The sequence below is a fragment of the Corynebacterium sp. CCUG 65737 genome, from assembly GCF_024454115.1.
GTDB lineage: Bacteria > Actinomycetota > Actinomycetes > Mycobacteriales > Mycobacteriaceae > Corynebacterium > Corynebacterium genitalium.
This window is the reverse complement of sequence record NZ_JAGPZB010000008.1, coordinates 56,926-108,935: the sequence shown is the minus strand read 5'-3', so window position 1 is coordinate 108,935 and position 52,010 is coordinate 56,926. Positions and strand designations below refer to the sequence as shown.

General features: G+C 62.2%; 47 protein-coding genes and 4 pseudogenes (1 of these 51 running past the window's edge). 16 read left to right on the top strand and 35 right to left on the bottom strand.

The genetic code is table 11. The annotated features are described in order from the left end of the window. Positions 1–801 precede the first annotated feature (801 nt). Positions 802–1,656: a 23S ribosomal RNA methyltransferase Erm gene (gene erm, locus KBX17_RS07945; RefSeq protein WP_016456425.1), complete on the top strand. Its 855-nt coding sequence runs from the start codon at positions 802–804 to the stop codon at positions 1,654–1,656. Positions 1,657–1,726: 70 nt separating this feature from the next. Here the strand turns inward: erm and KBX17_RS07940 are convergent, their stop codons facing one another. From KBX17_RS07940 to merA, 4 genes are all read right to left on the bottom strand, one after another. Beyond that, on the bottom strand, positions 1,727–2,080 hold the full coding sequence (locus KBX17_RS07940; protein WP_016423158.1) for a type IIL restriction-modification enzyme MmeI: 354 nt from the start codon (positions 2,078–2,080) through the stop codon (positions 1,727–1,729). Between the two features lie 368 nt (positions 2,081–2,448). Continuing rightward, on the bottom strand, positions 2,449–2,838 hold the full coding sequence (locus KBX17_RS07935) for a peptide chain release factor I (protein WP_256003520.1): 390 nt from the start codon (positions 2,836–2,838) through the stop codon (positions 2,449–2,451). 191 nt (positions 2,839–3,029) lie between these two features. Then, on the bottom strand, positions 3,030–3,380 hold the full coding sequence (locus tag KBX17_RS07930; protein WP_005293255.1) for a hypothetical protein: 351 nt from the start codon (positions 3,378–3,380) through the stop codon (positions 3,030–3,032). Next, complete coding sequence (gene merA, locus KBX17_RS07925) at positions 3,377–4,798, bottom strand: mercury(II) reductase (RefSeq protein WP_255995704.1); 1,422 nt, start codon at positions 4,796–4,798, stop codon at positions 3,377–3,379. Before merA ends, KBX17_RS07930 begins: the two co-directional genes overlap by 4 nt. A 98-nt stretch (positions 4,799–4,896) precedes the next feature. Here merA and KBX17_RS07920 point away from each other — a divergent pair, with 98 nt between their 5' ends. Continuing rightward, entirely contained in the window at positions 4,897–5,286 is a 390-nt protein-coding gene (locus KBX17_RS07920) for a heavy metal-responsive transcriptional regulator (RefSeq protein WP_005290994.1), read from the top strand. Positions 5,287–5,332: 46 nt separating this feature from the next. Here the strand turns inward: KBX17_RS07920 and KBX17_RS11490 are convergent. Further along, positions 5,333–5,578 (bottom strand): annotated as a pseudogene (locus tag KBX17_RS11490) (alkane 1-monooxygenase); the annotation flags it as partial. 121 nt (positions 5,579–5,699) lie between these two features. On the opposite strand from KBX17_RS11490, the gene KBX17_RS07910 reads away from it, so the two are divergent. Beyond that, complete coding sequence (locus KBX17_RS07910; protein ID WP_005290974.1) at positions 5,700–5,981, top strand: type II toxin-antitoxin system RelE/ParE family toxin; 282 nt, start codon at positions 5,700–5,702, stop codon at positions 5,979–5,981. A gap of 34 nt (positions 5,982–6,015) precedes the next feature. Then, complete coding sequence (locus KBX17_RS07905; RefSeq protein ID WP_040424570.1) at positions 6,016–6,276, top strand: HigA family addiction module antitoxin; 261 nt, start codon at positions 6,016–6,018, stop codon at positions 6,274–6,276. 54 nt (positions 6,277–6,330) lie between these two features. Here KBX17_RS07905 and arfB (KBX17_RS07900) read toward each other — a convergent pair whose 3' ends face one another. The 3 genes from arfB (KBX17_RS07900) to KBX17_RS07890 form a co-directional block, all read right to left on the bottom strand. Beyond that, positions 6,331–6,774 (bottom strand): alternative ribosome rescue aminoacyl-tRNA hydrolase ArfB, encoded by a 444-nt coding sequence (gene arfB, locus KBX17_RS07900; RefSeq protein ID WP_255995702.1) that lies wholly within the window; start codon positions 6,772–6,774, stop codon positions 6,331–6,333. 31 nt (positions 6,775–6,805) lie between these two features. Further along, positions 6,806–7,057: a putative glycolipid-binding domain-containing protein gene (locus KBX17_RS07895; protein WP_256019284.1), complete on the bottom strand. Its 252-nt coding sequence runs from the start codon at positions 7,055–7,057 to the stop codon at positions 6,806–6,808. A gap of 463 nt (positions 7,058–7,520) precedes the next feature. Further along, positions 7,521–7,832, bottom strand: coding sequence for a helix-turn-helix domain-containing protein (locus KBX17_RS07890; protein WP_255997035.1), 312 nt, complete (start codon positions 7,830–7,832; stop codon positions 7,521–7,523). Between the two features lie 2,601 nt (positions 7,833–10,433). On the opposite strand from KBX17_RS07890, the gene KBX17_RS07885 reads away from it, so the two are divergent. Together KBX17_RS07885 and KBX17_RS07880 are read left to right on the top strand one after the other, a co-directional pair. Further along, on the top strand, positions 10,434–12,113 hold the full coding sequence (locus tag KBX17_RS07885; protein ID WP_256019273.1) for a hypothetical protein: 1,680 nt from the start codon (positions 10,434–10,436) through the stop codon (positions 12,111–12,113). A 286-nt stretch (positions 12,114–12,399) separates the two neighbouring features. Further along, positions 12,400–13,407: pseudogene (locus KBX17_RS07880) on the top strand (NAD(P)-binding domain-containing protein). Between the two features lie 78 nt (positions 13,408–13,485). Here KBX17_RS07880 and KBX17_RS07875 read toward each other — a convergent pair. The 5 genes and pseudogenes from KBX17_RS07875 to KBX17_RS07855 form a co-directional block, all read right to left on the bottom strand. After that, positions 13,486–15,378 carry a cation-translocating P-type ATPase gene (locus KBX17_RS07875; protein ID WP_256019271.1) on the bottom strand — a complete coding sequence of 631 codons (1,893 nt, stop codon included), beginning with the start codon at positions 15,376–15,378 and terminating at the stop codon, positions 13,486–13,488. After that, entirely contained in the window at positions 15,375–15,734 is a 360-nt protein-coding gene (locus KBX17_RS07870; protein ID WP_076600005.1) for a helix-turn-helix transcriptional regulator, read from the bottom strand. Before KBX17_RS07870 ends, KBX17_RS07875 begins: the two co-directional genes overlap by 4 nt. Before the next feature lie 82 nt (positions 15,735–15,816). Continuing rightward, positions 15,817–16,883 (bottom strand): annotated as a pseudogene (locus KBX17_RS07865) (LLM class flavin-dependent oxidoreductase). Between the two features lie 94 nt (positions 16,884–16,977). Beyond that, positions 16,978–17,289 carry a metal-sensitive transcriptional regulator gene (locus KBX17_RS07860; protein WP_256019269.1) on the bottom strand — a complete coding sequence of 104 codons (312 nt, stop codon included), beginning with the start codon at positions 17,287–17,289 and terminating at the stop codon, positions 16,978–16,980. A gap of 47 nt (positions 17,290–17,336) precedes the next feature. After that, positions 17,337–19,297 (bottom strand): annotated as a pseudogene (locus KBX17_RS07855) (heavy metal translocating P-type ATPase). A gap of 30 nt (positions 19,298–19,327) precedes the next feature. Here KBX17_RS07855 and KBX17_RS07850 point away from each other — a divergent pair. Further along, positions 19,328–19,474, top strand: coding sequence for a hypothetical protein (locus KBX17_RS07850; protein ID WP_256019286.1), 147 nt, complete (start codon positions 19,328–19,330; stop codon positions 19,472–19,474). Positions 19,475–20,190: 716 nt separating this feature from the next. On the opposite strand, the gene arfB (KBX17_RS07845) is transcribed toward KBX17_RS07850, so the two are convergent. The 4 genes from arfB (KBX17_RS07845) to KBX17_RS07830 form a co-directional block, all read right to left on the bottom strand. Then, the gene (arfB, locus tag KBX17_RS07845; protein WP_256019268.1) at positions 20,191–20,634 is read right to left on the bottom strand and encodes an alternative ribosome rescue aminoacyl-tRNA hydrolase ArfB; all 444 of its coding nucleotides are present in this window, start codon (positions 20,632–20,634) and stop codon (positions 20,191–20,193) included. A gap of 61 nt (positions 20,635–20,695) precedes the next feature. Then, the gene (locus KBX17_RS07840; protein ID WP_256019267.1) at positions 20,696–21,238 is read right to left on the bottom strand and encodes a DUF488 family protein; all 543 of its coding nucleotides are present in this window, start codon (positions 21,236–21,238) and stop codon (positions 20,696–20,698) included. Between the two features lie 57 nt (positions 21,239–21,295). Then, complete coding sequence (locus KBX17_RS07835) at positions 21,296–21,646, bottom strand: VOC family protein (protein ID WP_255995224.1); 351 nt, start codon at positions 21,644–21,646, stop codon at positions 21,296–21,298. 201 nt (positions 21,647–21,847) lie between these two features. After that, the gene (locus KBX17_RS07830) at positions 21,848–22,438 is read right to left on the bottom strand and encodes a putative glycolipid-binding domain-containing protein (protein ID WP_256019264.1); all 591 of its coding nucleotides are present in this window, start codon (positions 22,436–22,438) and stop codon (positions 21,848–21,850) included. 856 nt (positions 22,439–23,294) lie between these two features. Here KBX17_RS07830 and KBX17_RS07825 point away from each other — a divergent pair. After that, positions 23,295–23,816, top strand: coding sequence for a DUF1707 domain-containing protein (locus KBX17_RS07825; protein WP_256019263.1), 522 nt, complete (start codon positions 23,295–23,297; stop codon positions 23,814–23,816). A gap of 3 nt (positions 23,817–23,819) precedes the next feature. Here the strand turns inward: KBX17_RS07825 and KBX17_RS07820 are convergent, their stop codons facing one another. Beyond that, positions 23,820–24,410: a DUF1275 family protein gene (locus KBX17_RS07820; RefSeq protein ID WP_256019283.1), complete on the bottom strand. Its 591-nt coding sequence runs from the start codon at positions 24,408–24,410 to the stop codon at positions 23,820–23,822. Continuing rightward, positions 24,311–25,237, bottom strand: coding sequence for a CPBP family intramembrane glutamic endopeptidase (locus tag KBX17_RS07815; RefSeq protein WP_256019261.1), 927 nt, complete (start codon positions 25,235–25,237; stop codon positions 24,311–24,313). The genes KBX17_RS07820 and KBX17_RS07815 overlap by 100 nt, the downstream gene beginning before the upstream one ends. 119 nt (positions 25,238–25,356) lie before the next feature. On the opposite strand from KBX17_RS07815, the gene KBX17_RS07810 reads away from it, so the two are divergent. Together KBX17_RS07810 and KBX17_RS11555 are read left to right on the top strand one after the other, a co-directional pair. Then, positions 25,357–26,598 carry a sensor histidine kinase gene (locus KBX17_RS07810; RefSeq protein WP_256019259.1) on the top strand — a complete coding sequence of 414 codons (1,242 nt, stop codon included), beginning with the start codon at positions 25,357–25,359 and terminating at the stop codon, positions 26,596–26,598. Next, the gene (locus tag KBX17_RS11555; RefSeq protein WP_255995232.1) at positions 26,595–27,278 is read left to right on the top strand and encodes a response regulator transcription factor; all 684 of its coding nucleotides are present in this window, start codon (positions 26,595–26,597) and stop codon (positions 27,276–27,278) included. Before KBX17_RS07810 ends, KBX17_RS11555 begins: the two co-directional genes overlap by 4 nt. On the opposite strand, the gene KBX17_RS07800 is transcribed toward KBX17_RS11555, so the two are convergent. After that, on the bottom strand, positions 27,275–28,366 hold the full coding sequence (locus tag KBX17_RS07800) for a DNA alkylation repair protein (RefSeq protein ID WP_256019258.1): 1,092 nt from the start codon (positions 28,364–28,366) through the stop codon (positions 27,275–27,277). The genes KBX17_RS11555 and KBX17_RS07800 overlap by 4 nt on opposite strands. 178 nt (positions 28,367–28,544) lie before the next feature. Beyond that, positions 28,545–29,222, bottom strand: coding sequence for a YoaK family protein (locus KBX17_RS07795; protein WP_005290893.1), 678 nt, complete (start codon positions 29,220–29,222; stop codon positions 28,545–28,547). A gap of 743 nt (positions 29,223–29,965) precedes the next feature. Here KBX17_RS07795 and KBX17_RS07790 point away from each other — a divergent pair. After that, a complete protein-coding gene (locus tag KBX17_RS07790) occupies positions 29,966–30,127 on the top strand; it encodes a hypothetical protein (RefSeq protein ID WP_256019256.1) in 162 nt (53 codons plus the stop codon). On the opposite strand, the gene KBX17_RS07785 is transcribed toward KBX17_RS07790, so the two are convergent. The 3 genes from KBX17_RS07785 to KBX17_RS07775 form a co-directional block, all read right to left on the bottom strand. Continuing rightward, complete coding sequence (locus tag KBX17_RS07785) at positions 30,124–30,540, bottom strand: DUF3592 domain-containing protein (RefSeq protein WP_255995235.1); 417 nt, start codon at positions 30,538–30,540, stop codon at positions 30,124–30,126. The two genes, KBX17_RS07790 and KBX17_RS07785, sit on opposite strands and share 4 nt — an antisense overlap. A gap of 85 nt (positions 30,541–30,625) precedes the next feature. Then, on the bottom strand, positions 30,626–31,048 hold the full coding sequence (locus KBX17_RS07780; RefSeq protein WP_256019254.1) for a DUF3592 domain-containing protein: 423 nt from the start codon (positions 31,046–31,048) through the stop codon (positions 30,626–30,628). A 23-nt stretch (positions 31,049–31,071) separates the two neighbouring features. Continuing rightward, on the bottom strand, positions 31,072–31,911 hold the full coding sequence (locus KBX17_RS07775) for a Ku protein (protein WP_256019253.1): 840 nt from the start codon (positions 31,909–31,911) through the stop codon (positions 31,072–31,074). Between the two features lie 57 nt (positions 31,912–31,968). On the opposite strand from KBX17_RS07775, the gene KBX17_RS07770 reads away from it, so the two are divergent. After that, positions 31,969–34,386 carry an ATP-dependent DNA ligase gene (locus KBX17_RS07770; protein WP_256019251.1) on the top strand — a complete coding sequence of 806 codons (2,418 nt, stop codon included), beginning with the start codon at positions 31,969–31,971 and terminating at the stop codon, positions 34,384–34,386. A 184-nt stretch (positions 34,387–34,570) separates the two neighbouring features. Then, entirely contained in the window at positions 34,571–36,712 is a 2,142-nt protein-coding gene (locus KBX17_RS07765) for a YhgE/Pip family protein (RefSeq protein WP_256019249.1), read from the top strand. Between the two features lie 18 nt (positions 36,713–36,730). Here the strand turns inward: KBX17_RS07765 and KBX17_RS07760 are convergent, their stop codons facing one another. The 7 genes from KBX17_RS07760 to KBX17_RS07730 all read right to left on the bottom strand — a co-directional run bounded on the left by KBX17_RS07760 (position 36,731) and on the right by KBX17_RS07730 (position 46,359). After that, positions 36,731–37,438, bottom strand: coding sequence for a hemolysin III family protein (locus KBX17_RS07760; protein ID WP_256019248.1), 708 nt, complete (start codon positions 37,436–37,438; stop codon positions 36,731–36,733). A gap of 13 nt (positions 37,439–37,451) precedes the next feature. Further along, positions 37,452–38,243: a spermidine synthase gene (locus tag KBX17_RS07755; protein ID WP_256019246.1), complete on the bottom strand. Its 792-nt coding sequence runs from the start codon at positions 38,241–38,243 to the stop codon at positions 37,452–37,454. Then, on the bottom strand, positions 38,227–39,087 hold the full coding sequence (locus tag KBX17_RS07750; RefSeq protein WP_256019227.1) for an SDR family oxidoreductase: 861 nt from the start codon (positions 39,085–39,087) through the stop codon (positions 38,227–38,229). The genes KBX17_RS07755 and KBX17_RS07750 overlap by 17 nt, the downstream gene beginning before the upstream one ends. A 76-nt stretch (positions 39,088–39,163) precedes the next feature. Then, a complete protein-coding gene (locus KBX17_RS07745; RefSeq protein ID WP_256019226.1) occupies positions 39,164–40,609 on the bottom strand; it encodes a DHA2 family efflux MFS transporter permease subunit in 1,446 nt (481 codons plus the stop codon). A gap of 207 nt (positions 40,610–40,816) precedes the next feature. Beyond that, positions 40,817–42,841 carry a bifunctional UDP-sugar hydrolase/5'-nucleotidase gene (locus KBX17_RS07740; protein ID WP_256019224.1) on the bottom strand — a complete coding sequence of 675 codons (2,025 nt, stop codon included), beginning with the start codon at positions 42,839–42,841 and terminating at the stop codon, positions 40,817–40,819. A gap of 178 nt (positions 42,842–43,019) precedes the next feature. Continuing rightward, positions 43,020–44,966: a VWA domain-containing protein gene (locus KBX17_RS07735; protein WP_256019223.1), complete on the bottom strand. Its 1,947-nt coding sequence runs from the start codon at positions 44,964–44,966 to the stop codon at positions 43,020–43,022. After that, a complete protein-coding gene (locus tag KBX17_RS07730; RefSeq protein ID WP_256019221.1) occupies positions 44,959–46,359 on the bottom strand; it encodes a magnesium chelatase in 1,401 nt (466 codons plus the stop codon). Before KBX17_RS07730 ends, KBX17_RS07735 begins: the two co-directional genes overlap by 8 nt. Positions 46,360–46,398: 39 nt before the next feature. Between KBX17_RS07730 and KBX17_RS07725 the strand changes: the two genes are divergently transcribed. Beyond that, positions 46,399–46,983 (top strand): histidine phosphatase family protein, encoded by a 585-nt coding sequence (locus tag KBX17_RS07725; protein WP_256019220.1) that lies wholly within the window; start codon positions 46,399–46,401, stop codon positions 46,981–46,983. Then, positions 46,976–47,725, top strand: coding sequence for an SCO1664 family protein (locus tag KBX17_RS07720; RefSeq protein ID WP_256004488.1), 750 nt, complete (start codon positions 46,976–46,978; stop codon positions 47,723–47,725). The genes KBX17_RS07725 and KBX17_RS07720 overlap by 8 nt, the downstream gene beginning before the upstream one ends. A gap of 71 nt (positions 47,726–47,796) precedes the next feature. On the opposite strand, the gene KBX17_RS07715 is transcribed toward KBX17_RS07720, so the two are convergent. After that, a complete protein-coding gene (locus KBX17_RS07715; protein WP_256019218.1) occupies positions 47,797–48,216 on the bottom strand; it encodes a cupin domain-containing protein in 420 nt (139 codons plus the stop codon). A 58-nt stretch (positions 48,217–48,274) separates the two neighbouring features. On the opposite strand from KBX17_RS07715, the gene KBX17_RS07710 reads away from it, so the two are divergent. Next, positions 48,275–48,589: a DUF4298 domain-containing protein gene (locus KBX17_RS07710; protein WP_005290853.1), complete on the top strand. Its 315-nt coding sequence runs from the start codon at positions 48,275–48,277 to the stop codon at positions 48,587–48,589. Here the strand turns inward: KBX17_RS07710 and KBX17_RS07705 are convergent. The 3 genes from KBX17_RS07705 to KBX17_RS07695 form a co-directional block, all read right to left on the bottom strand. Further along, the gene (locus KBX17_RS07705; protein ID WP_370687598.1) at positions 48,586–49,932 is read right to left on the bottom strand and encodes a DUF4185 domain-containing protein; all 1,347 of its coding nucleotides are present in this window, start codon (positions 49,930–49,932) and stop codon (positions 48,586–48,588) included. The genes KBX17_RS07710 and KBX17_RS07705 overlap by 4 nt on opposite strands. Positions 49,933–50,065: 133 nt before the next feature. Beyond that, entirely contained in the window at positions 50,066–51,898 is a 1,833-nt protein-coding gene (locus tag KBX17_RS07700) for a hypothetical protein (protein ID WP_256019215.1), read from the bottom strand. 61 nt (positions 51,899–51,959) lie between these two features. Beyond that, on the bottom strand, positions 51,960–52,010 hold the final stretch of the coding sequence (locus KBX17_RS07695) for a DUF808 domain-containing protein (protein WP_256004494.1). It continues 879 nt past the right edge of the window; 51 of the gene's 930 nt are visible here — the last part of the coding sequence; its start codon lies off the right edge, out of view — the gene reads right to left on this strand; the stop codon is at positions 51,960–51,962.

Genomic DNA, 52,010 nt, shown 5'->3' with positions numbered 1-52,010 from the left:
ATTTTGCGGTATTTCGACCCAAACCTTTTAAGAGAGAGACACAGACACGCATTGCAGGCACATGTCTACGACACAGAGCGTCCTCGTTGAGGGCACGCTGCAGGGGTTGCAGCTATGTGACACGGGACACAATCGCAATCAAGGTGTCTCTTCTTATTTAGATTTTCTTCAAAAAGTGGAAAAATTACGAAACGAAAACCATTTACGCTGCTCAACGTATGTTTTTGTGTTTCGTAGTTTTGTTCTTTTCGTTTACGAGATTACGAAATGACCCGCAAATACCTACCGTGACCTGCGGTGATGTGTTTCGTATTTTTCTGCGTAATTTCACGTCGCCCGAAGCAGACACCCTGCCGTGTGCTTGCTGCAGGGCTGCGGCCGTCCCTCCATGTGGAGCGTCAGTGTCGATGCTGTAACTTAAACGTACATACATTTGTGGCGCTCTCGTTACGTGTCTGTGCATTGCCGAGCTCTTTACTGTTGTGTGTGGGCGCGCAGCCGTAGTGTCCGTGCCACTCCGAGTAGGGCGCGTCGTACCCCAAACCCATGTTCAATTAAATTCCAATCCAGAGAGGTCTTGCACTGTTGCGGTGCGGTTGTCTTCTTTCTCACCGTATTGGACCCTGCGAAATTAATTGGATACGATAGGCCCATGTTGATTTCAGGTTCCGTTTTCATGCGGCCGCTCACCAGCCGCTAAGGCGGTTTTCTCCCTCCCGCAGGTTAGAAACCGCTCCGGTCCTTTAGCCGGGCGGCCATTTGCCATGCCCGGCTCCGTTTCAACTCCACGGAGCACACCTGATGTCTACATACGGATACGGCCGTCACGAACATGGCCAAAATTTTCTCACAGACCACAAGATCATCAACTCCATCGTCGATCTTGTAAAACAAACCTCCGGCCCCATCATTGAGATCGGGCCAGGAAGCGGTGCCCTCACTCACCCGATATCCCACTTGGGGAGGGCAATAACGGCAGTTGAGGTAGACGCAAAACTAGCTGCCAAACTCACAAAAAAGACCGCCTCGGCGTCGGTCGAAGTGGTCCATGATGATTTCCTCAACTTCCCGTTACCCGCCACTCCCTGCGTCATTGTGGGAAACATTCCCTTTCACCTCACCACTGCCATTCTTCGAAAGTTGTTGCATGCGCCGGCATGGACTGCCGCTGTACTCCTCATGCAGTGGGAAGTCGCTCGCCGCCGGGCCGGGGTAGGTGCAAGCACGATGATGACAGCTCAGTGGTCCCCATGGTTCACGTTTCACCTTGGTTCCCGAGTACCAAGGTCTGCTTTCCGGCCACAGCCAAACGTTGACGGGGGGATCTTAGTGATCCGCCGGGTGGGTGACCCGAAGATCCCGATAGAGCAACGCAAAGCCTTTCAGGCGATGGTGCACACCGTTTTCACCGCCCGGGGACGCGGGATAGGGGAAATTCTCCGAAGGGCAGGGTTGTTTTCATCACGTTCAGAGACACAATCATGGTTGCGCTCGCGAGGAATCGACCCCGCAACCCTACCTCCCAGATTGCACACCAGCGACTGGATCGATCTCTTCCAGGTGACTGGTTCCTCTTCACCGCGCCATCGGCCCATTTCACAATCGGGAAGTAGTCAACGCCCTCCTCAACGGAAAAATCGAGGCCGGCGGCGGTAATCCCCCCACCACCAAAACCGAAATCCACCAGTAGTAGTGAACGACCCATGTTCGTCTACCGTGAGCCGCGTTATGGCAGTGACGTGTTCTCGTCGGGCACAGTCATAGTTCCCGGCGTTGCCAGCGACAGGGTTCTACACCCAGCAGCGGGACCGATCAAAATCACCCGCACGGGGAACGACCCTGCTGGTGGTTTCGATTTTGATGAAAGCGAGGAGACATAGCCCCTCGCCAACTCCCCGTAGCTGGCGAACAGTAGCTCCTGGCGCTGGCGCTCGTTGGTGAGTTTGCGTGCCACATCGAAAGCCTTATCGACTTCCCGGTCCAAGTTGTTGTGGGCCTTGAGCAGAATTGGGTCCATCGATAACGGGTTGTAGTGCTCCGCGAGTGACCGCTGGGGGTGCCGCTCGCGTGCCCGCAGCACCAACTGTCCAGCGTCGATGATTCGCTGCTGCGCCTTCTCATCTAGTTCACACAGAGCTGGTCCGCAGTTGTAGCTCCCGATGTACTCCGAAAAACGGAAAAAATAAATAGTGGGGATACATCAACCTTCCACTTTCCATTCTTCCGGCTCAGAGTATTGAGGGGTCTGGGACCGGGTCCGTAAACCCTTTATGTTTTTCGCGCACAGCGGTTTTTAGCGACGCACCCTATAGGTTTTCCGCAGAACCTATATGTGTTTCTGTGCACCCCCATATGTTGTCTGTTTCTAGCGGTATTTCGTTGTACTTTGCGCATCGAATAGTTATTTATCGACGACACTCCGTCGAGTTCAAATTTAACGTGTAGTGCTTAACCTCTGCGATGAACTCTTTGATCCCGGGACGTGATGAGGACTGGGGCTATTGTGCTCCCCCGAACGCTACGGCCCGGGGACACGAGGCTGTGTCGCAGGTGCAAGCGAGAGGACCAGGAGCGAAACACAGACCGCTGAGTCGACGCAGTCACGGTAAAGACGGAGCCGTCTAGGCGGTGCTCGAGGTTGCGCGAGATACGGTGACGCTGGGCGTCGGTAAGCGATGCGCATTCGGCGACATCGATGGAAAGCTGGACTTTGCCGTCCGTCGTGTTGATGCCCTGGCCGCCTGGAGTCGACGATTTCGCGAAACGCTCCGCGAGATCGGCGGCGATGACCGCGCCGTCGGGGATCCCCGGGCCGGGCGCTATGGTCAGGTCGTTCATGCCGCCCAGCCTAGGTGCCCACAACCCTTTCTCGTCTCGGCGGAAGCGGAGACCGCGTCGCGACGGCCGGGATCCAGCCTCAGTATTATCCTCGTCACCGGTTGATTCGAACGCTTTTTGCTCCTCCTTCTCCCGTCGGGCTTCGATTTCAGCGGCCTCCATAGGTGGCAGTGATCGCTGGATCCCTCGAACTACCGGTTCCGATCAGCGGTCGAAGGATTTTCGCAGCAGCCGGACCTGCGGCGCCGGTGCCGCCGCCGTAGCCTGACGAGCATCCCCGCCATGACGGCCATCACGACGGCGGTCCCGGCACCGATGATCCAGGGATTACCGAGGAGCCCACCGACGCCTGCAAGTGCTCCGCCCGCCGCGATGAACGGCAGGCCGCAGCAGAGCAGCGACGGAAGCGCGCAGCATGCCAGCAAGAGCAGCCCGGTCACTGCAGCGACGACGGGACCGGCGCGCCATTCGTCGCGGTCCTGATCGGCGCTCATCGTCTGCTTCAGGATGAGATCTCCCCGATTGCCTGCGTTGCCGTTCATGCGCAGCACGACAGCAGCGACGGGTCGGTGGTGAAGGCCTTCGCGGCGATCCGGATGCCCTCGGCCATGGTCAGGTAGGGGGCCCAGGCGTTGGCGACCTCGGCGACGGTCCTGCCGAGCACGTGGACGCCTGCGGCGGCGAGCTCCCCGGCGTCCTTGGCGACGGCGGTCAGGCCGAGGATCTCGTTCGTCTCGGCGTTCACGACGATCTTGATGAACCCGCGGGTGTCGCGGTTCACCAAGGCGCGGGGCACGTGGTGCAGGGGCAGGACGCGGCAGTCGCAGCGGATCCCCGCGGCGAGGACGTCCTTCTCGGTCATCCCGACCGCGCCGATCGCGGGCCCGGTGAACGTCACCCGCGGCAGGCGGGCGTAGTCGACGGACCGGTCGGCGTCGGCGAACGCGTTCTCGGCGACGAGGGTGCCGTGGTGGGCGGCGACGTAGACGAACTCGGGGTGCCCGGTCACGTCGCCCGCGGCCCAGACCCGCGGGTTCGAGGACTGCAGCCGGTCGGAGACGACCACCTCGCCGGAGTCTCCGGTATTCACCCCGACCGCATCGAGGTTCAGGCCATCGGTGACGGGACGGCGTCCGAGGGCGACCAGGACCTGGTCGGCGCGGAACTCCTGCGAGCCGCCGGACAAGGCGGCGGTCACGACGGCCTCGCCTCCCGTGGCGCGGGAGACCCGGGTGGGCACTGCGCGGCTGACGACGCGGATGCCCTCGTCGGCGAACACCTCCTGGAGCGCCTTCGACACCTCCGGCTCCTCCTTCGAGGCGAGCCGGGACCGCACGAGCAGCGTGACCTGCGAGCCGAGGCGGGCGAACAGCTGCGCCTGCTCCAGGGCGACGTAGCCGCCGCCGAGCACCAGCAGCGACTCGGGGACCTCCGTCAGCTCCATCGCCGTGGTCGAGGTCAGGTATCCGGTCTCCTCCAGGCCGTCGATCGGCGGTGCCCACGGGCGAGAACCAGTCGCGACCAGGTAGTGGTGGGCCTCGATGGTCTCGACGCTTCCGTCGGATCCGGCAACATCGAGAACCGGCGCATCAGGGGTGCCCACGAACGAGGCGTCGCCGCGGAGGACCTGCCAGCCGTAGGAGTCGGCGACGTCGGCGTACTTCTCGCCGCGCAGCGACTCCACCAACGCTTGCTTCCCAGCGATCAGCGCGGGCATGTCGACGGGATCCGCCGTCGTCGCGATCCCGGGGAACCGGGTTGCGGCGTCGACCGCGACGTGCCGCGCGCCGGCCGCGGCAATGAGCGCCTTCGACGGGACGCAGCCCGTGTTCACGCAGGTGCCGCCGAGCGTCCCGCGCTCGATCATCACCACCGACTTCCCGAGCGTGCTGGCGCGGATCGCAGCGGCGAACGCGCCGCCTCCCGATCCGATGATGGCGAGATCGTACTTCGTAGGCATCGCTGCTCCTGTCAACTCTTGGCTTTCTGCTCTGTCTCAGCCATACTGGACCTTCCAGTGCAGGGGAAGGTCAAGCGCGGCCACGGAGGGAGACAGTAATGTGGATCGGAGAACTCGCCGAGAGGGCGGGCACTACCGCGAAGACCCTTCGCTTCTACGAGGAACAGGGCCTTCTGCCCCCGACCGAGCGCACGCCGTCCGGATACCGCGACTACGCGCCCGAGACGGTCGCTCGGATCGACTTCATCCACCGCGGCCAGGCCGCGGGCCTCACCCTCGCCCAGATCCGCCAGATCCTCGACATCCGCGACGGCGGCCATGCGCCCTGCGAGCACGTGCGCGACCTGCTTGACGTGCGCCTCGCTGAGATCGAGCAGCAGATCGCGCAGCTCTCCGTGCTGCGCGACACTATCGCGGACCTTAGCCAGGACGCCGCGCACCCGGATCCTGAAACGTGCAGCACCGATCAAGTGTGTAGGTACTTGTAGACGGCGGGAGTCAATGACTCAAACGCTACAACCCCGATATGCGCTAGCGCATGTCGATGCCGCCGGTGCCCACCTCGATGATTTTGGTGGTGGCCGCGATAGCACACAGCAGCGGCATCGGGGCGGAGGCCTGCAGCGCGAAGTGGTGGACTCGGAAGGACGCGTTGTTCACGCCGATTTCGTCCGCAGCCTGGGTGATCTCCAGACGAGTCTTGGCGATCTTTTCCGCAGATGGCCCGCACTAGCTGCCGAAGGCGTAATGCCCGAAGCTTAAGAAGCCGAACGCTTTCATTGGATAACACTCCTTTTGATGGTGTTAACGAGAGGGAGTAACTTTGCAACGACATACCGTGGAGTTCAAATTTAACGTGTAGCGTTATTGACGCTTCGCGTTATGGGGGATAGGGTGAAGCATGATCCAGTCGTTCGCTGACAAGGACACTGAGCGTCTGTGGAATCGAGAGCGGGTTCGCTCGATCGATTCCCGCATTCACTCAGTAGCGCTGCGCAAGCTTCGCCAGCTTGGGTACGCGCAGACTCTTGATGAGTTACGGATTCCCCCGGGAAACCGGCTCGAGGCGTTAAAAGGTGATCGGCGGGGTCAGTTCAGCATACGAATCAACGACCAGTGGCGGATCTGTTTTCGGTGGTCCGCCGCGGGGCCAGAGGAGGTTGAGATCGTTGACTACCACTGACAAGCTCCCTCCGGTTCACCCCGGTGAGATCCTCATGGAGGACTTTCTCAAGGAAATGGGGATCACCCAGCACAAGCTCGCCGTCTCCATCGGCGTTCCGCCCCGCCGGATCAACGAAATTGTTCACGGTAAGCGCGCTGTAACCGCGGACACTGCTCTTCGTCTAGCGAAGTTTTTCGAGATGAGCCCCCAGTTCTGGCTCGGGTTGCAGACCCAGTACGACCTGGATGTGGCAGAAGACAAAATCCTCGCCGAGATCGAGCGAATTCAGCCGGTTCACGCTGTCTCGGCGTAGCGGTTACCCGAACCAGGTCCGTCAGCGTGAGGATATGCACGCGGATGATTCGAACTAGGGAATTTGGGGCCGCCGTCGCGTGGACTTGAGTTCCGAGCGCCGCTTTTTCGCTTCGAGACGGCGTCGCACCGAGCCGCGCGTCGGCTTCGTCTTCCGCCGCGGGGGAGGCGGCGGGGCGAGCGCCTCCCGCAATAGGGTGGCCATGCGCTCGCGCGCCTCAGCACGGTTGCGGACCTGAGACCGCTGCGTCGACGCGCTCACGGTGAGCACCGTGCCGTCCAGGCGGTGTTCTAGGTTGCGCAGGGCGCGGCGGCGTTGGGCGTCGGAAAGCGATGCGCATTCCGCGATATCGATGGAGAGCTGCACTTTGCTGTCCGTCGTGTTGACGCCCTGGCCGCCCGGGCCCGACGCCTTCGCGAACCGCTCCGTCAGATCCGCGGCGGCGATGACGAGGCCGCCGGGGATGCCCGGGCCGGGTGCGATGGTCAGGTCGTTCATACCGCCCAGCTTAGTTAGAGTTGTTTCCGGATCAGACCCGCCGTGCGAGATCAGGGTAGTGTACGACCACTCCGTCACCGTCGACCTCCAACTCGACGTCGACTCCCCGTGTTCTGCTTTTGTATCGGACAGTTTCAGCATCGACGGAGCGGTAGTACTGGTCTGATGCGATCACCTGGAGGGACGGTATATCAATCCAAGCCATGATCAGCTGCGTTTTCGGAACCTGAGTCTCAAGCAGCGTCAAGCGACGAATAGGCATTGTGTTGGTGAGAGGGCACAGACCGAGATCGCGATCGAGTGCGGCTTTCAGGTCGGCTGACTGGACGATACCGGGGGGATGGTGCGAAAAGGCAGGTAGCTTTCGACTGAAACTCGGTCGAGTTCAAGTTCAACGTGTAACGCGGGGTGTTAATGACGCTTCGCGTTATTGGGGTAGTTTGAAGCGTAGCTCAGTAGTTCACCGACAAGGACGCTGAACGATTGTGGAATCGAGAGCGAGGTGGAGATTTTGACTACCACTGCCAAGCTCCCCCTATACATGAACTAGCCCCCGAAAGTTGGACTGGTTTAATTCTAGGCTGTGAGGGGTTCAAGGGTCTGATTCTGATACTGCATCGGGGTCAGGCCCTTTCAGCGAACTTCGTGCTCTCAATGAAAACTGCTCCCCACTAGTCGGTAACTGATTTCTCAGTCCAACTAATGGGGTGCAGTTCACCCCAGGCTGGCGGGGTTTTTACTTGTGCTCATTGCTGGCCACCGCCCAGGAGCCGAGCGAGACGGTGGATCTGCTGATCACTCAGCGGGGGAGCAGCGGCGATGCGGCTCACGGCCGACTCGATATCCTCAAATGTCGGCTGGCGGCCGGTGGGGCGTTTGAGGGCCTCGAGGTCAGCCCTCTCGATCTTGATGCGCCCACCGATTTTCCTGGCGCGCAGATGCCCCTCGGAGATGTACTTGCGGAGGGTGGAGTAGCCGCCGAAACCTTCGGCCACCGCATCCTGCAGGGTAAGAAGTGTTTTCTCGTCTTCTAGTGACGGTAAGGCGAATGCGCCCATGGAAACTCCCGGTAGCGTTTCTCCTTCCGTCAAGAAGGCGCTACCGGAGCCAATCGGCGCTCCGGCCCGGGGTCCATCCCCTCAGGCGTATTCGGCGAGCCCGTTCCGTCGCGCGGGCCAGTGGCGACCATTGTCGCCAGACGTCCAATCCAATGACGCCCCAGGCAATTACTCCCGTCATGCTGCAGATGAAGGATAGTCACACCAGCACAACGTGACACCAGAATAACACGGATGAGCGGCCCAGAGCGTGACTGAGCGCTGTGAAGTTGTAGTTATGTGAAACGTGGTGGTCCAGTTCAACATATAGTGCTCTGCCGTAATTACTCTTCTGATATTGATCAATTTGGGGCTGCGCGTTCAGGTATAAGTAATCGGTTATCCATTAAACTCTCTAAAGCTGGATCTGGAGCGACCTTGTTTATGGGGAGTAACTTGCGCGACTGGAGGCGTGTCCCGTGAGGACTAGAGCAGGCTACATTGACCGAAGTAAGCTGAAGAACTGGGCCGATACTCGTAATTCGGAGTCTGAACTCCCGCGTCTGGTTCGTCGTCTCATCCTTGAAACGACACCGGGGTTGGTCCAGCTAGGGATGCCCGCAGGCGACGGCGTGGCAGCAGGGGATTGGGACGGTTCTGTTCGGGCAACCGAAGCGACGGCTTGGGTTCCAGATGGTTTGTCGGTATGGGAGTTGTCGGTTAATTCCAGCCCTAACAAGAAGGCCGATGAGGACTATTCTAAGCGAACAGACACTCCAGACGGCACACGGACCGCTGAATGCACCTATATCGAAGTGATCCTGCGCACTTGGACGGCACGGGACAAGTGGGCTACAAATAAGCGAAACGACCAGGTCTGGAGAGACGTCAAGGCTTTCGGGCTTGATGATATCGAGACCTGGCTTGAGGCCGCCCCAATTACATGGGCGTGGCTGTCGGAAGAACTGGGGCTTTCTCCATACGGACTTCGCACCGGTCTGACCTGGTGGCGCGATTGGGCAGCACAAACGAATCCAACATTGATACCGAAAGTTGTGCTCGCCGGTCGAACTGACACTGCCAAGGATCTTGAAGACCGGCTTGGTTCATCCGGCTCCGTCACTACGATTGCTGGCGCCTCGATGGAGGAAGTATGCGCCTTCATCGCTGCGATCGCCGTCAACCTTGATGACCAGGGCAGCGGCCAGATGCTCGCACGGCTCGCATTCGTCGACGACATATCCACATGGAGGCAGTTGACAACCTCGTCCCAACCGCTCGTCTTGGTCCCTCGCAGGCCCGAGTTGGCAAGCGAGATCCCCGCAGGTACTGTGCACAACTTTTGTGTGCCGGTTGTCTCCAACGAAGGTGCCGACGTCACACTTCCAGCGTTGGATGCTGCTGAGGCAGCAGTCGCGCTGACGAGCGCCGGAGTCACAGATAGAGATAGGGCCGATGAGCTCGGTAGGCTCGCACGGCGAAGCTTGACCGGTCTGCGGCGAAACTTGGCTGTAAAGGCCGTCCTGCATCGACCGACCTGGGCTGATGCGAGTCCGTCCCGAAACTTCCGATCAATCCTGTTGGTTGGCTCCTGGGGAGACAATGCAGAAGGGGATCGTTCGATCCTCGAGGCGCTCACGGGAACCGACTACGAGTCGTTTAGAGAGGCGATCACAGGAACAGCCGACAATCCTACCGATCCTCTGGTAATCCGCACTGGCGAAGCTTGGCATCTTGTCTCACCGGTGGATGCTTGGATGCTGTTGGTGCCGAAGCTGACTCACGATGACATGAAGCGGTTCGAGACCATCGTCGAGAGGGTCTTCGCAGAGGATGATCCGGCCCTCGACCTACCGCGGGATCAACGGTGGAGAGCATCGATTGATGGCAAAACCCGTCGCTACTCCGGTGACCTCCGCCGCGGCCTCGCTCAGTCGCTCGCTCTATTGGGAATGTACGGCGAAACTGTCGTCTTGTCGGGTGGAGTATCAGGGTCAGACTTCGCAAACTATCTGGTTGGGAAGCTACTCGAATGGGCGCCGACAGATGATACCGGGCGAGCGTGGCAATCATTAGCTGACATCTTGCCCCTCCTCGCTGAGGCCGGGCCGGACGCCTTCCTCGATGCGGTCAGTGCAGCAACAGCGGGCGATGCCCCTCTATTGGCCACCATGTTCCAGGACAACGCCGACGAATCGGGAATCTTCTCGGGCGGAACTCCCCACAGCAATCTGCTGTGGGCGCTCGAGTGCGTGTCCTGGTCCTCTGATCATTTCGGACGTGCTGTCGATCTCCTGGCACGCCTTGACGAGATCGATCCGGGTGGTCGGCTGGCTAACCGTCCCGCGGCCTCTTTGGCTGCAATGTTCCGCCCGTGGCATCCAGATAGCTCTGTCGATCCTGACCGGCGACTTATTGTCCTCGACACGTTGCGCCGAAGACGCCCTGGCGTCGCCTGGAAGTTGGAGTGCAGCATGCTTCCTGAGGGGCACGGGACACATTTCCCGATTAGTACACCTGCGTTCCGAACTTGGAGGCCGGACAAACTATCTGTGACATACGGCGAATTCTGGAAGATGACGACCGCCGCGGTAGAGCGTTGCATCGAAGATGCTGGTCAGGATGCGCAGCGCTGGTCAACGATCCTTTCTCACACGGCAGAGTTACCACCAGCAGACCGAGCGCGAGTGGTGGATGCTCTCGAATCGATGGCCGACCAGCCGCGGTTTACGGCTGACTTTCGAGAAGCGGTGTGGCGAACCCCTGGTGGACCTCATCGGCCGTCATCGCAAGTTTCCGGATGCTGCCTGGACACTTCCCGACGAGGAACTCGGCAAGCTCGACGCACTGGCAGCGCGCTACCAGCCGAGGTCTGCGTATGTCCGACTGATCGGACTCTTTCAATCATGGACTCCGTATATCGGCGCTCACAAACAAGATGATTATGAAGCCTTTGAACGTGAGCTCGGGCGCCGACGCGTCCAAGCCGTAGAGAAGATCGAGGCCGAGGGCGGTTTTGACGCCATCACGAGACTGGCACGAGACGCGTCGGTGCCGGGGGCCGTTGGTATCGCCTTGGCGAAAATCGGCTCGTCGCACGATGATGAGTTGCTCGGTTGGTTGACGTCTGCCGACCAGGATCTCGCCAGCACCGCGATGTCGTATTTCTCGACTCGCTATTCCCTAGAAGGTTTCGCTCTGATCACAGACTTCCTTGAACAGAGCGATCTTACGGTCGATCAACGTGTTCGACTCCTGCTTGTCGCGCGCGACAACCTCGCGGAGGTATGGGCTCTGGTTGATACGGACCCGGATCTTGAGGCCCGGTACTGGAGGGCATTCCAGACAATCGGCTTGGGGCAAGACATTGACAAGATCGACGAGATTGCTGAGCACTTGATCCAAGTTGGCCGCCACGCCGACGTTGTACATCTCATGAGCATGTACACCCACATCGACAAGGACGGTCCGCGTCCCCAGGTAGCGAAACTCATTGTGCGAGCACTGGACGGGCTCCTGGCAGATCAAAGTCCATCTGCCGCTGCTCGTGATCTATCGTCCTATGATTTTCAGCGGCTCTTCGCCTACCTCGAAGCTATGCGCGAGCACCTTGAGCCTGGCTGCCTTGTTCGACTACAGTGGTCGTACCTTCCGGCGCTCGGCTATGACGCGAGAGTCCCAGCGCTATCCGAAAGCTTAGCTGCCGACCCTGCAAAATTCGTCGAGATCGTGTGCACTGTTTACCGTGCCCGGCCGAGCGGCGAGGACGAAGAAGGCGCCGAGGACCCGGCTGGCGAAGAACAACACGACGCTTCCCTGGCAACCAATGCGTACCGCTTACTCAATGCATGGGACACACCGCCCGGCCTCGTCGATGGCGTCATGAATGCCGAGGTGCTTCGAGCCTGGCTTGATCGAGCTATGGAGCTCCTGGCTGAACGAGGCCGGACCGAGGTCGGCCTGCAGCAGATTGGCCAGGTTCTCGGCCACACCCCACCAGACGCTGACGGCACCTGGCCGGGCAACGTCGTGCGGGATCTCATTGAAGAAGTGCAGCTTGATCACATTGAGACCGGTTTGTGCCTCTATATCCTTAATAGTCGTGGAGTTACTAGTCGCGGCTTGGAAGACGGCGGCGAGCAGGAGCTCAGGCTTGCTGCGGACTATCGAGTCAAGGCCCAAGCATTCGCCGACATCGCGCCTCGAGTGGCTGGTTTGTTTAGGAGAATCGCTGCCTCGTACGAAAACGACGCACGACGGAACGAGGAGGACGCAGAACGTTTCCGGCGCGGGCTGCACTGAGCGGCATAAATCGCGTCACACAGCGAGTTTGCAGGACACTGTGAGCTGGAGTGTGTATGCACATCGCTCGAGACGTTATAAGAATATGGAATGTGGTCGAGTCCAAGTTCAACGTGTAACGCGGGGTGGAGAAGCTCCCCCTGCACGTTACTTCTGAAACTGCTGACCTTTCGATCGCAGTCATTGAGCCCCGTGGCCGACAACAGGTTCGAGTCGATCCAGCTAGCTGGCCTGCTGGATGAGGATAAGCTCGCGGGCGGCATGCGCGTGAAGCTGACCATTCTCGATGGGGAGTTTATGGAGGGATGATCGATTGGCTGAGCATCACACGGCCATCGTCGTCGGTGGTGGCCAGTCCGGCCTAGCCACGGCATACTACCTGCGGCGCTTCAAAGTGGACTTCTTGGTCTTAGACAATCAAGAGGAACCCGGCGGAGCGTGGTTGCACGCGTGGCCTTCACTGACGCTTTTCTCCGCCGCGGAGTTCTCCAATCTGCCCGGCTGGCCTATGCCGCAGTACCCGGGGTACCCGCCGGCACGCCATGTCATCGACTACCTCGAACACTACGAACGGCGCTACGACCTCCCGGTTCGGCGCCCAGTGCGCGTTCGCAGCGTTTCTCTTGATGGTGGGGTGTTCCATCTGGACACGTCTGCCGGTCAGTTCACAGCAGAGCACGTGGTCGCGGCCACAGGCACGTGGTCCGCGCCCTTCGTGCCCCACTATCCTGGCACCTTCCGCGGACGCCAGTGGCACTCGTCGACCTACCCCGGGCCTGAACCATTCCGCGGCGCGAAGGTCGCGGTGGTCGGTGGGGCGAACTCGGGTGCCCAGATCGCTGCCGACCTCATCGGGACGTCGGAGGTCACATGGTTCACGCTTGAGGAGCCTCGCTGGATGCCTGATGATGTCGATGGCCGTGATCTTTTCTGACGCAGCCGCCGTCGGATTCTCGGCGGTGATTCCGACCCGACCCTCGGGGATATTGTCGCGCTTCCTCATCTACGTGAGCTCCGCAACTCCGGTCAGCTCACCGCTACCCCCATCTTCGATAGCCTGAGCGAGCTCGACCACGACCACTTGATCTGGTGCACTGGTTTCCGTCCAGCCCTCGGCCCATTCCGCCACCTCATGCGCGGCCGCGAAACCGCGGTGAAGAATCTGCATCTCGTCGGTTACGGCAACTGGACCGGCGACGGTTCGGCAACGCTGATGGGTGTCGGGCCCTTTGCCAAACACACTGCCCAGGTAGTCGCGGGCCGTGTCGATGAAGCTCGGCACCAAAAGTTTTGAGATGACGCTTGGTCCCTGAGCAGCTCGATCCTTCCATGATCCGCGTTGGAGAGCCAGCGCGCTGGGCGAAGGCGTGTCTCAGCGCTTCGCTTGCGCAGCCCTTAGGCCGTTCAAGATCACGATGACTTCGGCGACCTCGTGAACCAACACGACGGCGGCCAGGCCCAGCACGCCGCTGATCGCCAGCGGCATCAACACGATGATAATGGCCAGAGACAGCACGATGTTCTGGTTGATGATCCTGCTGCCTCGGCGGGCGTGCTGCAGCGCCTGCGGGATCAGCCGGAGGTCGTGGCCGGTGAAGGCGACGTCAGCGGACTCGATCGCGGCGTCAGAGCCGGTCGCTCCCATCGCGATGCCCACCGTTGCGCCCGCCAGTGCCGGAGCGTCGTTGATGCCGTCGCCGATCATCGCCGTCGGCGTCTTGGAGGAGAGTTCGGCGACGATGCTTGCCTTGTCCTCTGGGCGCAGCTCGGCGCGCACGTCGTCGATCCCGGCGATTTCAGCCAGCGCCCGGGCGGTGCGAGTGTTGTCACCGGTGAGCATGCTTACTTCCACGTCGTTGGCGTGCAGGGCCTGCACGGCTTCGGGCACCTCGGGCCGCAACTCGTCGCGGACCCCGATCGCCCCAGCGAGAGCGTCATCGACGGTGACTAGGACGCAGGTCTGGCCCTCGGACTCCATGCGCTCAACGTCCGCTTTCAGTGGCCCGGCGTCGATCCATCGGGGGCTGCCCACCAGCACCCGTCGGCCTTCGACGGTGCCGCCGATGCCATGCCCGGCTTCCTCGCTGATGTCCGAGGCGGTGGGCGCTTCAGGCCCCGCTGCCGCGATCGCCGCGGCGAGGGGGTGCGTCGATTGCTGCTCAACTGCCGCCGCGAAGGAAAGCACCTGCGCCCGATCGAATCCGTCTGTCGGGACCACCCCGGTAACCTCAGGCTGGTTGCGAGTAAGGGTTCCGGTCTTGTCCACTGCCAAGTGACGGATACCGCCGAGTCGCTCGAACGCCGCGCCGGACTTGATGACCACTCCGAACTGGCTGGCCGCGCCGATCGCGGCCACGACCGTCAGCGGCACGGAGATTGCCAGCGCGCACGGCGACGCTGCGACCAGAACCACTAACGCACGGGTGATCCACGTCTCTGGGTCGCCCAGCAGCGAGCCGATCACGCCGACCAGCACCGCCAGGATCATCACCCCGGGCACTAGGGGTTGGGCAATCCGGTCGGCGATCCGGGCGCGGTCGCCCTTTTCCGCCTGCGCCTGCTCGACCAGATCCACGAGTGTGGTCAGCGAGTTGTCTGTTCCAGCTGCGGTCGTTTCGACCTCCAGCACACCGGCGGAGTTGATCGCTCCCGCGGGGACCTCGTCGCCGGGCGCGACCTCCTCCGGAATGGATTCTCCGGTGATCGCTGAGGTGTCAAGGCTGGAGCGCCCAGACCGAATGATGCCGTCCGTGGCGATCCGCTCCCCGGGGCGCACGAGCATCAGCTCGCCAGCCACGAGGGCCTTCGCTGCGACCTCGACCGCCGTGCCGTCGCGTAGCACCGTCGCGGTCTGCGGTACCAACTTCAACAGTGCCCGCAGTCCGCCCTGGGCCCGGTCCATCGCCTTGTCTTCCAGCGCCTCGGCGATCGAGTATAGGAACGCTAGCGCCGCGGCCTCTCCGACGAAGCCGAGGATCACCGCGCCGACCGCGCTGATCGTCATCAGCAGGCCAATGCCGAGCTTGCGCTTCGTGACAAGGTTCCGGATCGCTCCAGGCGCGAACGTGTATGCGCCTAGCAGCAGGCTGACCCAGAACAGTCCTGTCGCGGGTGTCTCCAGCCCGGACCAGCCCAGTGCCAGGCCTATGCAGAGGGCTACGCCGGAGAAGATCGGCAGTAGCAACTCGGGGTCCTTCCACCATGGTCGATCGAGATCTTCGATCTCCGTGGCTGGTTCGTGTTCGCATCCACACGCCGAGCTCATGCGTCCGCCCCCTTCTCGCCGCAGCCGGGCACCGAGCACTCAGGGTCGATGCACGGGGCGTTTTCGTCGACAGCCAACGTCGCGTTCACCAGCGCGTCGAGCGCTGCCGCGAGGTGCGGATCGGCGATTTCGTAGCGAGTCTTGCGGCCCTCTGGCTCGGCGACGATGATGCCGCAGTCGCGCAAGCAGGTCAGGTGGTTCGAGACGTTCGAGCGGGTCAGGTCCAGGTCGCGCGCAAGCACGGCTGGGTAGCTCGGGCCGTCGAGTAGGGTCATCAGGATTCGGGAGCGCGTCGGATCCGCCATGGCCCGGCCGAGCCGGTTCATGACGTCGAGGCGTGAAGCAATAGTCAGCATGTGCTGAACTATACAGTATTCACTGAACGATTCAATACGTACTGAACTGACATTGAAGCGAAGAGCTTGCGACCTGCAGAAATTAGTCGATGGGGTAGCCGGTAACTGGGCTTTCGCGGTTCGGCTGCCAACCCAACGCGGGGGCGACATGGGTGGCGAAGTTGCCCAAGATCTTCACGTTGACGTCCACGCCCATGCCGGTGGGGATGGTGTTGAACAGGGGGTCGGCGGACATGACGGCGGGGTCGGCTTTGAGCTGCTAATGAGCTTGTCGGGCTCGGCGGCGTAGGTGCGGCCGAAAGTGGTGGAGCCGACATCAGGCAGCGCGCCTACTTGGTCGGAACCGGAGGCCTGCGGGCCGAACATCTGCATGTCCGCGCCGTCGACGATGGGAAAGATGGAGCGGGACACCGACACGCGCGGCGTCCAGGCGTGGCCCGCCTCCTTCCACGCGGCGCGGTAGCGGCCGATCTGATCCGCCTGGATTTCGCCCAGAGTCTCGGCGGTGGTCTCGGACACCAGGGTGGAGGACATCAGGTTCAGCCCGTCCTTCGCGGTCTGCTCCGCAGACGCGTGGGTGCCCGAGCCGTAGAAAATGTGCTTGCGCAGCTCGGGTGCCATGGGGAAGACGGGCAGGGCGGAGCCGGGCTGGAACATGTTGGGGTACTGACGCTCCAGCGGTGCGGCGGTGGCGAACCCGTTGCCGTCGACAGCGCCCATGAAGGTCTCGAGATGGGAGCGCGCCACGTCCGCGCCGTTGGGGGCCTCGCCCTTGTAGCCGAAGGCCTCCCAGCCGCGCTCGGCAACCTCGGGGGCACCGCGGGAAACGCCCAAGGCCACACGCCCGCCGGAGAGCTGATACAGGGAGGCGGCTTCTTCGGCGAGGTAGAGCGGGTTTTCGTAGCGCATGTCGATGACGCCGGTGCCCACCTCAATGTTTTTGGTGGTGGCGGCGACAGCACCAAGCAGCGGCATCGGGGCGGAGGCCTGCGGCACGAAGTGGTGGACGCGGAAGGAGGCATTGTTTACTCCGATCTCGTCCGCAGCCTGGGCGATCTCCAGGTGGATCTTGGCGATCTTTTCTGCAGACGGCCCGCGCTGACCTCCGAAGGCATACTGTCCGAAGCTTAAGAATCCAAACGCTTTCATCGGATAACACTACCTTTAATGACGTATCAACAACCAGGGTAATGCCTCGCATGAGGATTGTCACGGCTGGCGGCGGGTTGAAGAGTGCCGGGTTTTAGGAGCGGACGAGGCGGGTGATAGCGTCGGCAGCTTCGACGAGTTTTTCTTCGGCTGCTGGCCCGTCGGTTTGAGCCGCACGGACGACGCAGTGGCGCATATGGTCATCGAGCAGGCTCAGCGCGACATTGTTCAGAGCTGAGGTGATGGAGCTGATTTGGGTGAGGATATCGATGCAATACTTCTCTTCATCGATCATGCGATGAATCCCGCGGGCTTGGCCTTCAATGCGTTTCAACCGGGCCAGGTAGCGGTCTTTGTCACTGATATAGCCGTGGTCAGCGGAATCAGCATGCGGGGTATTGGTCATGGGCCTGCTTTCTTCGTGCATCAGAGTTGTCACAGCAGTGTCTCATGTTAGGCGTCCACGGTTTCGGGTGTCCGGCCCAGGGACCTGGCAGCACTGGCAGCTGGGGTTAGATCCAAGCGGCGCAGCAGCTGGGCGTTGAGGGCTACTACCACGGTGGAGGCCGACATCAGGATTGCACCCACGCTCATCGGCAGCACGAACCCGATCGGAGCCAGCACTCCAGCGGCCAAGGGGACGGCTGCGATGTTGTAGCCAGCCGCCCACCACAGGTTCTGCTTCATTTTCCGGTAAGTGGCCTCGGAGAGCTCATACACGGATAAGACCGAGCGGGGATCCGAGGAGGCCAGGATGACCCCGGCCGAGCTGATGGCCACATCGGTGCCGGCACCAATAGCAATGCCCACATCGGCCTGAGCCAAAGCTGGGGCGTCGTTGACCCCATCACCGACCATGGCCACTTTACGGCCCTCGGCCTGGAGTTCGGCGACCTTGGCGGATTTATCTTCGGGTCGGACCCCAGCAAAGACCCGGTCAATACCCAGCTCTTTGGCCACGGTCTCGGCCACGGCTTGGGCATCGCCGGTGATCATCACGACTTGGACCCCGTTGGCATGCAGGGCATCCACGGTGTCACGGGATTCTGGTCGGATTTCATCAGCTAGACGCAGCGCGCCGATAACCTGGCCATCGGCCAGCACGTGAAGAATGATCGCGCCTTCTTCGCGCCACTGCTCAGCAATGCCTAACTCATCTTGGGAGTGATGGTCTAACAGGTAGGGGCCCCCGACTTCAATGACCGTGTCATTGACCGTGGCTTTGACGCCCACAGCCGGGGAAGAGGAAAAATCAGTGGCGCCTGGCACATCGAGTTTCCGAGCGCGGGCAGCGCCGACAATGGCCTGCGCTAAGGGGTGTTCACTATCGGCTTCAGCAGCAGCGGCCAACGCTAACACCTCATCTTTGGTCCGATCACCGACGGGGTGGATCCCGGTGACGGTGGGTTCACCTTTGGTCAGCGTGCCGGTTTTATCGAACAGCACTGAATCCACGGTGCGCATCGACTCCAGCGCCAAGCGATCTTTGATCAGCACCCCGCCACGAGCTGCACGCTCGGTGGCAATCGATACCACCAATGGAATGGCGAGACCCAAGGCATGAGGACAAGCAATGACGAGCACCGTAATGGTGCGTACTACGGCGGTGTCGGGCATGCCCAGCATGGACCACGCCAGCGCGGTAATTACCGCAGCCCCGAAGGCGAACCAGAACAACCAGCCGGCGGCGGTATCGGCGATGCGTTGGGCTTTGGAGGAGGAGGCTTGGGCATCGGCGACCAGTTTCTGGATACCCGCCAGTGCGGTGTCATCTCCAGTGGCGGTGACTTTGACCCGCAGCCCGGAATCTGTGGCGACAGTGCCGGCCACGACGTGGTCGTTCAGACCGCGTCGAACGGTTTTGGATTCCCCGGTGACCATGGATTCATCCATGGACGCACTACCATCGATGATCTGACCATCGGCTGGGACCGCAGCCCCTGGCCGGACAATGACGACATCCCCAACGACCAGCTCCGCCGGCGTGACGGTGACGACATCATCGCCGTCGACCTTTTCGGCTTCATCCGGAAGCAAGGCGGCCAGCGAGTCTAAGGCGGAGGAGGTTTGGGCCAGGGAGCGCATTTCAATCCAGTGGCCTAACAACATAATGACCACCAGTAGGGCCAGTTCCCACCAGAAGTTCAGCTCGTGATCCAGGATGCCCAGGGTCGCCCCCAGGAGGCGACGAAGGCCACCGTGATGGCTAACCCGATAAGCAGCATCATGCCCGGTTGCCGGGACCGGATCTCGGAGACTGCCCCAGTCAGGAATGGCCGGCCGCCCCAGAAATAAATGACCGTACCCAGGATCGGCGATACCCACCACACCCACGCCGCGTCAGGTAACTGATAGCTCAAAAGGTCCGCGAACATCGGATCGAACGCGACCACTGGAATACCCAGCACCAACATGATCCAAAATAACCGCCGGAATTGTCCGACATGATCCCCGTGGCCCCCGTGGCCATGTCCGGCATGGCCTCCGTGCATCTCGTGGCCGGAATGGTGCTGGCCTTCCTGGCCGTGCCCACCTGGGGCGTGTTCGTGATGCTCATTCCCGTCGTGGCCCATGGCGCGATCTTGACTTGATTGATGATCCCCATGGTGGACGGCGGTTTCAGTAGCACGCTCCTGTTGATGCGCAGTGTGGTGTGTCGGGTGATGGTGGTCGCGATCAACCATGCCAGATTCCTTTCCGTGGAGGTGATCATGGATTGTTTTCGTACCCGGAGAACCTGCGAAACCCATGGACCGTGTAGCGCCTCGCGAGAGCCTGCGGGCCCTTCAGGTCGTTGGGCTAGGTGGCAGTTTCAAACCGATCATTCGCTCCCCTTCTACCTTATACCCCTATAGGGTATAACTCAATGGATTGAAACATTCAGCGATGCGTTGCACGACAGGAGTACAAATGAACAAGCTGACCAAGATAACTCGACTTGCTCTCGTCGCAGCATTGGGCACTTTGGCCCTGACCAGCTGTGCCGAACCCGGCGACGACGAGACTGCCCCAGAATCCGCGCCCACCCCAGACCAGGTGCAGACCGATACCCCCAAACAGCGCGCACGGCGACCAGGGCCACCAGCGCACGGGTGATCCACGTCTCTGGGTCGCCCAGCAGCGAGCCGACCACAAAACCCAGCAACGGTTCTGCGAGCAATGTGGTGAACCCGCAGGAGCCGACTCAGTTAACACGATCAGCACGGAAGGGGGAGACGTGCACGGTAGCGTCTACCAGGCGGGTCGGGATTGTCGTCGTCAACCAGCCGCCAACAATCCCTCCTGAGTGCATCGTCAAAGGCCCGAACTAGGGGATCTGCGGCCGTCGCCGCATCGACTTGAGCTCTGAACGCCGCTTCTTCGCTTCGCGGTGTCGCCGCACCGAGCCCTGCGTCGGTTTGGTTTTGCGGCGCGGGGGAGGGGGTGGGACGAGCGCCTCGCGCAACAGCGCGGCCATGCGCTCGCGGGCTTCGGCGCGGTTGCGGGCCTGCGACCGCTGGGTCGACGCGGCCACGGTGAGGACGGTGCCGTCCAAGCGGTGCTCGAGGTTGCGTAGGATGCGGCGACGTTGGGCGTCGGAAAGCGATGTGCACGCAGCGACATCGAGGGAGAGCTGCACCTTGCTGTCCGTGGTATTGACGCCCTGACCACCCGGCCCCGACGACTTCGAGAACCGTTCCGTCAGGTCGGCGGCGGCGATGACCACACCACCGGGGACCCCCGGGCCGGGCGCAATGGTCAGATCTTTCACGCTGCCCACCCTACAAGCGGATACTCACAGCTTTGGTATAGGCTCGGTGCTGGTGTGGGAGCTAGCCGCGCTCGGGGTAGCACACGAGGAGGTCGTCGCCGATGACGGCGCCGTCGTTGAGCGTGGCCTTGCTCACCTTAGCCCCATCAGCACCCATCCCCATGATGTGCTCAACTTCGTCGCCGTGGGCGAGGAGGTGGTCGGCGATGATGCGTCGGTGGCAGCGCCACCACACCGCCTCGGAGCACATGATCGCTGTGGGGGTTTCGGTGGCGCTCGCCCGTAACTGCGTGAGCGCGTCTGAGAACTCCTCGCCAAGCGCATGGTCGGCGTAATTGTGGAAGCTGCGGTTACGCCAGTTGCCGTTGACCTCAAACGGTACGGAGTGAGACACGTTGCGCTGCCCGGTCAGGCCCTCGCTTCTGCTGTAAGTGATGCCGTGCGTGGGAAGGTGTTCGGCGAGGTGGTCGTCGTTGAACCACGGGTACTTCCTGGACCCGGGCAGCTTGCGCACATCCACGATGGATTCCACACCGGCAGCCCTAATCATCTCGGTAAAGTCCTCGAACTCGAGGTTGGAGTGGCCCACAGTGAAAATGCGCATGCCTACAACGCTACGCGCGAGGCCGTCGCACCCGCATCAGTGTCCGAGTGAAGCAAGCTAGGCTTCGGGGTTGCCTACGCAGAACTCGTTGCCTTCCGGATCCTGCATGACTGTCCATACGAGCCCCGGCGCCTCGTGGGTGCCCAGTTCGGTGGCGCCCAAACCCTTGAGACGCTCCACTAGAGTCTCGCGTTCAACGCCGCCGCCATCGATATGCATGCGGTTTTTCCCAGGCGTGGGATCCTCAACGCGCTGAAACCCCAGCGCCGGAGTGGAATCGACCATGACGAAGTCACCGTAGTCCGCAGAGATCCCGCAGCCAGTTGCAGCTGACCAGAACTCGGCGAGCTTAGAAGGATCGTGGCAGTCGAAGGTGATTTGGCGGATACCGAAGGTGATGTCACTCATGGTCCCCATTGTGGGCGCGGGGCACCGCACCTGCAACGAGCTCAAGCAATCGCAGGGGAGTGTCGAATCCTAGCCGGAGTTCTCGATGTGGGTTTTCTTCATCGATGGAAAATCTGAAAGCGCAACCCGAGGTGGCTTTCGTTGGAACCTCAGCGGATTTCAAGTAATGCATTTATTTCCATTACCGGCATTGAATGATGATTACACCCGTCGAGCTAAATCCGGGTAGAGGAGCACCACCCCGTCATCGTCAACCTGCAGTTCGACATCGACTCCGCGCGTGCCGCTGGCGTAGCTCACCGTCTGAGAATCAACCGACGCGTAGTACTGGTCGGATGCGATCACCTGGAGCGACGGCATGTCGATCCACGCCATGATGAGTTTCGTTTCCGGTACTGCCGAGCCCAGCAAGCCTAACCGGCGTATCGGCATCGTGTTCGTGAGCGGGCATAGACCGAGGTCGCAATCGAGTGCTTGGGTGAGATCCTCACCCGTGGCGATGCCTGGCGGGGCCATGTCGGCCGGCTGTTGACCGTCCAGCGCAGTTTCGGAGGACCACTTTCCCGTAGCGGACCGGGAGAGGATCAAGCTCCGCTTCCAATCCTCGCCCACAACGGATACGGCAACCCGCTGAGTCGTCCAGTTGTCCCGCGCGTCGAGCTGCCATTCCGCCTTGTAGTCGGAGCCGGTCTGAGTGCCAGTGGCCGCCAGCCCGCCCACTTCGAACCGAACTGTTGTCTCGTTTCGGATGCGGCGATCGCTGACGTGCTCCCACTCATAACTGCGTTCCATGTCGGCGAGTTTAGCCCGCAGCAGAATCAAGCCTGTAGGGCTGAAACATGGATGGAGGGAGGATCAAGGCGGTTTTACATGTTTAATATCGCCCTCCGCGGCGGCACGGTAACGTTTTCCCAGGTGGGATCTTCGCCAACTGACTGAAAGGCGATACTAAAAATCTAGATCCGCCGAGACCCGGGGGCGTATGCGGCGGAGCGGAGCCTTCCTAACCACTAACCGGCGGTGAAGCCGAAAAGCCAAGAATGGTATGTGGCCCCGATGGCACGAAGGGACTGCTGGATCTCGTGGTCTAGGTCGAAGGGCTTCTCTGTGCGGCGTTTGACCCATTTGCCGTTCACTCGTTCCAGTTTCCAAGACGCGCCAATACTCCACGAACGGTGGGTACTCCATTGGACGCTAGTCAAGGGGACGGCTTCGCTATAGTGCCCTCTGCGTCCAGTTCACTGACGGTCCCTGCGCTTGAATCCCGTAGGTGTTTCCGTGAGCGTGATGGTGAACCATTGGCCGTGGGGCAATGAGTCTGGGACGGATTCGATAACCACGCTGTCCGGGGTGGTGAACACGCGGCAGGGGTTTCTGCGAGGCGGCGAGACAGTTCTGTCGCCAGGGCGATAACGCCAGGAGTGTCGGTGGTGAAGTGAGGAGGGACGTAGGGGACACCGTTGGGCGTTGGGGAGCCATAGCCCGGTTCTGTGACGTCTTCTGCGAGGTGAAAGAACAGCGCTCCGGCAATATTCACGAGTACGAACACGATAAGAAACCCGACGGCGATGGTCGCATCGATGTTCATGGCCTCATTCTAGACTGCTCAGCGAGGTAGGCTGTGAGGAAACTGAGCAAGGAGGACGAAATGGCGGAGTCGCACGAAGCGCCCAATGTTCGAGTAGGGGATACGGAGCGCTCGACGGCGTTGGACCGGCTGGGGGAGCACTTCGCCAATGGATATCTCACGCCGGCGGAGTTTGAGGAGCGTTCCGGCCAGGCTGCGGCTGCGCGCACCCGCGGTGAAATTAGCGCGCTGTTCACAGATTTGCCTGAGGTCAGTGAGGGTCCGGCTCCGGCGCCAGCGCATCGTGACTCTGATGCCGAGTTGGAGAACATGATTGCCCGTAAACGCAAGCTCGACAGCGCTTTGGCGGTGTTGTGGGCAGCGACGATGACCATGTTCTTCTTGGGCATGTTCGTGTTCAGCTGGGACTACTTTTGGGTCGTCTTACCCGTCGCGGGTGTGTTGACAGCGGGTTTGTACACCTTCTACGGGATCAGCGATGAAGACGATGAGGTGCTCGAAGAAATCATGGAAGACGCCAACAAGGAGCGCGCTGAGCGTCTCCGCTTGGCGCACCAGCGGCGCAAAGAGTTGGGGAAGTAGGCCTTAGACCGGCAGTCCGCGGTCGCGTCGCCGCTGCCTGTTTACTAACGCTGCGGCTGTCGCGGCGACGAGCATGACGTTGACCACCCATACCGCGTGCTGGCCGCCGACGAACGCGCCGACGAACCGTTGCGACATTTTCACCAACGTGCCCGTCATGTAGGTCAGGGAGATGCTCACTTCGCCGCCGCGCTCGAACGTGGAGTTCATGGCACCCACAGTGAAGGACAGCACATACACCGCGAGCTTATCGACGCCTCCCGCCACCAACCCCGAAGCCACCGTCGACGTGAGACAAATGAACAGGAGGATAGCTTCGCGGGTGCGTGTCGGCGGCAGGTACCGCTGGCCCAGCTGGCTGATCAACGCTCCTACTGCGACGCTGATGAGGAATATCAGCATGATGCTGCCAGCGATGGTGGCCACGTCCCATTTGCCGGCGTTCACGGCGGCGGTCATGCGCGTGGTGTTTCCTCCGTGAGCTCTAGCGGCGGTTAGACATACGGGTCGAGAACCTGCGAACGGGTGATCTTCGGGATCAGCACGATCGCAATGGCGGCCGCGATCAGGTACACCGCGCCCTCGACTGTCCAGTTCCAGGGAGTACTGGTTTCCAGTCCCATGCCTATTGCGAGGGTGGAGCCGACATGCATACCTCCGTGAATACCGCAGGCTGCCCACACTGAGCGAAAATGAACCGCGAGAGCCCCGGCGAGCAGTGCGAAAGCAAAAGTGGGGAAAAGGTAGAGGAATCGTTGTGCTATTCCGTCCTGGCCGCCGCTAGAGACCAGGTGGAGGATCGCGAACACCGCCGCAGAGAGCAGGAGGGCAGGAACCGGCCGCATCCGAGCGCTCTGCAACAGGTAACCGCGGAAAAGGAATTCTTCACCGATGCCTTGAGCCACGTAGGCGGTGAGGAGTACTTCGAACACCACGACACCCCACGGGCTCGGATTGGCACCGGTGGATTCCGTGGTGGCATGTGTCAATCCAAAGGCATTGGTGAGCCATGCGGAGAACAGGGTGATGAGCGCGGCGAGAAGGGTACCGGCAAGAATGGCCGGAAGCGCGCGGCGGTCAAGCACCAGCCCGGCGGCGCGTGCGGGGCGACCGTCGATGAAGCGGGTGAGCGCCCATGTGAGAAGTAGGTAGGTGACCAACATGATGGTCGTCGCCGCTGCAGTCACAGCCAATGCGGCCCACGGGTTGTCACCGTTCAACGCATTGTTGACTCCGGGTAGCAAAGCGAAGGGGACACTAGAGAGCGCGGCCACGAACAGGGCAACGACGGTCAGCGCGCACCGGGCGATCAGCGGAACCCTTGGACGGGGCCGGGCATCCGGCTCCTGCCCTTGAGTGGCAGTGGTTGAGCGCTCGAGAGAGTGGTCGTCGGGCATGGGCGAGTTCTGTTGAGAGTGCATGCGGTGAGATTAAGACCAGACGAGCCGTCCCCACATCGGGCTGCGGTCACGGTTTTCGCCGCTAAAAGTCATGACCGTGGTCATGGGGTTTGCACCCGCGACCGCTTTAGGATGATGTTATGACACGATTACCTGCGCCTGAGCGCACCTCATCGCCTGAGCAGGATGCGTTGGCGGGTGCGGTGCGCCGTGACCGGAGCGTCGATAGTTTTGGTGCAGATGAACTGATCGGCTGGATGTTCGTGCCTAGCTTGGGTGCCACGGTGTTTCAGGCGGTGGAACTCTTCATTGCCGGCCGAAGGGGAGCGTCGGCGGTCTTGGTCACCGGCGTGCTGAGTGTTGCGGCGCTGGTGGTACTTCGGCAACGGGTCAATGCCGGCACCGCGCGCGTTCGGGGTGCGTTGGTGTTGTGCATCCTGGCCAGCTTGACCATGATCGTGGCGAACGTCATGGCTGTGCCGTTGATGATGATGGCGCTGACCGTGCTCATCGTCGATGTCTCTTTGCTCGCCGGGATCGTTGCGTGGGTGCTTTTCGGAGTCTTTTTGCTGGTCTTGGGGTGGTGGTTCGGGATTGAGGATGGAGGCCTTTTAGGCAATCTCGTTTCAACGCAGCTGTTGACGGGCTTCGGGATTGCGCTTGGGGCAGCTCTGGCGGATTTGGAACGCCGCCGTGTTGAAGCGACGAGCTTGGCTGCGGAGGTGCAGCGTGGCGCTGTCGTGGAGAAGGAGCTCGTGTTGGCACAGGAGCGCCAGCGGGCGGCCCGAGAGCTTCATGACGGCTTGGGGCATAGCTTGACCTTGGTTGGGATGTCGCTCGAGTACGCGGACCGGATGCATGGCCGCGACCCTGAAGGGGCGATGGAGCAGGTTCGCACGGCTCGCGCGTTGACGGTGGAGGCACTCGATGAAATGAGGCTATGGGTCAGGGCGCTCAATCCTGTGCGATCTGACCAGCTGCGCGGCCGTGAAGCGCTCGACGCGATCGCGGAATCGTTTCGCGGTACCGGTGTCGTGGTGGGTCTGGACGTCGACGAGCCTTTCCCTAACCTTGGCCATGCAGGTGACTTATTGGTGCTCAGATTCGTCCAGGAGGGATTGACGAATGCGTTGCGGCATTCGAACGCCCGCGTCATCGAGGTCGAAGCCACTGCGTGCGGGGACACTATCCAGGTTGCAGTGGCGAATCGCATTGCGCCAGAGGCAACGCAGCTTGACGACGGACCCTTACCCGAAGGCTTCGGATTGCGCAGCTTGCGCGAACGCGCAGAAGATCTTGGCGGGACGGTCATGGCGCAAGCGGAAGACGGTCAAGTGCGTCTCGTCCTCACGCTGCCGTACCGGGAGGCGGCGGTGTCGTGAGTGCCACTGTGCGGGTTGTGCTTGTCGACGATCACCAGCTCATGCGACGCGGTCTGAGCATGCTGTTAGGCACCGTGGGCGAGGTTGAGGTGGTGGGTGAGGCGGCTGACGGGGCGGAGGCACTGACCGTCATCGAGTGCACAGACCCCGACGCGGTTCTCGCCGATGCACGCATGCCCGGAATGGACGGGCTTGAGCTGACTGCCCAATGCGCACGGCGTCATCCCGGTGTGCCTGTCATTATTCTCACCACGTTTGACGACACCCCTGTCGTTGAGGGCGCTTTGGCGGCGGGAGCGGCTGGCTTCTTGTTGAAAGACAGTTCCACAGATGACCTCGTCAGCGCGGTGCGCGCGGCCGTCTCCGGCGGTTTGGTCATCGATCCCCGTGTAGCGCGCACGGTCATGAAGGAGAGCTCGGCATCCTCGTCGGCTCGGGAGGCGGGAGATTCTAACGGCTTCGGCATCAGCGTGGACGCGCTCCTGGAACAGCTGACTCCCACTGAGAGACGCGTCGCCTCGCTCATCTCCCGCGGGTGGAATAACCGCGAAATTGCCGGCGACCTCGTGCTGGCCGAAGGAACTGTCAAGAATCACGTGTCTGCTGTCATGCGGAAACTCTTGGTGCACGACCGGACCCGGCTCGCGCTGCTCTTGCGGGACCACGAGGACAAGCTCTAAGGCGCCAGCTCAAACGCGATCGGCTCGCTCTCGATGCCGTTGACTACGACGGACACGGCCTGCGTGCCGGGGTAGTAGGTGCGGGTCCCAGTCACGCGGAATGGGTGTGTCTTGGAAATTTCAAGCTCCTCGCCCGGCGCGAGAGTGAAACGGCCGAAGCGGAAGACAGTGGGGCGGCGGCCACCGTTGGCTTTGAGGAAGTGCAGTTTGTAATCCACGAGGACATCGCGCGCGGTGTCGCCGTGGTTGACCAGTGTGGCGGTGAGTTCGACGCTAGACCCAATCGCTGCAGCAACCGGGAATGCCACCGAGTGCAGTTCAATGCCCGCGTCCGGCGCGAAACCGACCACGTCGAGCGCTTCATGGTGGGACTGCTTCACCAGGCCGCGCAGGCTGCGTTCGACCACCCAGGTGACCTCGGGGGAGTCGTTTTCTTCGCGCCACCGCCGCGCTGTCGCCACCGCGAGGTCCGGGTGCGTCTTCGCGATGTCATTGAGGTTGTTGGCCACGGATGTGCGCACGTACAGCGACTCGTCGTTGTAGAGACGGTCGAGCACCGGCAGGATGGGTGACGGATCTTCAGTGAACGGCCTGTGGACGGCGGCCCAGGGGAGGCGGGGGCGGATGCCTTCCGTCGATAAGCGGCGGACATTGTGCGAGTCTGACCGCGACCATGCGTGGACACGCTCCATCGTGGCCTCCGGGTAGCGCGTCAGGAACGGCCGCACCGCCCACTCGCCGGTGAACACGCGGGTCAGTGCCTCAATCGCGTCAAGCGAGACCTCCGGATGCTCCAGCCCGTAGTCCTCGATGTAGCGGCTGACCGGCCACAGGTGGAACGAGTGGTTGAAATAGCCCTCGCCCTCCGCGAGTTCAGGCCCAAGCTTATCGACGATTCCCGCCGCCACCTCCGGATATTCACCCGGTAACCGATCCTTCAGGCCGGCGGCGAACACGCTGACGCGGTCTTTGATCTCAAGGTCGTCGACGCGCGGGGAGACCCAGGCGGCGTACTCCTCGGCGTCGATCCCGAGCTGCTCGCCGAGCTTGTGCGCGGTATCTGCGCCGAAGTAGTACTTCATCTTCATGGCAGCCACTGTACAGTCGTTCGATTAACCGGGCGGTTCGCAGCTCGCCCCCTACCAGCGAGGAGGCCCGGCAACTAGCTGGCTAGAGCATCACATCCACCACGAAGAACGCGTCTGAGGCAAACGTCAGGATGGGTTTGATCACGCTGTCTCATTGCAGTTTTCGTGCGGTGAAGGACTAAACCGGCAAACCGCGGTTGCGCAGGCGCTGCCGGTTGATAATCGCAACGAGAGCGCCGAACACAATCAGAGCGTTAACGATGTACACGGCATCGGTGCCGAACAACACATATGCGCGACCACCAAGCAGGGCGCCGCACGCCAGAGACGCCCACAAGGCGAAGTGTCCGAGCCAATGCTTGTGGGGGTCACCGAAGAGCGCACCCACAAAGCGCTGGGACATCTTCACCAAGGTCCCCGTCATATAGGTCAGAGCGATCGAGACTTCACCGTCACGCTCGAACGTCGAGTTCATAGCACCTACGGTGAAAGAAAGCATGTACATCGCCGCGAGCTGAGCATCGACAGTAATGAGAATTGATGCGAACGTTGAAGTTAGGCAAATGAACAGGAGAACCGCTTCGCGCGTGCGCGTGTGCGGGAGCATCCGACGTCCCAACTGGCTAATGGCTGCGCCTACGCCGACACCTACGAGAAACGTGATCATGATGCTTCCGGTGAGGCCGGCGACTTCCCAGCGCCGCTCGCTCATTGCGGCGGTCAAGCGGGTGGTGTTGCCCGACATGAACGAGAGGAAGTACCCCCCGAGGTACATGAATCCGATGGTGTCCACGAATCCCGTGATCGAAGACAGGTAAATGGCCAAGGCACGCTCAGCATTACGGTACCCCTTCATTTAACTTTCCTTTCTAGAGATGGCACTCGAAAAAGGTTAGTGAGCCGATTCATGGGATCCCCGGAAAGAGAAATAACGGGTCACTGAGAATGAAAATGCGAACCTGTGAGCCGGAGGGCTGTCTGCTGTTGGTCATTCGGCCATTTCCGTCGGCCTGATGTAGTGAAGCGTGCGTGGTCCACGGCACTCAACGGAAGTATGAGTGAACCTAGTGAAACGGATGGTTAATGAAGTTGGGCACCATTTTGTTCAAGGGATTGTGCCCATGGTCTGTGCGGAAGCTGTGGGAACAGGGCAATCTCTTCGAACAGAACATTAAAACGATCTGGTCGATGCAGTCGTTCGTGCGCAGGTCGCCTTCCGCCGGCGTGCCGATTCCTAGGTGACCGATGAGGGTAGAGAAACGCGTCAGTCGCAACCAACCGGCTCAGAGCGTAGGTGCTATCTCTCGTGTCGCGAGAATAGGGGCCCGCAACGGTCTTCGGGGGTTACGTTGCTCGTCAGTCTAACGCGGCCGTTAGTCCGCAAAGCTAGAGTGCTCACAACGTAGGCGATGGTCAAGAGAAGAACCGGAATTGTGCAAGTGGTTATATTTTGCTCGCTGCCTGGCAAACCGAGGGTTCATTCCGCCTTCTCACACTGCAGCTTCGGGTCGGCGCATATGCAACGAAATCGCCGAGACGTACTGGGGCTAATGCACCGTAGTCCTCGATGTAGCGGCTGACGGGCCACAGGTGGAACGAGTGGTTGAAATAGCCCTCGCCCTCCGCGAGTTCAGGCCCAAGCTTATCGACGATTCCCGCCACCACCTCCGGATACTCACCCGGCAACCGATCCTTCAGGCCGGCGGCGAACACGCTGACGCGGTCTTTGCTCTCAATGTCGTCGACGCGCGGGGCGATTAGAACGCCGCAATCAGGCCAACCAGCAACATGAGCCCACCGATGAGCATTGTCGTGACGGGTAGCACGACGTTGACATCGTTCCCGTGGACGGGGGCGGTGAAGTGCTGCGGGTAGTTCGGGTCGTAGATCACCGTCACGATCTGGCCGATGCGGTTGTTCATCCCCACATCAGAATGGGCCGGCTGCCCCAGAAGCGGCTGGCCGTCGACAGTGGTGAATTCAATCGTTTCGACCATGGTGCGCTCCACCCGCGTACGGTTGCCTCTATCCTGGGTGCGCTTTTCGTGCATGAACGAATCCACGACCCGGCCTTCCACACGCACACCATGCGAGGCGAGTCTCTCGAGGGACATGTAGTCAGAGATGCCTTTGAAAATGACCACTGCGGCCATGATGAGAAGAATGTAATCCATTGGTTCCACGCTTCAGTGTTGGGTGCCTATTCATCATGTGTAACGCGCCGGGGAGGGGGTAAGTTCGGGACTGGTCTGAAAAGAGCTAGGTAAACAGGAAGATCAGGGCAACCAACGCGAAGAATCCGCCGGCGGCCATCGTCACAAACGGCTCAATGACACTAATCTCTGCATCCTCGGACGCCGGGGCCAAGAAATTGTTCGGAGAGTCTGGGTCGTAGATCACCCGGACAGTCATACCCATCCGGTTGCGTTCGCCGACTCCATCAGACGGCCGGCCGAGAATCGGGGTTCCGTCAACAGTGTGAAACTCGATGGTCTCGATCATGTTGCGGTCGGTTTTACTGCGACCTTTGAAATCTGTAGTGGGAGTCTCCCGCAGGTAGGTGTCAACAACGCGACCTGTGACACGCACACCCTTCTGCGCGAAGCGCTCGCGGGACTTGTAATCCCTGTAACCCAGGAAGACGAGAAGCGCCGCCGCGGCGAACAAGGCTGCGCTGAACATCACACACTCCCTAGCCGGTGTTCCTAAGCGGATTTCCCGGACTTGCTGGACTTGCCGGATTTCTTCTTGTCCAGCGAGGCTTTCAGAGCTTCCAGGAGGTCGACCACGTCCGCGTCGTCACCGTCGTCGCTGCTGTCGGAGTCGGCGTCAGCATCCTTCCCGAAGGTTTTCGAGGTGTCCAGAGTGTCGCCGGACTCGAATTTCGCGTCGATAAGCTTGCGCAGTTCGATCTGGTAGTCGTCAGAGAACTCATCCGGGGTGAAGTCTGAGGAATATTGCTCGACGAGCGCGGCGGAGAGCTCAAGCTCCTTGTCGCCGATCTTCGCACGCGAATTGACGCCCTTGAAGTTCACATCGCGGATCTCGTCGGCCCAGAGCATGCCCTGCAACACGAGGGTTTTGTCACGCACGAGCAGCGCGCCCAGGCGGGTCTTGTTGCGCAGGGCGTACTTCACCACGGCCATACGGTCGGTGTTCTTGAGTGTTTCCCGCAGCAAAAGGTAGGACTTGGGCGTCTTGCCGACGGGCTCGAGGTAATAGGCCTTCTCCGCCATGATCGGGTCGATCTGATCGGCGGGAACGAACTGGACGACTTCGATCTCGTTGTTGTTCGCCTCCGGCAGGGACTCGAAATCGTCGGCGGTGAGCACGACTGTCTCGCCGTCTTCTTCGAAGGCCTTATCGATGTTCTTGTATTCGACCTTCTCGCCGCACACCTCGCATCGGCGCTCATAGCGGATGCGGCCGCCGTCCTTGTCGTGGACCTGGTGAAAAGAAATGTCGTGGTCTTCGGTCGCCCCGTAGGCCTTGACCGGGACGTTGACGAGGCCGAAGGTGATGGAACCGCTCCAAATTGCGCGCATACCCGCAGTGTACGGGGGTTATGTAAGTTCTGGGGGAGAGTAAGCGAAAGGCAGTTCATGGCGCGCAGCAAGAAATTTCAGGTCGGCGAGCGCACTCTCGCCGTGAGCAACCTGGACAAGGTGCTTTACCCGACCACCGACGATGCGCCGGCCGTGACGAAGGCGGATGTGATGCACTACTACCTCACGGTCGCCGACGCGCTCATCCCGCAGATCGCCCGCCGCCCCGTGACGCGAAAGCGTTTCCCGGACGGTGTCGGGGGAGAAGCCTTCTTCCGCAAGGACTTGGAAGATTCGGCGCCGGAGTGGATCCCGTTCGGCATCATCGCGCACAAGACGTCGACAAACCGGTACCCGCTCGCCGACGAGCCCGCTGTGTTGGCCTGGTTCGCGCAGGTCGCGGCGTTGGAGCTGCACACCCCGCAGTGGCGTTTCGACGACACCGGTTACCCCGCCAACCCTGACCGCATGGTCCTCGACCTCGACCCTGGTCCTGGCGTGGGCCTTGCCGAGTGCGCCGAAGTGGCCCGCTGGTGCAAGGAGATCCTCGACGGCATGGGCATGGAGTCCGTTCCTGTGACATCGGGGTCGAAGGGTATCCACATCTACGCCGCGCTCGACGGCACGAGCACTGCGGACCAGGTTTCAGCGGTGGCGAAGGAACTGGCCCGCGCACTCGCCGCGGACAATCCGGATGAGGTCACGCATGTGATGAAGAAGGATCAGCGCGCCGGGAAGGTCTTCATCGACTGGAGCCAGAACAACGGGTCGAAGACGACCGTGGCGCCCTACTCGTTGCGCGGCCGCGAACGCCCGACCGTTGCTGCCCCACGCACGTGGGACGAGCTCGAAGACCCGAGCCAGCTCGAGTACACCGAGGTCATGGAGCGGCTTGCGGATGACATTGATCCGCTCGCGCACCTGGGCTTTCACCCCGATCGCTTATCGACGTACCGCTCCATGCGCAACCCCTCCAAAACCGCCGAACCCGTCCCCGCCGAACCGCCGGCCGACCGCGCCGGGGAGGAGCCCATCTTCGTCATCCAGGAGCATCACGCCTCGTCGTTGCACTGGGATGTCCGCTTCGAGCGCGACGGGGTGCTCGTGTCCTGGGCGGTGCCGAAGGGCCCGCCGCTCGATCCGGCGGAGAACCGGCTCGCGGTCCAGACAGAAGACCACCCGATCGAGTACGCCGCGTTTGAAGGGACCATCGCAAAGGGGCAGTACGGCGCCGGGGAGGTGAGCATCTGGGACACCGGCACGATCGAGGTAGAGAAGTGGCGTGACGGCAAGGAGGTCATCGTCGTCCTTCGCGGCCGTCCCGATGGCGGTTTGGGCGGAGTGCCGCGCCGCTACGCAATGATCCGCACCGGATCCCGCGAGGGCTCTGAGCAACAGCAGTGGCTGATGAAGTTCATGAAGAAACAGCCCGCCCTTGAGCCAGTTGCCGAGCCAGCCGTCGAGCCACCCGCCGAACCTGCATCCGTGCCGTTTAGCGTCGCTGACGTACCGGAGCCGATGCTCGCGACCGCTGGCAGCGAGGCCGACATCCGACTGGGAAAGAAAGACGGCGAGACGTGGGCCTTCGAGATGAAGTGGGACGGCTACCGCATTATCGCCGGTGTCGGTGATCCACGCGACGGGGGAGGAGTAGTGCTCTCCAGCCGTAACGGGAAGGACTACACGGACATCTTCCCGGAGCTCTCGGAACTTCAGGAACTCATCGGAGACGACTCTGGCGGCGCTGTTCTCGATGGGGAAGTAGTCGCGCTCAATGCCCAAGGGCGGCCGGACTTCGGCCTTCTGCAGGCGCACAGAAAAGGCGAGCTGGGTGGTGATGAGGCGACGATTCGCTACATGGTCTTCGACATTCTCCACATGGGCACCCCGGGCGGACAAGGGCGCTCTCTGATTCGCGAGCCGTACGAGAAGCGTCGCGAGCTGCTGCGCAGTCTTCTTGACAGCGGTGACTACGTGGCCATTCCTCCCGCACATACAGGCAGCCTGGAGGAGGCGATCGCAGTGAGCCGCGAGCTGAAGCTCGAAGGGGTGGTGGCGAAGCGGACGGACTCGACGTATCTCCCCGGCCAGCGGGGCACAGCGTGGATCAAGATCAAATTCCAGATCCACCAGGAAGTCGTGGTCGTCGGTGTGCGTGAAGGCAAGCGCGGGATCGCCTCGCTCCTTGTCGCTGTGCCCGATGAGGATGGAGAGCTCACGTATGCCGGCCGCGTCGGCACAGGGTTCAGCACCAAGGATCTCGAGGAGATTGAACGGCGGTTGGAAGGGGTGAGGCGCAAGGAACCGTCGATAAGCGGAATGCCTGAGGACGCATGGTGGGTGGAGCCGACGTACGTCGCGGAAGTCGCGCTGGCGGGGCGTACGCGCGACGGGAAAGTGCGACACGCCGTGTGGCGAGGGTGGCGCGACGATAAGCAACCCAGCGATGTCGATTGGACTCCTGAGCTGGGATAACACAGTACTGCCCGGGGGCGGATATCGGTTATTTCTGTGGAATGCGCACAAACTCACGCTGAAAACTTATGAATTCCTGGGCGATTAGAGCTATATTCCTCTACAAAGTAATTTTGATCACGTCCGCTAAATATTGTGCTTCCAGTCAATGTGATGCGGGCGTCGAACCGGAGAGAGGTTACCGTTGAGCACCAAAATTACAGGCCAGGGCGATTCCGCCCAGGCTCAGGCCCGGGAAAACATGGGGCCGCTCGAACGCCTTCTGACCTGGCGTCCGTTTTCCGCGGTCGCACGCACGCTGATCATCCTGGCGATGGTCGTGCCGCTGCTGTTCGCCGGACTGTACATGTGGTCCATGTGGGACCCGACGGGCTCCGTGCCGCAGACGCGCCTGGCTGTGGTCAACAACGACAAGGGCGTTGACCGCGGTGAAGGTGCCGGGATGGAGAATATCGGCGACCAGGTCGTCGAAGGTCTGACCAGCCGCGACTACCTCGACTTCTCCAAAGTGTCGGATGAAGAGGCGAAGCAGGGCCTGCTCACGGGCAAGTACCTGTTCACCGTGACCATCCCGGAGGACTTCTCTGAGAAGGTCGTCAGCGTGATCGACCCGGAGCCGCAGCAAGCGGAGATCCTGATCAACCTCAACGACTACAACGGCACCAACGGTGCGGTGCTGACCTCTGGCCTGCTCCCGCAGATCCAGTCCGAGGTCAAAGCCGAGGTGGCTAAGACCTACGGCGAGGAGGTTCTCGGCGGCATCAACGAGCTTGGCGACGGCATCCGCGCCGCAGCCGACGGCTCCAAGCAGCTCGACGACGGTGCCGGCCAGCTCAAAGAGGGCGCCGGTCGTGCAGTCGATGGCATCAACCAGCTTGACGACGGTGCCACGCAGCTCAACGACGGTACGGGAGAGCTGAAGGAAGGTGTCGGCGAGCTCGGCGACGGTGCAGGTCGCCTCAAGGACGGTGCCTACCAGCTGCGCGACGGCCTGACGCAGCTCGAGGGCGGTACCGACCAGCTCGCTGATGGCGCGCGCCAGATCGACGAAGGCGTCAACAAACTCACCGACATGCTCATCCCGCTGCTACAGAACGTGCAGGGCGGCGTGGGTCAGCTCAAGCCGATCGTGGACACGCTGCGCACTGTGGGCATGAACGAGCAGGCCGACAAGATTGACGGCATTGTGAAGCAGCTCGACCCGGAGAACCCGCAGAACGTCGTCAACGACCTCAACCGTCTGCGCGACGGTACCGGCGAGCTCTACGCGAACCTGTCCGACCCGAACATGCCGTACCGTGACGGCCTCAACCGCCTGATCGACGGCTCCAACCAGCTGGCTGACGGTACCGACCAGCTCAACGGCGGTGTCACCCGACTGACCGACGGCGCGAACCGCCTGCACGACGGCACCACCCGCCTCAAGGACGGCACCACCCAGCTTGTCGACGGCGGCGCCCAGCTCCAAGACGGCACCACCCGCCTCAAGGACGGCTCCACCGAGCTGTCCATCAAGCTTGGCGACGGCGCACAGCGCGCCCCCGAGGTCAAAGACATGGACAAGTCCTCCGACCAGATCGCCGTCCCGATCGCCTTCATGGAGGCGAACGAGCACCCGACGCAGCTCGTTGTCGATGAGGCTGACCCGACCGTGAAGGAACCCTCAAGCGGTTTCTCCATCATCGGCCTCATCGTGATCAACTTCATGCTCATGGCGGTCATGTCCATCCTGCTGCCGCATGCGATTGGCCGCCGCCACAAGGCATCCGGCGCCACCGGCCCGGTCCTGTCCGCGTGGTTGAGCAACTTCGGTGTCAACGTCGCGCTGACTGCACTGCTGGCGTTCGTGTCCATCACCCTCGGCTGGCGCCCAGAGAGCTGGCCCGTCATGATCATGACCCTGCTGCTGATCGACGTGATGGGTACCTCCGTCTTCCAGTTCTTCCGCATCCTGTTCGGACGCGTGGTGGGCGCGATGTTCAATATCGGATTCTTCGCTCTGGGCCTGTTCACCTCCGGCACCGTGTGGCCGCTGTCTACACTGCCGGCGCCGCTGGCAGCTCTGAACCCGTTCCACCCGATGAGCCACGCCCGCAACCTGTTCGTCCGCTCCGTCGACGGCATCTACGACAGCGCGTTCTGGACCGGCCTGGTCGTCCTGGTTGTGGTGTCGCTGCTGGCGATCGCCGGATCCATCGTGATTTACAACGCCCGCCGCAAGGCGCTCCACATCGACGACCCGAACGAGAACCCGCGTCAGCGCGAGATCTACCAGCGTGAGATCCGCGAAGGCGAGGAGCCGCTGCAGTCGGTCTTCAGCCGCTAGCTGCTGCCGCGTCCGGCTTTATCCGGCGTTGACGACGAGGATCCACACAGCGATCAGGTGCACGATCGCAGCAACAATGGTCAGGGAGTGGAAGTGCTCGTGGTAGCCGTAGTAGCGGGCCTCGCGCCCAGGCCACTTGAATCCGTAGATCGCGGCACCCACGGTGTAGGCGACACCGCCGACGAAAAGAAGCCACAGCACGGCCGGGTTGGCGTTGTTCCATAGGTAGGGGATGAGCGGGACGATGATCCAGCCCAGCCCGACGTAGATGATCGGGGAGAGCCAGCGCGGGTGGCCCGACCAGAACAACTTCAGCGCGAGGTTGCCCAGCGCACCGACCCATGCGATGGCCAGGGTCCACGCCGCCATCCGCGGCGGCAGCGCGATGACGCACATTGGGGTGTACGTGGAGGCGATGAACACGGCGATCATGGCGTGGTCGGCCCGCCTCCACGCCTCGACGCCGCGCTGGGTGCGCCACGGGAAGCGGTGGTAGGTCGCCGAGACCGAGAACAGTGCGATCAGGCCGGCACCGTAGATGGTCACGCTCAGCGCCTCCAGCCAGGTGAGCGTCATCCAGGAAAAGGTGATCAGCACGGTGGCGGCGATGGTGGCCGCTTGGGCCGCGAACAGGTGGGCCCAGCCGCGGATGAGGGGACGCTCGCCACGGTCGGCGATCCAGCGGGTGACGCGGATTTGCTCGCCACTTCTACTTTGCACTGTCATAACGCCTGCAAGCCTAGTCGCGGCGGGGTGCAATCCCCTCAGTCATCGTGCGAACCCACGCAGCGTCCGCTTGCTTGACGCCGTTGACCGCACCCGGTCCAACAGCGCGGTCGCTGCCCCACACGACCACGTTGCCGTAGCTGTTCCCAGAGAGCATGCCAGGCGTAGATAGTGCGCCGACGTGCGGAAACGCTTCCACCAACCCGGCAAGCTCTGCGCGTGTTTCGGCGAGACCTGCGTGGTCTCCAATGTTGGCCACATAGACCCCGCCGGGGGACAGGGCGCGTGCGACGGCGCGGTAGAACTCGACCGTCGTCACGTGGCGTGGGGTGGTGGGCCCGTCGAAAACATCGCGGATGACAGCGTCGACGCTGCCCGGGGATAGGGAGTGCACGTAGGTGCGGGCGTCGCTGGTGTGGAAGTGGGCGGGGACGTCGAAAAGCGAGCGGGTGAGTTCGCTCAACGCGCCATCGATCTCCACAACGATGTTGCGCGATTCCGGCCAGACGTCGGCGCAATAGCGCGGCAGAGAGCACCCGGCACCGCCGAGGTGGACGACGGTGCGCGGCTCGCGCAGGCACGCGGCAATCCACTCCATGTAGTCGAAGCCCAGCACCCGCGGCGCACCCAACACAATGCGTGACGACGGCACACCGTTGACCTCCAACACGTACGCCCCATCGCGCTCCGGGTCGGTGATGATCCGCGCTGACCCGGTGTCGATGGGGTAGGTGCCCGCGGGACGGAACTTCCTGGCGCGTGGCTTGTCCTGACGTCTGCGGGGGCGACTACCAGACGGCGGCAAAACGCATCAGGACGTGAGCGATCGGGTCCGGGAACGGCTTGCGCAGCCACTTCAAGCCACGGTCGGTGAGGCTGACCGAGTGGTGCTGCACCCACTTGATCCACGGCTGCTTGGAGGTGAGCACCTTGATCGTCTCATCCGCAATGTCGCCGGGAGTGAGGTTGACGCCCATGTTCTTCACCGACTGGGCCTTCACGTTGGCCACCTGGGTGGCGGCCCACAGGGGCATCATGTCGTGGACGCGGATGTCGTCATTGCGCCACTCGACGGACAGCGCCTCCGTCATGCCGTTGACGAAGAACTTCGATGCGGAATACGTGGAGATCTCCGGCTGGCCGAAGATCGCCGATGCCGACGACATGGAGATCATCACCGCTTCCTTCGTCGCCTTGAGGTAGGGGTGCGCGGCCTGCGCACCGTAGACAACGCCGACGCAGTTGATGTCGGTGAGCAACTGGACCTTCTCCGGATCTTGGTCCACAACCTCGCCGTCGATGATGATGCCGGCGTTGTTGAAGAGGAAGTCCAGGCGGCCGCCGGTCTTGGAGGTGAAGTCCTGAAGAGCCGCATCCCAGTTCTCGCGGTCGGTGACGTCCAGGTGGCCGGTGATCAGCTGGCCTTCGGGGATGTCGTCTGTGCCCCAGATGGTCTCGTTGACGTCATAGGAGCCGACGGTCCAGCCCATGTTCAGCAGACGCTGGGCCGTTGCCTTACCGATGCCGGATGCACCACCGGAAATGAAGGCCGCAGGACGCCTCGAAGCATCGGCGACAAAATCCTCCGGCTTCGCGTAGGGGGTTTCGTTCTCGTCATGGCGAAATGGCTTAGCTAAAGGGTTCCACATGAGATACACCTTAGAACTGCAAAACTGTTCGTGGGGGCGAAATGGCTAGAAATTTGTGACCCGGCGCACACATCCGCTAGTTGTCGTTCCACGTCCGAGTCTTATTGAAGAACAGCGCCAGTGCGGCGCCCGCAGCGAGGACTCCGGCAGGTAGCAGGATTGTGGCGGCCATCGCTGTGGCGAATGGTTCGTGCAGCGGCTCCGGGAGTGGCCCAGCGAACGTCGAGTCGCCGTCACCAACACGCGCGGCCAGCTGCGCCGACATCATCGCGGCCACGCTCGCCGACCCGATGACCGCACCGACCTGCCGCACCGTGTTGTACACACTCGACCCAGCCCCCGCCAGCCGCGGATCGAGATTGCGCGTGGCAATCATCGACAGCGGCCCCCACATCATCGAGTTCCCCAAACCATAAAAGACGGAGATGAGCAGCATCCACGCACTGCTTATCGACGGCTGTGTGATCCCCGCCGCCGCCACCATGCTCAACGCAGTCACACTCAAACCGGTGATCACGATCGGTTTCGGGTCGCGCGTATTGGTCAGCTTGCCGATGAACCCAGACAACGCTCCCGACACCACGCCCGAGGGCAAGATCAGCAGAGCTGCCTGCGTGGGCGTGAGAACCTTCACGCTCTGGACGTAAATCATCCACGGGATAGTGAAGGTCGATACCGCGAAACCAACGGTGGCGATGGTGAGGGAGGCGAGAGCGAAATTCCTGTCGTCGAAAAGCGAAAGCGGAACCAGCGCATCGCGCGACGTGCGCGTCTGCCACCACACAAACGCCACGAGCAGCACTGCGCCTGTTGCGATGAGGCCCACCACGCGAATGTCCCAGTTGAAGTTCGCACCCTCCTGAATCCCGAAGATCAAGCAGAACATGCCCGCAGCACTGAGCGCGACACCGAGCCAATCGAAACTGCGCGCGGTGAGTTCCAGTCGGGGGACGTGCTTCCACGCGAGAATGAGGCCGATGATGCCCACCGGCACATTGACGTAGAAGATCCACTCCCAGCCGCCGAGGTCCACGAGGAAGCCACCCAGCAGCGGACCTGCGACTGTGGCGACACCCGCCGTGCCGCCCCACAGGCCCATCGCGGTGCCGCGTTCGTTCGGCGCAAACGTGCGGATCATCACCGACATCGTCTGCGGGGACAACATCGCCCCGCCCAGACCCTGGAACGCGCGGGCGGCGATGAGCACCCCGACCGATCCCACCGCGCCCGCCATCCCGCAGACCAACGAGGACACAGTGAACAGGGCGAGCCCTGTTAGGTACAGCTTGCGCGGACCGAAGCGGTCGCCCAACCGTCCTGTGATCAGCAGCGGGACAGCGTATGCCAGCAGGTATGCACTGTTGACCCAGATGACCTCGTTGTACGAGGCGTCCAAACTCCCAGCAATCGCCGGGATGGCCACGGCGACGATGGTGGAATCCACGAGGATCATGAAGAATCCGAGCATCATCGACCACAAAGCCGGCCATGGCGAGCGTTGATCTTGGGCGTACGTACTCACCTGGGCGAATCTACTCCTGGCGGGCTCTTCCGGGGTTGGTCGGGCGGGAATTACATTTTCAGTATCGCCTTTCAGGTTCATGCCCGAAATCTGACATGCAGAAACGCTTCCGCTCCGGTGTAAAAGGCGATACTGAGAATCTAGAAACGCTCAGGCGCCGTCGGGAAACCCCAGCGGCGCCTGTTCAGTGGTCGTGTTAGCTCCCGATTACGACATCATTCCCGAGAAAGGCTTCCGAATGTCCTCGAAAAGCTTCGGGTTGAAGAAATTGAGCGCACCGATCAGCGCGGCGATGGCAGCCAGCGCACGGAAGAAGCGCAGCACTCCCTTGGCGGCAGAGGATGCGGTGGAGCTATTGTTGTCGTCGGTGTCGCCGTCGCCGTTGTCGCCCTCCACCTTGACCGGCATGGTGACGTCGGTCTTCGCGTCGGTGGTGATGCGCAGGACCAGATCACCCTGAGCATCAGCTGGGACGGCCAGCTTGACGGTGGCCTTGCCGGCCTCACCGTAGCCCTGCTCGCCAAGGTCAGGATCGATGTCGGTAGATGCCTCGGCGAGCTTGTCGCCCCCAGCGGTCTCGAGTGAGACAGTGACTTTCTTGGCCGGGTCGTCGATGGTGTAGATCAGGGAAGACAGATCAATGGTGGCTTCCGTTCCAGGCTTGAGCGGCTGGTCCAACTTGACGCCCACGGCGGATTGGCCGCGCGGGGCGAGTTCCTCGTCGCTCTTGAGGTACTGGATGAATGCGTCGACATCGAGCAGGCCAATGTTAGACATCTCGGACCCCCGGGTCAGGGCCTCGAAGCTGTCGCCACCGCCGAGCAGGAAGGTGGAACCGGCGATGACGTAGTCCTTCTCCATGTCCATCGGCTTGCCGTCAATGGTGATGGAGGTGATGCGCTGACCCTGCTCCGCGTCCGGGTTGTAGGTGTAGGACACGTTGTTGGACAGGCCGAGCGCAAGACGCGGGCGGTCCTGACCGGGCTTCCACTGCTGCTCGAGGACGTCCTTGAAGTCCTTGCCCTTGATGGACTTGTAGGAGTTCTCGTTGCCGAACGGCTGAACGGAAAACGCCTGCTTGTAGGTCACGTCACCTGCAGGGAGATCGTCGCGGACACCGCCCGCGTTCATGATGCCGATGTCCGGCGTGACGTTGGAGTTCGCCGCCACGCTCCACTTAGCGGCCTCCGCGAGCAGGTTGCTCAGGGAGGATTCAACACCGCGGTTCGTGCCGGATTCTGCGCCCTCGTTCCTGCCGCGAGTGAACGCGACCGGAGTGTTCGCCACGACCTGCTTGCCCTGCTCTTCGGCTTCCGCTGCGGCTGTCGAGACGGTCGTGGCAATCTCTGGGTACGCCTCGTCACACGCGAGGACGGTGGCATTGTCGACGACCTTCGCCTCATCGACAGTGACCTGCTTGGTTGCGCGGTCGATGCTCAAGTCAACGTTAGCGAAGCCCTGGGAGTACTGGCCGGCCTGCGCCACAACTGGGCTGGTGGAGGCATCCGGGTTAACAACCACGTGGGTGTGGCCGAGGAATGCGACGTCGACAGCCTCGTAGAACTTGTCCGGGGCAATGCCGCCGGCGTGGACGAGGGCGACCACAACGTCGGCTTCGCCCTTGTCTTTGAGATCCTTCGCCAGAGTGTTGGTGGTGGCGACTGGGTCGTTCCACGTGATGCCCGCGATGCCGTCCGGGCTGACCAGGTTCGGCATGTCGGCGGTGACGGTACCGATGAAAGCGATCTTCACGCCGTCGACTTCCTCGACGTGGTACGGCTTCGTGCCGTTCACGGAATCAGCGTTCGCTGCAAGATAAGGGAAGGCAGCGTCCGGGATGACCCGGTCGGACAAGTCTGCCGCGCCCTTGTCGAATTCGTGGTTGCCCACAGCGGAGACTTTCAGGCCCATCTGGTTGAGGACCTCGATGGTGGGAGCGTCGTCAAGCAGCATGGCCGAGAACGGTGAAGCGCCGATGTTGTCACCGGAGGAGGTGAAAATGTGCGCGTCGCCGAACGGTTCGGCCTCCTGGTCGATGGCGCACTTCAAGCGCTCGGCGCCGGGGATGGAGTTCTTCTCGTCGTGCTCGAAGCGGCCGTGGAAGTCGGTGATATTCGAGATGGAGATCTTGGCGGTCTGTTCGTCGGCGGATGCGACCGGCACGGTCAGAGCGGATGCGGACAGGGCGCTGATCGTCGCGGTAGCGATGGTGGCGCGCAAGTTCTTACGCATGCGTGGGCACCTTTCGGTTCGAAAGCGGTTGGGGGAAAATGTCGGTCCGTACTCAGCTACTGGCACATGCAGAGACAGAGAACCGCAATCGAACCTAAGTCAGAAAGGTGGCGGCGACGTGAAGCTGGAATGTCCGAAACGTTAAGGAATGCCCGAATAGCCACTCAGGTTCACTGTGTCACCACAAGCCGCCGAGGAACTCGCCGACGACCGCGGAACCGAGCTCGTCGAGGTCGGGGGCGACGACGCGGCCGCCGGCGCGGGAGGCTAGTGCGTCGAGAAGCGCGACGAGATTCGGGTCACCTCCAAGGCGGAAGAAGGTGGTATGCGCCCCGCGACGCGTGACAGTATCGAGCTGCGTGACGGTCAGCGCGAGGGTTTCGCGCGTGGTGGGCCAGTAGAAGACGGGCTCTCCGTCCGGGGTGAGGTGGGAGGTCGGTTCCCCGTCGGTGACGATGAGCAGCGTGCGGTTCATGTTCGGGTGGCGGGAGAAGAACTGGTCCGCGAGCAGCAGCGCATGGTGCAAGTTCGTGCCCTTTTCCTGCAACGGCGGCAAGCCGGTCAGCTCGGAGATGTCCATCGTCTGCGCGTAAAGGCCGAAACCGATCAGTGCGAGCTCATCGCCGCGGAACTGCGTGGAGATGAGGTGGTGCAGGGCCAATGCGGTCTGCTTCATCGGCAGCCAGCGCCCTTCCATTGCCATGGAGAAGGACGTGTCCACGAGCAGGGCCACCGCATTACGGGTGCGGGCCTCCGTTTCCTGGACTTCTACGTCGCCGATCGTGATGTTCACTGGGCCCGCGTTCAGGGATCCTTCTGTGGCTTGACGCTGAATCGCATTGGTGATCGTGCGGGTCGTATCCCACGGCTGGGTGTCGCCAAATTCCCAGGCGCGGCTCGAGCCGGTCGGTTCACCGGTCTGGCCGGCGGACGACGAATCCCGGGACCCCTCCCGCGGGGAGAGGTGCTGCGCGGCATCCTGCAGCAGTGACTGGCCGAGTCGGCGCATGGCTTGCGGGGAGAGTTTGAGGCTGCCGTCGTCACCCTTTTGAAGAAGCCCGCCATCGCGCAGCGCCTTCTCCAAGTCTGAGAGTGTGCGCGCGGACACGGCCGCGTCTTGGCCGAGCAGATCTTCGATGTCTTCGAGATCGGCATCCGACGGGGTGAGCCCGGAGAGATCATCGGCCAGTTGGTCGAGACGACCGAGGTCCTCCATTGCGCGGGCTGCGTCGCCCAGCCCCAGCCCCTCGTCTCCTTCGAACTGTTCGCCGCCGTGCCAGTCGAGGTCTGGCCGGATGCCGCGCAGGTTCGCGTCCAACTCGCCCATCAGGTTCATCAATTCCGGCGAGCCGAAAGCCTGCGCGGACAGCTCCATGAGTTCGCGGCGCTGCTCGTCCGTCATCGAGTTGAGCATGCGCTGGGCGGCCGCAGAGCGCTTGGCTAGCAGCTCCACGAGCTCGTCGATCGTGCTGGGGTTCTCCGGGAACTGCGCGCCGTGCTTGTCCATGAAGGCGCGGAAGTCCTCCTCGGTATCTTCGCCGAGGCGGTGCTTGCCCAACAAAATATTGAGGTCCCGCAGCATTTCTGCAATTGCGGCGCGGTCTTCGTCCGTCGCGTTCTCAAGTGCATCCTTCATTCCGGAGAATCGCTGGTCGAGCATCTCCCGGCCGAGCAAGTCCTTGATCTGCTCGAACTTTTCGCGCGCCTCCGAGGATGCCCACTCGTATGTGCCCAGTTCGCTCACTGCGCCGGCAGGGGAACCGGGTAGGTTATCCAGCTGCATTTCCCGCAGTTGCCGGTCCATGTCGTCCATGTGCACGTCGCGGGCGAGTTGGCCGCGTTCGGCGAGCACAGCGTCGTCGAGAAGCTTCTTCACGTCCTGCAGCGTCTTGCCCAAGTTGTGGCGCTGCAGCAGGTTGCGGCGGCGCTCGGAAATGCGCGCGACCAGATCGTCGTAGCCTTCGAAACCGTCAGCACCGCGGCGGAGGTATTCGCGCAGCGCGCGTTCCGGGGAGTAGCCGGCCATGACCTCATTGCCAATTTCTCGCAGTGCCTTCGTCAGGTCCGCCGGGGGAGCCAGGGGGTCCCGTCCGCCGGTATAGCGGGTGTAGCGGGATCTAGCCATAGATTGTTTCGCCTTCTCCAGAGTCTTTCGAGATCTTCCGGGACAAGTAGAGGGATTCGATGCCGAGCTCAATGGCTGCGGCACGGTGGCCGTCCGAACCAGCGCCGTTCTCGGGTGCGAAGGCGGCGGTCAAATCGTCGTACAGCGTGGCGCCATCAAGATCCGGCAGGCCGGCGAGGAACTCAGCAGCTGTGACGTGCTCACCCGTGGAGATTGTCCGGGTGCCGTCCAGCGCGGCAATGAGCGGAGCGAAGTCGATCTCGCGCACCGACCGACGCACGGCCCCGGCGATGGCGGTGCGCAGGATGTACTCCAGCAACTCCCATTCGCGGCCTTCCTCGCCTGGTTCGAACTCGACCTTGCCGCCCATCACGTCGACGGCGGCTTCAAGGTCCACAAGGCGGGCAACGGGGTCCTCGCCTGACACAGCGGCGCGGTGGCGAGCTGATGCAGCGACGGTTTCCGCGCCAGCAATGGCAAAGCGCGCGGATACACCTGCACGCTGGTTCACAGCGGGGGATTCGCGCAGCGCGCGGGTAAACCGTGCGAGGACCTCGAGCAGCACAGGCGGGATCTCGGCTGTGAGATCCGCTTCCTGCTCGATGACTGCCATTTCTGCGGCCAGCTCGAGCGGGTAGTGGGTGCGGATCTCCGCGCCGAAGCGGTCCTTGAGCGGGGTGATGATGCGTCCGCGGTTCGTGTAATCCTCCGGGTTAGCACTCGCCACGACCAGCACATCGAGGGGCAGACGCAGCATGTACCCGCGGATTTGAATATCTGCTTCCTCCATGACGTTGAGCATGGCTACCTGAATGCGTTCAGCCAGGTCAGGGAGCTCGTTGATGGCCACAATGCCTCGGTTGGAGCGGGGGATGAGCCCGTAGTGGATGGTCTCCGGGTCACCGAGCCTGCGGCCTTCGGCCACACGCATCGGGTCCACGTCGCCGATTAGATCCGCCACCGATGTGTCCGGAGTGGCGAGCTTCTCGGAGTAGCGTTCGTCGCGGTGCAGCCATGAAATCGGGGTCGCGTCGCCGTTCTCAGACACCAGCGCCCGGGAAGCATCGGTGATCGGGTGCAGCGGGTGTTCGCGCAGTTCGGAGTGGGTGAGGACAGGGGTCCATTCGTCGAGAAGCGATGGCAGCGTGCGCAGCAGACGTGTCTTGCCCTGGCCGCGCTCGCCGAGCAGCACGATGTCGTGGCCGGCAATGATCGCGCGCTCGACTTGCGGAATGACCGTGTTCTCCAGACCGTGCAGCCCCTCCCACGGGTTGTCGCCTGCCGCCAGCGCCGCGAGGAGATTGTCTCGCAGCTCTTCACGGATTGTCCGGTACGGGTAATTCCCGCTTTCGCGCAGTTCACCGAGGGTCGAGATATTCGGAGCTGAAGTCATGCGCCCCAGACTACTCCGGCTCGCCATACACTGGCCGGGATGACAACTACGCGCGTTCTCCTCATCCGCCACGGTCAAACCCCTACCACCGGTGTCGTTCTGCCTGGTCGGGCGGCGGGCTTGCACCTTTCGGAGACGGGCCGCCAGCAGGCGGAACGTGTCGCTGTGCAGCTCAAGGAACGCTTTTCGCTTATCGACGCCATCTTCACCTCCCCCTTAGAACGTACCCGCGAAACCGCGGAGCCGACCGCCCGTGTTCTCGGGCTGGAGCCGGTCGTCGATGACGCGTTTGTTGAATGCGATTTCGGCGACTGGACGGGACAGAAGTTGACCGACTTGAGCAAGTTGCCAGAGTGGCAAACCGTGCAGAAAACCCCTAGCCAGTTCCGGTTCCCCGGCGGGGAAAGCTTTGTGGAGATGCAGGCCCGAGTCGTCGCCGGAATCGAGTCCGCAGCTGCTCAATTCCCGGGCGGCGTTGTCGCGTGCTTTAGCCATGCAGATCCCATCAAGGCGGCTATTACCCACTACCGCGGTGTGAACCTGGACGAATTCCAGAAAGCGAAAGCAGATCCGGCGTCCGTGACCGTCATTGAGTTCGCCGAAGGAGTGGGCCGCGTTGTCTGACCACACGCTTCAGCCGCCGTTCACGCGGGAGCTCGAGCTGCTTACCCACGGCGAACTAGGCTTCGTGGGGCAGGTGGCTGGGTCGTCGAACATGACCTTCGTCTTCGACATCACCGCTGGCGGCGACCACGATGACAGTGAGTACGCATGGGCTGTATTCAAGCCAGAAGCAGGGGAGCAGTACCTGCACGACTTCCCGCCCGCTTTATGGCGGAGGGAGCGCGCGGCGTTCCTGCTCAGCGAACACCTTGGATGGCACCTCGTCCCGCCGACTGTCGTGCGCGACATCGAGGGGCTAGGGATCGGTTCGCTGCAGCTGTACATCGACAATGACGGCTCCCACTACTTTCCGCTCTACGAAACGCGCGAGGACCTGCACGACCAGTTTCGCCGCATGGCCGTCTTCGACGTGCTGACCAATAACACCGACCGGAAGTCCGGCCATGTGCTGCTCGGGGAGGGGCCGTCCGGGCCCGAACACGTGTGGGGTATCGATCAAGGCCTGTGCTTTCACCAGGACCCCAAATTGCGTACCGTGATCTGGGACTTCGCAGGCGAGTTCATCGACTCGGCGCTCATCGAGGCCGTTTCGCCGCTCATTCATGACGTTCCGGCCGACATCGCCGAGCTGCTCGAGCCCGCAGAGGTCGAGGCACTGCAGGAACGCGCCCTACGTCTTGCGGGGCTGCCCATGTTCCCGGCTCCGCGCCACCAGTACCAGTTCCCGTGGCCGTTGGTGTAGGGGGGCGTCGACAAGCGAAAGGCCCCGCAACGCACCTCCAGTACGTTCGGGGCCTCTCCGCAGGACGAGCTTTAAACGCCGTCAGTCTCCTGCGGGTCGTTGTCCGCGTCAGCCTTCGTCTCGTGGCGCGTGCCGTGGTTGTGCTCCGGCGGCGCGTAGATGGAGTACAGCTTCGCGGGCTCGGAGCCCTCGTTGGTGAAGTTGTGCCACTTGCCAGCGGGGACGAACGCCGCCCAGTCAGCGCCGACAACCTGGTCGACCTCGAGGTCGGTCTCGGACGCGCCGATCATCGCGCGCAGCTCGCCGGCCTCTAGTCGCAGGAACTGGTCGTGGTCGTCGTGGATCTCCGCGCCGATCTCGCCGCCCGGCGGGATAGTCATCACGGTCAGCTGGAGGTTCTTGCCGGTCCACAGGGTGTCACGGAAGGCCTCGTTATCCACCGTCGCCTTTTCAATGTCAACGACGTACGGGTTAGGTCCTTGATCAGCCATTGTTCCTCCTTTGTGTTGCGAACATCAGGCACCTTCAGTCTACCTAGAATCCAAGGGCATGGATCTCCCCGAACGCATCCCGCTTAACGACGCTCGACTAGCCCGCATCACCCGCACCAACGCCACCCTCGAGAACCTGCCCGAGCAGCTTGAGGAGGCCTGGGGTGAGCTGGCGCCGTTGATCGAGTACTACGAAACCGGCTGGAGCGGCGACATGCAGAACTACCCCGACGCGCAGTTCGGCGTCCTGTCCGAAGACGGCGTGTGGAACGAGATGGGGCGTTTCTACCAGGCAGTGAAAGAGATCGCCGCCGTCTCCGCGCGCATTGTGCGGGAATACCAAAACGGCGGCGAGTCTAGCGGAGAGGGTTAGTTCAGCGGCACGAGTGTGACGTCGGTAGCTTCCTCCATCGCCTGCTCCTTGTCCAGGCGGTCCAAGGCGTCCTGCGTGATGTCCGACTCGTTGACGTCGAGGACGGTCTGGTCGCCCACCGCACCGCGGTCGACCTCGGCTGGGGCATCCGACGGGGTAACGCCGAAGAACTTGTCCAGGCCCTTCACGTTGAACTGGGTGGACATGTAGCGGGAATTGTTGGACGTGTTCCACTGCGAGACAACCAAGTCCATATTGTCCAGAGTCGAACCCGGAACAATGTAACCGCCGTAGAGCTGGGTGAAGTTGTTCTCGTCCTGGCGGTGGCGCCAATTGCCGTCGCCAGCGACGACGGGGCGGGCCGGCGCAATCTCGTCCCAGTTGCGCGCGATGGTCTCGGACACGCGCACCTCGATGGAGCGGGTATGAGCGTTGAACATTGCGAGCACCCAGTGGCCGTCAATGTAGCGCAACGACATCTCACCGGCCTTCATGTTCTTGGAGAGCATCGGCTTGCCCATCTTCGAACCCCACGTGCCGGTGGCGGGATCGTAAATCTCCCAGCTTTCGCGGTTGCCAATGTCCTGCTCGCGGAACCGGGACAAATACACCGAGTCTTGGCGACGGAAATCGGACGACACCACGTAGATGTAACCATCCGGCCCCATCTCCCAGCTGATCATGTTGCCCAGACCCCTCATATAGCGCGGGCTTGTCGTGCCCACCGACGTCCACGTGCGGCCGTTGTCAGTGGACTTCCAGATCTGGGTCTCCACGATGTTGCCCAGGCCCGCGTTCCACATGCCCTGCATGTACAAGACCCCGTTGATGTTGATCACATCAGACGGAATCAACGTCAAGTTGTTGTCGTGACGGTAGTTAATGAGCTGTTTTACAGAATCACCACTGTTCAGCGGGCGCTTCAAGGTGATCCGGCCGTTCCCGTCCATCTCAGCGACTGCACCGATGGGGCTGAGCCACTCGCCCTGGCCAAAACCGCGGCCGGTGAACGAGTCGCCGAAGACGATGGCGAATTCCTTCCCGATACCCAGCGGCGCCATGATTCCCAGATCCAACGCACCGGCACCAATGTCGTTTTGGTGAGTGCCCAGCAGGTCACCGACCATCGTGACGTCGAGGCCTTCGCTGACCCGGCTCCAGGGGTTGTTTCCGGGCTTTGCCGCTGGCTTCTCCGACGGCGTGCCGAAGAGCCCGGAGCTGAAGTCACTCGGCGAACTCGACGAGCTCGAGGAAGAAGACGAGCTCTGTGCGTCCGCTACCGCAGGGCTGATCAGGGATACAGCGGCAAGTCCAGCGAGGACGGCGGAAGACGTTGAACGCAGGGGACGCGGGGAACGACGGGAGCGACCGGGACGAAGGAAACGCGGGGTACGCGGGGTATGCATGGGGCTAGCTCGCTTTGATATCCGGGGGCGATGATGCAACCGGATTGGACTCTAGCAAAGGGCGAGTGCTTTATTCCGGCTTCCTGTGGCGCCCGACACTGGACGTATCGTCGGGGCGCCTGTGCCGGCCCGTGCCCTGTGCCGCGCGCCGAGAACGCGTAGCACGCCGCAACCGCACCTTTTCCACCTCGGACAAGTAGGTGTTCTCGCCGGCGAGGTCGGCCGAGGTACTGCTGCGGCCGGGGTTGAACGATATAGGAGCCGGGAAGGACTGCGTAGGCACATGAGCCTGCGCTCGGCGGTGCAGCTCCGACGAAGGCTCTGCAGGGAACAGTGGTCTTCGCCCCGCGCGGGACGCTGGCCGAGCCTCCGGTTCGGCCGGGAACAGCGGCTCCGGCTGAGCCTTCGGCTCTGCGGTGGACAACGGCTCCAGTTTCGCAGCCGGCTCGGGCGGGAACAGTGGCTCCGGCTTCGGACGCTCCGCCGGTTCGGCCGGGAACAGCGGTTCCGGCTTGGGGCGCTCGGCCGGTTCGGCCGGGAACAGCGGTTCCGGCGCTGGTGGCTCCGCGGGGGACGGCTGCTCTGGCGGGAGCACCGGCTCCGGCTCGGGCGCAGGCTTCGGCTCTGGCGGGAGCACCGGCTCCGGCTCGGGCGCAGGCTTCGGCTCTGGCGGGAGCACCGGCTCCGGCTCTGGCTTCGTCTTGTACACCGGCTCGAACACCGGCTCCGGCATGGGCTTTGGCCTCGGCGCGGGCTCCGGCTCTGGTTCCGGCTCGGGTGGCAGCAACGGCTCCTGCTCCGGGGGCAGCAATGGCTCTGGTTCCGACTCTGGGGGCAGCAAAGGCTCCTGCTCCGGCTCCGGCGGCAGCAACGGCTCCGGCTCCGGCTCCGGTGGCAGCAACGGCTCCTGCTCCGGTTCTGGGGGCAGCAAAGGCTCTGGTTCCGGCTCGGGCGCTGGTACCGGCTCGAAGACTGGCTCCACCCGCACCCGCGGGGCTGCTTCCGGGGTCTCGTCCTGCGCTGGCGGCTGGTATTTCGGTTCCCAATCCAGGAAGATCTCCCGCGCACCCGGGAACGGGATGACTTGGTCCTCCGGGTCGATGGCGGCATCGAGCTCGACGGTGATGGCTAGGGTGCCGTCGGCGTATTCGTAGACCTGCCAGGGGTCGTCGGAGGTTTCCGGCTCGAGAGGCAGCTCGGGAAGTTGCTGGATTGCGCCCGCCCCAGAAACAGGGGAGACATCGACACCAATGCGTCCGTTGTTGGCGAAGGCGCGGGCTATGACGGGGGCGGGGGAGGCGTCGATAAGCGAGCGCAAAAGGTCGGCCTCGGGGTGGGGCAATGTGCCGAGTACGCGGCCGTCGCATGTGACCACAATGTCTTGCCCGCGCACCAGCAGCCCAACGAGCCACTGGCCGGGGGACATGTCCGTGATGTCGGAAGCGCTGAACTCGCCCGTGGAGATGTCGACGAAAACGGTTTCGTCGTAGCTGCCGGGCAGCATTACCGAACCGGGGAGCGGGTTGTTGCCCGGAATGACAAATTCGGCCGGTGCGAGGTTGACCGTGACGTCGCAGACACCGGTGCCTGGTGCGACGTCTAGCGTGGCGGTCGCGGTCGGGATCATGCCCGCGTCGTGCACGATGTCGATAGGGAACAGCGTGTCGCGGTCTGCGGCGGCGATCTCACCGATGACGCTGCCGTGCGCCTGCGGCCAGCGCACGCGCCACCCGCCGGAGATCGGGTGCGGTTCCAGTTCAACCGTTGTGAGGCCTGCCTGCCCAGCACCGCCAGCCGTGCCGAGGCTCTCATGCACCGTGGCGTGCATGACGTTGCCCACGCGCACGCGCATGCCGTCGCCTAAGGCGGTCGGCGCAAGGGGGTAGCGCGGGGTCGGTTCCATGACTCGAAACTTTACGCGTTAGGCAACGGCTGAACGAATGGCTGGGTTCGATTGGCAGGGATCATCCAGCTTGGTGGGACTTGCCCAGCACCTTTCGAACCAGCTCCACAAC

What these genes read in the sequence shown, in the direction of transcription:
- KBX17_RS07785 (WP_255995235.1), bottom strand. Translation starts at nt 30,540, where the DNA reads ATGGATTACATTCTTCTCATCATGGCCGCAGTGGTCATTTTCAAAGGC.
- arfB (WP_255995702.1), bottom strand. Translation starts at nt 6,774, where the DNA reads ATGAACGACCTGACCATCGCACCCGGCCCGGGCATCCCCGGCGGCCTC.
- KBX17_RS07890 (WP_255997035.1), bottom strand. Translation starts at nt 7,832, where the DNA reads ATGGGCGCATTCGCCTTACCGTCACTAGAAGACGAGAAAACACTTCTT.
- KBX17_RS07885 (WP_256019273.1), top strand. Translation starts at nt 10,434, where the DNA reads ATGCGCAGCGCTGGTCAACGATCCTTTCTCACACGGCAGAGTTACCAC.
- KBX17_RS07920 (WP_005290994.1), top strand. Translation starts at nt 4,897, where the DNA reads ATGTGGATCGGAGAACTCGCCGAGAGGGCGGGCACTACCGCGAAGACC.
- KBX17_RS07725 (WP_256019220.1), top strand. Translation starts at nt 46,399, where the DNA reads ATGACAACTACGCGCGTTCTCCTCATCCGCCACGGTCAAACCCCTACC.
- KBX17_RS07795 (WP_005290893.1), bottom strand. Translation starts at nt 29,222, where the DNA reads ATGAAGGGGTACCGTAATGCTGAGCGTGCCTTGGCCATTTACCTGTCT.
- KBX17_RS07910 (WP_005290974.1), top strand. Translation starts at nt 5,700, where the DNA reads ATGATCCAGTCGTTCGCTGACAAGGACACTGAGCGTCTGTGGAATCGA.
- KBX17_RS07740 (WP_256019224.1), bottom strand. Translation starts at nt 42,841, where the DNA reads ATGCGTAAGAACTTGCGCGCCACCATCGCTACCGCGACGATCAGCGCC.
- erm (WP_016456425.1), top strand. Translation starts at nt 802, where the DNA reads ATGTCTACATACGGATACGGCCGTCACGAACATGGCCAAAATTTTCTC.
- KBX17_RS07850 (WP_256019286.1), top strand. Translation starts at nt 19,328, where the DNA reads ATGATCCCCGTGGCCCCCGTGGCCATGTCCGGCATGGCCTCCGTGCAT.
- KBX17_RS07825 (WP_256019263.1), top strand. Translation starts at nt 23,295, where the DNA reads ATGGCGGAGTCGCACGAAGCGCCCAATGTTCGAGTAGGGGATACGGAG.
- KBX17_RS07875 (WP_256019271.1), bottom strand. Translation starts at nt 15,378, where the DNA reads ATGAGCTCGGCGTGTGGATGCGAACACGAACCAGCCACGGAGATCGAA.
- KBX17_RS07700 (WP_256019215.1), bottom strand. Translation starts at nt 51,898, where the DNA reads ATGGAACCGACCCCGCGCTACCCCCTTGCGCCGACCGCCTTAGGCGAC.
- KBX17_RS07715 (WP_256019218.1), bottom strand. Translation starts at nt 48,216, where the DNA reads ATGGCTGATCAAGGACCTAACCCGTACGTCGTTGACATTGAAAAGGCG.
- KBX17_RS07810 (WP_256019259.1), top strand. Translation starts at nt 25,357, where the DNA reads ATGACACGATTACCTGCGCCTGAGCGCACCTCATCGCCTGAGCAGGAT.
- KBX17_RS07750 (WP_256019227.1), bottom strand. Translation starts at nt 39,087, where the DNA reads ATGTGGAACCCTTTAGCTAAGCCATTTCGCCATGACGAGAACGAAACC.
- KBX17_RS07800 (WP_256019258.1), bottom strand. Translation starts at nt 28,366, where the DNA reads ATGAAGATGAAGTACTACTTCGGCGCAGATACCGCGCACAAGCTCGGC.
- KBX17_RS07835 (WP_255995224.1), bottom strand. Translation starts at nt 21,646, where the DNA reads ATGAGTGACATCACCTTCGGTATCCGCCAAATCACCTTCGACTGCCAC.
- KBX17_RS07830 (WP_256019264.1), bottom strand. Translation starts at nt 22,438, where the DNA reads ATGGAACGCAGTTATGAGTGGGAGCACGTCAGCGATCGCCGCATCCGA.
- KBX17_RS07780 (WP_256019254.1), bottom strand. Translation starts at nt 31,048, where the DNA reads ATGTTCAGCGCAGCCTTGTTCGCCGCGGCGGCGCTTCTCGTCTTCCTG.
- KBX17_RS07840 (WP_256019267.1), bottom strand. Translation starts at nt 21,238, where the DNA reads ATGCGCATTTTCACTGTGGGCCACTCCAACCTCGAGTTCGAGGACTTT.
- KBX17_RS07905 (WP_040424570.1), top strand. Translation starts at nt 6,016, where the DNA reads ATGGAGGACTTTCTCAAGGAAATGGGGATCACCCAGCACAAGCTCGCC.
- KBX17_RS07770 (WP_256019251.1), top strand. Translation starts at nt 31,969, where the DNA reads ATGGCGCGCAGCAAGAAATTTCAGGTCGGCGAGCGCACTCTCGCCGTG.
- KBX17_RS07775 (WP_256019253.1), bottom strand. Translation starts at nt 31,911, where the DNA reads ATGCGCGCAATTTGGAGCGGTTCCATCACCTTCGGCCTCGTCAACGTC.
- KBX17_RS07935 (WP_256003520.1), bottom strand. Translation starts at nt 2,838, where the DNA reads ATGAACGACCTGACCATAGCGCCCGGCCCGGGGATCCCCGACGGCGCG.
- merA (WP_255995704.1), bottom strand. Translation starts at nt 4,798, where the DNA reads ATGCCTACGAAGTACGATCTCGCCATCATCGGATCGGGAGGCGGCGCG.
- KBX17_RS07815 (WP_256019261.1), bottom strand. Translation starts at nt 25,237, where the DNA reads ATGCACTCTCAACAGAACTCGCCCATGCCCGACGACCACTCTCTCGAG.
- KBX17_RS07860 (WP_256019269.1), bottom strand. Translation starts at nt 17,289, where the DNA reads ATGACCAATACCCCGCATGCTGATTCCGCTGACCACGGCTATATCAGT.
- KBX17_RS07870 (WP_076600005.1), bottom strand. Translation starts at nt 15,734, where the DNA reads ATGCTGACTATTGCTTCACGCCTCGACGTCATGAACCGGCTCGGCCGG.
- KBX17_RS07930 (WP_005293255.1), bottom strand. Translation starts at nt 3,380, where the DNA reads ATGAACGGCAACGCAGGCAATCGGGGAGATCTCATCCTGAAGCAGACG.
- KBX17_RS07735 (WP_256019223.1), bottom strand. Translation starts at nt 44,966, where the DNA reads ATGGCTAGATCCCGCTACACCCGCTATACCGGCGGACGGGACCCCCTG.
- KBX17_RS07710 (WP_005290853.1), top strand. Translation starts at nt 48,275, where the DNA reads ATGGATCTCCCCGAACGCATCCCGCTTAACGACGCTCGACTAGCCCGC.
- KBX17_RS07730 (WP_256019221.1), bottom strand. Translation starts at nt 46,359, where the DNA reads ATGACTTCAGCTCCGAATATCTCGACCCTCGGTGAACTGCGCGAAAGC.
- KBX17_RS07760 (WP_256019248.1), bottom strand. Translation starts at nt 37,438, where the DNA reads ATGACAGTGCAAAGTAGAAGTGGCGAGCAAATCCGCGTCACCCGCTGG.